Origin of the sequence: Achromobacter xylosoxidans, from assembly GCF_014490035.1 — a bacterium.
In the GTDB taxonomy this organism is placed as follows: domain Bacteria; phylum Pseudomonadota; class Gammaproteobacteria; order Burkholderiales; family Burkholderiaceae_B; genus Achromobacter; species Achromobacter bronchisepticus_A.
Genome location: NZ_CP061008.1, coordinates 5469985 through 5526133, shown reverse-complemented (window position 1 = coordinate 5526133; position 56149 = coordinate 5469985). Strand labels below are relative to the sequence as shown.

At 66.3% G+C, this 56149-nt stretch carries 51 protein-coding genes and 1 tRNA gene (2 of these 52 running past the window's edge); 30 read left to right on the top strand and 22 right to left on the bottom strand.

Features of this window, described 5'->3' with window-relative positions; translation table 11 throughout:
* Positions 1–497 carry the 3' portion of an outer membrane lipoprotein chaperone LolA gene (gene lolA / locus IAG39_RS25625; protein WP_059373806.1) on the top strand. The gene continues 127 nt to the left of window position 1, outside the view, so the window shows 497 of its 624 coding nt (coding positions 128–624); the start codon falls outside the window, past its left edge; its stop codon occupies positions 495–497.
* Positions 498–543: 46 nt separating this feature from the next.
* Here the strand turns inward: lolA and IAG39_RS25620 are convergent, their stop codons facing one another.
* The 9 genes from IAG39_RS25620 to IAG39_RS25580 form a co-directional block, all read right to left on the bottom strand.
* Positions 544–957: a RidA family protein gene (locus IAG39_RS25620; RefSeq protein ID WP_118931699.1), complete on the bottom strand. Its 414-nt coding sequence runs from the start codon at positions 955–957 to the stop codon at positions 544–546.
* 53 nt (positions 958–1010) lie between these two features.
* Positions 1011–2465 carry an N-acyl-D-amino-acid deacylase family protein gene (locus tag IAG39_RS25615; protein WP_118931700.1) on the bottom strand — a complete coding sequence of 485 codons (1455 nt, stop codon included), beginning with the start codon at positions 2463–2465 and terminating at the stop codon, positions 1011–1013.
* A 13-nt stretch (positions 2466–2478) separates the two neighbouring features.
* Positions 2479–3351 carry a MurR/RpiR family transcriptional regulator gene (locus IAG39_RS25610; protein ID WP_054450103.1) on the bottom strand — a complete coding sequence of 291 codons (873 nt, stop codon included), beginning with the start codon at positions 3349–3351 and terminating at the stop codon, positions 2479–2481.
* Positions 3352–3387: 36 nt separating this feature from the next.
* The gene (locus IAG39_RS25605) at positions 3388–4389 is read right to left on the bottom strand and encodes an ABC transporter ATP-binding protein (protein WP_118931701.1); all 1002 of its coding nucleotides are present in this window, start codon (positions 4387–4389) and stop codon (positions 3388–3390) included.
* The gene (locus IAG39_RS25600) at positions 4386–5393 is read right to left on the bottom strand and encodes an ABC transporter ATP-binding protein (RefSeq protein WP_059373810.1); all 1008 of its coding nucleotides are present in this window, start codon (positions 5391–5393) and stop codon (positions 4386–4388) included. The genes IAG39_RS25605 and IAG39_RS25600 overlap by 4 nt, the downstream gene beginning before the upstream one ends.
* A 2-nt stretch (positions 5394–5395) precedes the next feature.
* A complete protein-coding gene (locus IAG39_RS25595) occupies positions 5396–6265 on the bottom strand; it encodes an ABC transporter permease (protein ID WP_059373811.1) in 870 nt (289 codons plus the stop codon).
* 120 nt (positions 6266–6385) lie between these two features.
* Complete coding sequence (locus IAG39_RS25590) at positions 6386–7327, bottom strand: ABC transporter permease (protein ID WP_059373812.1); 942 nt, start codon at positions 7325–7327, stop codon at positions 6386–6388.
* A gap of 140 nt (positions 7328–7467) precedes the next feature.
* The gene (locus IAG39_RS25585; RefSeq protein ID WP_059373813.1) at positions 7468–9024 is read right to left on the bottom strand and encodes an ABC transporter substrate-binding protein; all 1557 of its coding nucleotides are present in this window, start codon (positions 9022–9024) and stop codon (positions 7468–7470) included.
* A 118-nt stretch (positions 9025–9142) separates the two neighbouring features.
* The gene (locus tag IAG39_RS25580; protein WP_118931702.1) at positions 9143–10414 is read right to left on the bottom strand and encodes an amino acid deaminase; all 1272 of its coding nucleotides are present in this window, start codon (positions 10412–10414) and stop codon (positions 9143–9145) included.
* 152 nt (positions 10415–10566) lie between these two features.
* On the opposite strand from IAG39_RS25580, the gene IAG39_RS25575 reads away from it, so the two are divergent.
* From IAG39_RS25575 to IAG39_RS25560, 4 genes are all read left to right on the top strand, one after another.
* Complete coding sequence (locus IAG39_RS25575) at positions 10567–11358, top strand: deaminated glutathione amidase (RefSeq protein ID WP_082400636.1); 792 nt, start codon at positions 10567–10569, stop codon at positions 11356–11358.
* 79 nt (positions 11359–11437) lie between these two features.
* Positions 11438–12778 (top strand): replication-associated recombination protein A, encoded by a 1341-nt coding sequence (locus IAG39_RS25570; RefSeq protein WP_054450116.1) that lies wholly within the window; start codon positions 11438–11440, stop codon positions 12776–12778.
* Positions 12779–12820: 42 nt separating this feature from the next.
* On the top strand, positions 12821–14179 hold the full coding sequence (serS, locus tag IAG39_RS25565; protein ID WP_118931703.1) for a serine--tRNA ligase: 1359 nt from the start codon (positions 12821–12823) through the stop codon (positions 14177–14179).
* A 232-nt stretch (positions 14180–14411) separates the two neighbouring features.
* The gene (locus IAG39_RS25560) at positions 14412–14660 is read left to right on the top strand and encodes a hypothetical protein (RefSeq protein ID WP_082400638.1); all 249 of its coding nucleotides are present in this window, start codon (positions 14412–14414) and stop codon (positions 14658–14660) included.
* A 256-nt stretch (positions 14661–14916) separates the two neighbouring features.
* On the opposite strand, the gene IAG39_RS25555 is transcribed toward IAG39_RS25560, so the two are convergent.
* The gene (locus tag IAG39_RS25555; protein WP_059373816.1) at positions 14917–15255 is read right to left on the bottom strand and encodes a virulence factor; all 339 of its coding nucleotides are present in this window, start codon (positions 15253–15255) and stop codon (positions 14917–14919) included.
* Positions 15256–15561: 306 nt separating this feature from the next.
* Entirely contained in the window at positions 15562–16074 is a 513-nt protein-coding gene (locus IAG39_RS25550; protein ID WP_059373817.1) for a hypothetical protein, read from the bottom strand.
* A 191-nt stretch (positions 16075–16265) separates the two neighbouring features.
* On the opposite strand from IAG39_RS25550, the gene IAG39_RS25545 reads away from it, so the two are divergent.
* Together IAG39_RS25545 and IAG39_RS25540 are read left to right on the top strand one after the other, a co-directional pair.
* Positions 16266–16463, top strand: coding sequence for a hypothetical protein (locus tag IAG39_RS25545; RefSeq protein ID WP_013391913.1), 198 nt, complete (start codon positions 16266–16268; stop codon positions 16461–16463).
* Between the two features lie 67 nt (positions 16464–16530).
* A complete protein-coding gene (locus tag IAG39_RS25540; protein ID WP_118931704.1) occupies positions 16531–17727 on the top strand; it encodes an amidohydrolase family protein in 1197 nt (398 codons plus the stop codon).
* Positions 17728–17737: 10 nt separating this feature from the next.
* Here the strand turns inward: IAG39_RS25540 and IAG39_RS25535 are convergent, their stop codons facing one another.
* The gene (locus IAG39_RS25535) at positions 17738–18616 is read right to left on the bottom strand and encodes a LysR family transcriptional regulator (protein WP_118931705.1); all 879 of its coding nucleotides are present in this window, start codon (positions 18614–18616) and stop codon (positions 17738–17740) included.
* 158 nt (positions 18617–18774) lie between these two features.
* On the opposite strand from IAG39_RS25535, the gene IAG39_RS25530 reads away from it, so the two are divergent.
* The 3 genes from IAG39_RS25530 (at position 18775) to IAG39_RS25520 (ending at position 22712) form a co-directional block, all read left to right on the top strand.
* A complete protein-coding gene (locus IAG39_RS25530) occupies positions 18775–19902 on the top strand; it encodes a mandelate racemase/muconate lactonizing enzyme family protein (protein ID WP_054450128.1) in 1128 nt (375 codons plus the stop codon).
* A 144-nt stretch (positions 19903–20046) separates the two neighbouring features.
* Positions 20047–21027 (top strand): Bug family tripartite tricarboxylate transporter substrate binding protein, encoded by a 981-nt coding sequence (locus tag IAG39_RS25525; protein WP_059373820.1) that lies wholly within the window; start codon positions 20047–20049, stop codon positions 21025–21027.
* A 98-nt stretch (positions 21028–21125) separates the two neighbouring features.
* Positions 21126–22712, top strand: a complete 1587-nt coding sequence (locus IAG39_RS25520) for an EAL domain-containing protein (protein ID WP_118931706.1) — start codon at positions 21126–21128, stop codon at positions 22710–22712.
* A 15-nt stretch (positions 22713–22727) separates the two neighbouring features.
* Here IAG39_RS25520 and IAG39_RS25515 read toward each other — a convergent pair whose 3' ends face one another.
* A complete protein-coding gene (locus tag IAG39_RS25515) occupies positions 22728–23567 on the bottom strand; it encodes an IclR family transcriptional regulator (RefSeq protein ID WP_059373822.1) in 840 nt (279 codons plus the stop codon).
* 172 nt (positions 23568–23739) lie between these two features.
* On the opposite strand from IAG39_RS25515, the gene IAG39_RS25510 reads away from it, so the two are divergent.
* From IAG39_RS25510 to IAG39_RS25495, 4 genes are all read left to right on the top strand, one after another.
* Positions 23740–25392 carry an MFS transporter gene (locus IAG39_RS25510; protein WP_118931707.1) on the top strand — a complete coding sequence of 551 codons (1653 nt, stop codon included), beginning with the start codon at positions 23740–23742 and terminating at the stop codon, positions 25390–25392.
* A 15-nt stretch (positions 25393–25407) separates the two neighbouring features.
* The gene (locus tag IAG39_RS25505; RefSeq protein ID WP_118931708.1) at positions 25408–26364 is read left to right on the top strand and encodes a carbon-nitrogen hydrolase family protein; all 957 of its coding nucleotides are present in this window, start codon (positions 25408–25410) and stop codon (positions 26362–26364) included.
* Positions 26365–26367: 3 nt separating this feature from the next.
* Positions 26368–26985: a flavin reductase family protein gene (locus tag IAG39_RS25500; RefSeq protein WP_059373825.1), complete on the top strand. Its 618-nt coding sequence runs from the start codon at positions 26368–26370 to the stop codon at positions 26983–26985.
* 435 nt (positions 26986–27420) lie between these two features.
* Positions 27421–29010 carry a methyl-accepting chemotaxis protein gene (locus tag IAG39_RS25495; protein WP_276310538.1) on the top strand — a complete coding sequence of 530 codons (1590 nt, stop codon included), beginning with the start codon at positions 27421–27423 and terminating at the stop codon, positions 29008–29010.
* Between the two features lie 145 nt (positions 29011–29155).
* Here IAG39_RS25495 and IAG39_RS25490 read toward each other — a convergent pair.
* Positions 29156–29246, bottom strand: a tRNA-Ser gene (locus IAG39_RS25490).
* Positions 29247–29523: 277 nt separating this feature from the next.
* On the opposite strand from IAG39_RS25490, the gene IAG39_RS25485 reads away from it, so the two are divergent.
* From IAG39_RS25485 to yaaA, 3 genes are all read left to right on the top strand, one after another.
* Positions 29524–30741 carry a cation:proton antiporter gene (locus IAG39_RS25485; protein WP_118931710.1) on the top strand — a complete coding sequence of 406 codons (1218 nt, stop codon included), beginning with the start codon at positions 29524–29526 and terminating at the stop codon, positions 30739–30741.
* 102 nt (positions 30742–30843) lie between these two features.
* On the top strand, positions 30844–31626 hold the full coding sequence (locus IAG39_RS25480; RefSeq protein WP_059373828.1) for a 3-hydroxybutyrate dehydrogenase: 783 nt from the start codon (positions 30844–30846) through the stop codon (positions 31624–31626).
* Between the two features lie 14 nt (positions 31627–31640).
* Positions 31641–32411 carry a peroxide stress protein YaaA gene (gene yaaA / locus IAG39_RS25475; RefSeq protein ID WP_054450168.1) on the top strand — a complete coding sequence of 257 codons (771 nt, stop codon included), beginning with the start codon at positions 31641–31643 and terminating at the stop codon, positions 32409–32411.
* 58 nt (positions 32412–32469) lie between these two features.
* On the opposite strand, the gene IAG39_RS25470 is transcribed toward yaaA, so the two are convergent.
* On the bottom strand, positions 32470–34692 hold the full coding sequence (locus IAG39_RS25470; protein ID WP_059373829.1) for an FUSC family protein: 2223 nt from the start codon (positions 34690–34692) through the stop codon (positions 32470–32472).
* A gap of 551 nt (positions 34693–35243) precedes the next feature.
* Between IAG39_RS25470 and IAG39_RS25465 the strand changes: the two genes are divergently transcribed.
* The 4 genes from IAG39_RS25465 (at position 35244) to pssA (ending at position 39507) form a co-directional block, all read left to right on the top strand.
* Positions 35244–36959 (top strand): acetolactate synthase 3 catalytic subunit, encoded by a 1716-nt coding sequence (locus IAG39_RS25465; RefSeq protein WP_054450171.1) that lies wholly within the window; start codon positions 35244–35246, stop codon positions 36957–36959.
* Between the two features lie 11 nt (positions 36960–36970).
* Positions 36971–37462: an acetolactate synthase small subunit gene (ilvN, locus tag IAG39_RS25460; protein WP_054450173.1), complete on the top strand. Its 492-nt coding sequence runs from the start codon at positions 36971–36973 to the stop codon at positions 37460–37462.
* 76 nt (positions 37463–37538) lie between these two features.
* Positions 37539–38555, top strand: a complete 1017-nt coding sequence (ilvC, locus tag IAG39_RS25455; protein ID WP_013391929.1) for a ketol-acid reductoisomerase — start codon at positions 37539–37541, stop codon at positions 38553–38555.
* Positions 38556–38733: 178 nt separating this feature from the next.
* On the top strand, positions 38734–39507 hold the full coding sequence (pssA, locus tag IAG39_RS25450) for a CDP-diacylglycerol--serine O-phosphatidyltransferase (RefSeq protein ID WP_059373830.1): 774 nt from the start codon (positions 38734–38736) through the stop codon (positions 39505–39507).
* A 65-nt stretch (positions 39508–39572) separates the two neighbouring features.
* Here pssA and IAG39_RS25445 read toward each other — a convergent pair whose 3' ends face one another.
* Positions 39573–40091, bottom strand: coding sequence for a hypothetical protein (locus IAG39_RS25445; RefSeq protein WP_059373831.1), 519 nt, complete (start codon positions 40089–40091; stop codon positions 39573–39575).
* Positions 40092–40404: 313 nt separating this feature from the next.
* Between IAG39_RS25445 and rpsO the strand changes: the two genes are divergently transcribed.
* The 4 genes from rpsO (at position 40405) to IAG39_RS25425 (ending at position 45109) form a co-directional block, all read left to right on the top strand.
* Positions 40405–40674: a 30S ribosomal protein S15 gene (gene rpsO / locus IAG39_RS25440; protein WP_006223612.1), complete on the top strand. Its 270-nt coding sequence runs from the start codon at positions 40405–40407 to the stop codon at positions 40672–40674.
* A gap of 90 nt (positions 40675–40764) precedes the next feature.
* Positions 40765–42927, top strand: a complete 2163-nt coding sequence (gene pnp / locus IAG39_RS25435) for a polyribonucleotide nucleotidyltransferase (RefSeq protein WP_118931711.1) — start codon at positions 40765–40767, stop codon at positions 42925–42927.
* 288 nt (positions 42928–43215) lie between these two features.
* Positions 43216–43878, top strand: coding sequence for a hypothetical protein (locus tag IAG39_RS25430; protein WP_410469166.1), 663 nt, complete (start codon positions 43216–43218; stop codon positions 43876–43878).
* A 13-nt stretch (positions 43879–43891) separates the two neighbouring features.
* Positions 43892–45109 (top strand): threonine ammonia-lyase, encoded by a 1218-nt coding sequence (locus IAG39_RS25425; RefSeq protein ID WP_059373834.1) that lies wholly within the window; start codon positions 43892–43894, stop codon positions 45107–45109.
* Positions 45110–45124: 15 nt separating this feature from the next.
* On the opposite strand, the gene IAG39_RS25420 is transcribed toward IAG39_RS25425, so the two are convergent.
* The 3 genes from IAG39_RS25420 to IAG39_RS25410 form a co-directional block, all read right to left on the bottom strand.
* Positions 45125–45688, bottom strand: coding sequence for a PIN domain-containing protein (locus IAG39_RS25420; protein WP_240633213.1), 564 nt, complete (start codon positions 45686–45688; stop codon positions 45125–45127).
* 177 nt (positions 45689–45865) lie between these two features.
* Positions 45866–46555 carry a glutathione S-transferase family protein gene (locus IAG39_RS25415; RefSeq protein WP_059373836.1) on the bottom strand — a complete coding sequence of 230 codons (690 nt, stop codon included), beginning with the start codon at positions 46553–46555 and terminating at the stop codon, positions 45866–45868.
* Between the two features lie 523 nt (positions 46556–47078).
* Positions 47079–48002 (bottom strand): carbon-nitrogen hydrolase family protein, encoded by a 924-nt coding sequence (locus IAG39_RS25410; RefSeq protein WP_118931713.1) that lies wholly within the window; start codon positions 48000–48002, stop codon positions 47079–47081.
* Positions 48003–48086: 84 nt separating this feature from the next.
* Here IAG39_RS25410 and IAG39_RS25405 point away from each other — a divergent pair, with 84 nt between their 5' ends.
* Positions 48087–49019 (top strand): LysR substrate-binding domain-containing protein, encoded by a 933-nt coding sequence (locus tag IAG39_RS25405; protein WP_118931714.1) that lies wholly within the window; start codon positions 48087–48089, stop codon positions 49017–49019.
* 9 nt (positions 49020–49028) lie between these two features.
* Here IAG39_RS25405 and IAG39_RS25400 read toward each other — a convergent pair whose 3' ends face one another.
* Positions 49029–50564, bottom strand: coding sequence for a tetratricopeptide repeat protein (locus IAG39_RS25400; RefSeq protein WP_118931715.1), 1536 nt, complete (start codon positions 50562–50564; stop codon positions 49029–49031).
* A 23-nt stretch (positions 50565–50587) separates the two neighbouring features.
* Complete coding sequence (locus IAG39_RS25395; protein ID WP_118931716.1) at positions 50588–51676, bottom strand: RDD family protein; 1089 nt, start codon at positions 51674–51676, stop codon at positions 50588–50590.
* A gap of 106 nt (positions 51677–51782) precedes the next feature.
* Here IAG39_RS25395 and IAG39_RS25390 point away from each other — a divergent pair, with 106 nt between their 5' ends.
* The 4 genes from IAG39_RS25390 (at position 51783) to IAG39_RS25375 (ending at position 56062) form a co-directional block, all read left to right on the top strand.
* Complete coding sequence (locus IAG39_RS25390; protein ID WP_118931717.1) at positions 51783–52703, top strand: LysR family transcriptional regulator; 921 nt, start codon at positions 51783–51785, stop codon at positions 52701–52703.
* Positions 52704–52900: 197 nt separating this feature from the next.
* Positions 52901–54082, top strand: coding sequence for a CaiB/BaiF CoA transferase family protein (locus IAG39_RS25385; RefSeq protein WP_165867778.1), 1182 nt, complete (start codon positions 52901–52903; stop codon positions 54080–54082).
* 70 nt (positions 54083–54152) lie between these two features.
* Entirely contained in the window at positions 54153–55112 is a 960-nt protein-coding gene (locus IAG39_RS25380; protein WP_059375549.1) for a Bug family tripartite tricarboxylate transporter substrate binding protein, read from the top strand.
* 23 nt (positions 55113–55135) lie between these two features.
* A complete protein-coding gene (locus tag IAG39_RS25375) occupies positions 55136–56062 on the top strand; it encodes a hydroxymethylglutaryl-CoA lyase (protein ID WP_118931718.1) in 927 nt (308 codons plus the stop codon).
* 25 nt (positions 56063–56087) lie between these two features.
* Here IAG39_RS25375 and IAG39_RS25370 read toward each other — a convergent pair whose 3' ends face one another.
* Positions 56088–56149, bottom strand: partial view of a universal stress protein gene (locus IAG39_RS25370; protein ID WP_059375544.1) — the final stretch only. The gene runs 376 nt beyond the window's last position; 62 of the gene's 438 nt are visible here — the last part of the coding sequence; its start codon lies beyond the right edge, outside the window; the stop codon is at positions 56088–56090.

Genomic DNA, 56149 nt, shown 5'->3' with positions numbered 1-56149 from the left:
TTTCGCAATACACGGTGAACAACCAGGGCCGCACGCAGCCCGCCCAGACCGGCGTGTTCTCGTTCCAGCGTCCCGGCAAGTTCAAGTGGGCGGTGCAGAAGCCTTATGAACAGCTGGTGGTGTCGGACGGCCGCCAGGTGTTCCAGTTCGATCCGGACCTGGCCCAGGTGACCGAGCGCAAGGTCGATGCCGCCATCGGCACCTCGCCCGCCGCCATCCTGTTCGGCTCGGGTTCGCTGGAGCAGTCGTTCGACGTTTCGGCCCTGCCGTCCAAGGACGGGATCGATTGGCTGCGCGCCAAGCCGCGCACCGCCGATGCGGGTTTCTCGCGCGTGGACATCGGCATGAAGGACAATCTGCCGGTGCGCGTGGAGCTGCTGGATTCGTTCGGGCAAACCACCCGCGTGGACCTGTCCGGCATTGCCGCCAACCCGCAGCTGCCGGCCAAGGAATTCCAGTTCGTCGCGCCGAAGGGTGTGGATGTAGTGAAGATGTGATGGAAAAAGCCTGGCAACGCCAGGCTTTTTCTTATGTGGCGTCCGCTTAAGGACGTTTGTACGCGATGCAGTCGACCTCGACTTTTGCGTCCACCACCAACGACGACTGCACGCAGGCCCGGGCCGGCGGATTCTCGCCGAAGTATTCCTTGAACACCTTGTTGAACGACGCGAAATCGCGCGCGTCGTCCAGCCATACGCCGCAACGCACGACGTGTTCGGGGCCGTAGCCGGCTTCCTTCAGGATGGCGAGCACCTGCTGGATGGCCTTGTGCGACTGGGTCACGATGCCGCCTTCGACGACTTCGCCGTTGTCCATCGGCACCTGGCCGGACACGTGCAGCCAGCCATCGGCCGCGACCGCGCGGGCGAAGGGCATGTGCGAGCCGCCCTGGCCCGTACCGCCGGCGACGCCGTAGCGGGTGATGCCGTTGCTGTCGGCGGTGGGAGCATTGCTCATGGTTCTCTCCTTGAAATGAATGGCCGGTTTTGCGCCGGGTTTTCGCCCGTTGCTTACTGGAAGTTCTTGCGCAGGTCGCCGCTGCGCGGCAGCCAGCGGCCGGCGCGGTCGCCGGTGGCCTCGCCCTGGCGGTAGGACAGGGCGCCATTGACCCAGACCGCCTCGATGCCGGCGGCGGTCTGCACCGGCGCGGCGAAGGTGGCGCGGTCGATGACCGTGGCCGGATCGAACAGCACCAGGTCCGCGTGGTAGCCCTCGCGCACCAGGCCGCGCTCGGCCAGGCCGAAGCGGGCGGCGGACAGGCCCGTCATCTTGTGCACGGCCTCGGTCAGCGGGAACAGCCCCACATCGCGGCTGTAGTGGCCCAGCACGCGCGGGAACGCGCCCCAGAGCCGCGGGTGCGGCATGGGGTCGTTGGGCAGGCCGTCGGAACCCACCATGGTGAGCCGGTGCGACAGCACGCGGCGCACGTCGTCTTCATGCATGTTGTGGTACACGGCGCCGGCTGGCTGCAGGCGCGCGGCCGCTTCCAGCAAAGTCACGCCCCAGTCGGCGGCGATGTCGGCCAGCTTGCGGCGAGCCTGCTCCGGATGCGGCACCGACCAGGTGATGTCGATGTCGAACTCGTCCGTGACCTGCTTCAGGTCCAGGGTCGACGAACTGGCGGAATAGGGATAGCAGTCGCAACCCACGTGCTGCAGGCGGCCGGCGGTTTCCAGCGCTGACAGCACTTCTTTCGTGCGGCCCCAGTTGCCGGCGCCGGCGCATTTCAGGTGCGACACCACCACCGGCACGCGGGCATGCTGGCCGATGTCGAAGGCTTCCTGCATGGCCTCCAGGATGGCGGCGAACTCGGAGCGCAGGTGGGTGGTGTAGAGCGCGCCGAATTCATCCAGCGCCTCGGCCAGCAGCTTGACCTCTTCGGTGTCCGCGTCGAAGGCGGAGGCATAGGCCAGGCCGGTGCTCAGGCCGATGGCGCCATGGGCCAGCGCGTCGCGCAGCTGCTCGCGCATGGCCAGCACTTCCTCGCGCGTGGCGGCGCGGTCCAGTCGGTCCATGTGGTTGCTGCGCAGCGCGGTATGGCCGACCAGCGCTGCCACGTTCACGGCGGGCCGCGCGGCTTCGATGGCGCGGGTGTAGTCCGCGAAGGTGGGGTAGCTGAAGTCGGCGCGGGCGCCCAGCAGGTTCATCGGGTCCGGCGGTTCGCCGCGCAGGGCCACGGGCGAGGCGCTGATGCCGCAATTGCCCACCACCACGGTGGTCACGCCCTGGGAAAGCTTGGGCAGCATGTCTGGCGTGCGGATGACGTTGGTGTCGTCATGGGTGTGCACGTCGATGAAACCCGGGGCCAGCGCCAGGCGGGTGCCATCGATGATCTGGCGCGCCGCCGCGCCCGGCAGGTCGCCGATGGCGGCGATGCGGCCGTCGGCCAGCGCCACGCTGGCGCGGTAGGCGGGTTCGCCGGTGCCGTCCAGGACCAGCACATTGCCTATGAGGGTGTCGTACATCTTGTGTTCCAGTTCAATCGCCCAGCGGCAGGCGGTTCGGGCCGCCGCGGTGTTCGTCCAGCGCCAGCTTGATGCGGCGCAGGCGCTCCCGGTTTTCTTCCTGGTTCAGCATGGCCAGTTCGGTCGAGAGCAGGTCTATGGCCAGCATCATCGCGTAGCGCGATGCCGAGGGCTTGTAGATGAAGTCGGTTTCGTCGGTGCGGATGGGCAGCACCACGTCGGCCAGTTCGGCCAGGGCGGAGGTCGCGTCGGTGATGGCGACGATGCGCGCCTGGTACTGCTTGACGATGCGGGCCGCGCCCACGATTTCCGGCGTAAGGCCCGAGGCCGACAGGATCAGCACCGCGTCGCGCTCGTCCAGGGTGGCCGCGACCATGCGCAGCAGCACCGCGTCGCTGTACACGGCGATGGGATAGCCCAGGCGCACCAGGCGTGACTGCACTTCCTGCGCCAGCACGGCCGACGCGCCGCCCATGCCGAAGACGTAGATCATGCGCGCGCCGTCGACGATGCCGGCGGCCGCTTCGAACAGCTGCTCGGTGAAGTTGGGCAGGTGGGCGCGCAGCGTGCTTTCGATGTCGGCGTAGATGCGGGCGTAGAAGGTGCTTTCCTCGGTCGGCGCGCTGGGATCGAGGAAGCGGCTGCCCACCGTGCTGGCCTGGGCCAGCTTGAGCTTCAGGTCGCGGGTGTCGTCGCAGCCGACCGTGCGCGCGAAGCGCGAGATGGTGGCGATGCTGACGCCGGCCTTGGCCGCCAGCTGGTCGACGGTGGCGCTGGCGCCCCAGATGATGTCGTCCAGGATGGCGTCGGCGACCTTGCGTTCGGTCACGCTCAGCGAGTCCCGCCGACTGCGTATCTGGAAGACGATGTCGCGGATGATGTTCATGTGGGCTTCCTGGGTCTGTTCTGGACTGGGCGGCTATCAGGCGGCCAGCTCGGCGTCGCCGATGCGCGAACACGCCACATAGTGGCCCGGGCCGACGTTGGCGGCCTGCGCCTCGGTGGTCGCGCAGCTTTCGATGGCGTAGGGGCAGCGGGTGCGGAACACGCAGCCGGAAGGCGGATTGACCGGGCTGGGGATGTCGCCCTTCAACAGGATACGCGAGCGCGGCGCGCGCGGGTCCGGCACCGGCGCGGCGGAGAGCAGCGCGCGGGTATAGGGATGGCGGGGGCGCGCATAGACCTCGCTGGTCGGGCCGCGTTCCATGACGCGGCCCAGGTACATCACCACGACCTCGTCGCACAGGTAGTCCACCACCGCCAGGTCGTGGGCCACGAACAGCATGGTCAGGCCCAGGTCGCGCTGCAGGTCCTGCAGCAGGTTCAGCACCTGCGCCTGCACCGACACGTCCAGCGCGGACACCGGCTCGTCGGCCACGATGAAATCGGGCTCGACCGCCAGCGCGCGGGCGATGCCGATGCGCTGGCGCTGGCCGCCGGAGAACTCGTGCGGATAGCGGCGGCTGTGGTCGGCGTTCAGGCCCACGCGTTCCAGCAGCTCGCCGATGCGGGCCATGCGGCGGTTCTGGGCGAGCTGGTGGGTGTCCAGCGCCTCGCCCAGGATCTCGGCCACCGTCATGCGGGGGTTGAGGCTGGCGTAGGGGTCCTGGAACACGATCTGCATGCGGCGGCGCCAGGGCAGCATCTGCTTTTCGGACAGCGTGGTGATGTCCTGGCCGTCGAACAGGATGCGGCCGGCGGTGGGCGCGAACAGCCGCAGCAGGGCGCGGCCGGTGGTGGTCTTGCCGGAGCCGGATTCACCGACCAGGCCGACGATGGTGTTGCGCGGCACGTCGAAGCTGACGCCGTCCACGGCCTTCACCATCGGGGCGTTGCGCGCCTGCGAAGTGGGGAAGTGGACCTTCAGGTCCTGGATCCGCACCAGCGGCTCTTCGGCGCGGATGGGAATGGGGCTACTCGTCATATCGGATTCACCTTGATGCAGCGCGCGCGGTGGTCGGTCTGCACCGGCAGGAGTTCGGGCACGGCGGCGCGGCAGTCGTCGGCGGCCAGGGGGCAGCGCGGCGCGAAAGTACAGCCGGCCGGCAGCGACAGCACGCTGGGCACGTTGCCCGGAATGGCGCGCAGCCGTTCGCCGGAGGCCAGCAGGGCGGCCGTGGGGATGCAGGACAGCAGGCCGCGGGTGTAGGGGTGCGTGGGCTTTTCGAACAGGTCGTAGACGCCGGCGTCCTCGACCACGCGGCCCGCGTACATGACCGCCACGCGGTGCGCGATCTCGGCCACCACGCCCAGGTTGTGCGTGATGAACAGGATGCTCATGTTCATCTCGGCTTGCAGCCGCCGCAACAGGTCCAGGATCTGCGCCTGCACGGTCACGTCCAGCGCGGTGGTGGGCTCGTCGGCGATCAGCACGGCGGGGTTGCAGGCCAGGGCCAGCGCGATCATCACGCGCTGGCGCATGCCGCCCGACATCTGGTGCGGGTACTCGTTGATGCGCCGCTCGGCCGCCGGGATCTCCACGCGCTCCAGCATTTCACGGGCGCGCCGCATGGCCGCGTCGTGGGAGCCGCCCTCGTGCTGCAGCACGGCTTCGGCGATCTGGTCGCCCACCGTGTACAGCGGATTCAGGCTGGTCATGGGCTCCTGGAAGATCATGGCGATTTCGGCGCCGCGGATCTTGCGCAGGGTGGCGGGCGCGGCCTGGGCCAGGTCGTGCTGGACGCCTTGGCGGTCGCGGAACAGGATCTTGCCGGCCTCGATGCGGCCCGCCGGCTTGGGCAGCAGGCCCATGATGGACAGGCTGGTCACGGACTTGCCGGAGCCGGACTCGCCGACGATGGCCAGCGTTTCGCCGCGGGCCAGATCGAAGGTCACGCCGTCCACGGATTTGGCGATGCCGTCGCGGCTGTGGAACCAGGTCTTCAACCCTTCCACGGAAAGCACGACGTCTCGGGTGCTTGCGGTCATGATTACAGCTCCTTGCGCAGGCGCGGGTCGAGGACGTCGCGCAGGCCGTCGCCGACCAGTTGCAGCGACAGCACGGACAGGACGATGGCGATGCCGGGGAAGATCATGATCCAGTCGGCCGAGCCCATGTACTGCTGGCCGGCGTTGATCATGGTGCCCCAGGTGGGGATGTCGGGCGACACGCCCACGCCCAGGAACGACAGGCCGGCTTCGGCCAGGATCGCGTAGGCGAAGATGAACGTGCCCTGCACCAGGATGGGCGACACCAGGTTGCGCAGCACGTGCACGGTGACGATGCGCCAGGTGGGCACGCCCAGCGCGCGGGCGGCTTCGACGAAGGGCAGTTCGCGGATCACCAGGGTCGAGGCGCGCACGATGCGCGCCAGGCGCGGCGTGTAGACGATGCCCAGCGCGATCACCACGTTGACCAGCGACGGGCCCAGCGCGGCCACCAGCGAAATCGCCAGCAGGATGTCGGGAAAGGCCATCATGGCGTCGATCAAGCGCGACACGAACTTGTCCGCCGTGCGGAAGAAGCCCGCGATCAGACCCAGCGCGATGCCCAGGATGCTGGACACGATCACCACGGAAAAGCCCACCATCAGCGACAGGCGGCCGCCGTGGATGACGCGGCTGAACACGTCGCGGCCGAAGTCATCGGTGCCGAACCAGTGCGCGGCGCCCGGCGCCTTCAGCCGGTTCATGATGGACAGCTTGAACGGATCGTAGGGGCTGATCCAGGGCGCCAGCAGCGCGGCCAGGACCAGCACGACGATCACGATCAGGCTGATCAGTACGGTCTTGCGCGACACCAGCAGGCGCAGGACCTGCCAGCGGTCGGTTCCGGAATTCACGGTAGTCCCGGTTGTCATTTCAATTGCTCCACTTGCGGTGCATCGAATCGGGGCCGCGCGGAGCCGGCTTTGCCGGGCCGCAGGCGGCGCCCCCTTGAGGGGGAAGCGCCACAGGCGCTTCGGGGGTGGGCTTAATCATCAATAACGAACCCGTGGGTCGACCAGCAGGTACAGCAGATCGATGATGAGATTGATCAGGACATAGATGGCCGCGATGATCAGCAGCGCGCCCTGGATGACGGGGTAGTCGCGGCGCAGCACGGCCGACACCACCAGGCTGCCCACGCCGGGCAGGCCGAACACGGTTTCGGTCACGACCGCGCCGCTGATCAGCAGCGCGGTGGTCAGGCCCAGCACCGTCAGGATCGGGATCAGCGCATTGCGCACGGCGTGCTTCAGGATCACCTTGCTTTCCGGCAGGCCCTTGGCGCGCGCGGTGCGCACATAGTCGTCGCGCAGCACGTCCAGCATGCTGGCGCGAATGAAGCGCGTGATCAGCGCCGAGTTCACCAGGCCCAGCACCACGGCGGGCAGGATCAGGTGCGACAGGCGGGTCATGAGGGAGGCGTCGGGGCCGCCATAGCCGGCCACGGGCAGCCATCCCAGCTTGACCGAGAACACCTGCATCAGCAGCAGCCCCAGCCAGAAGCTGGGCACGCTGGAGGTGAACATCGAGAACGACAGCACCGACTGGTCCAGCGTGGTGCCGCGCTTGACCGCGGACAGGATCCCCACCGGTAGCGCGATAGCGCTGGCGATCAGCAGCGACATGAGCGTCAGCAGGATGGTGGGTTCGGCGCGGTCGGCCAGGGCCGACAGCACCGGCTTGTTCATGAAGATGGATTGGCCGAGGTCGCCCTGGGCCAGCTTGCCCAGCCACGACACATATTGCACGGCCATCGGCTGGTCCAGCCCGAGCTGGGTGCGCAGGGCGGCGATGTCCTGCTGGCTGGCCTGCGGACCCAGCATCACGGCGGCGGGGTCGCCCGGCGTGACGCGGATGATCACGAAGACGATGGTCGCGACGATGAACATCACGGCCACCAGCCCGACCAGCCGGTTTAAGAGATAACGCAACACGATGGATGTCCTAAAAAAGCGTCGTATCGTGGGGAGAGGCGGCGCGCTTGTTGGAAGGGCGCGCTCTGCGGGTCATGCGTTGATGCGTGGAACGCGGCAGGAGGTCTTGTGTGGCGCCTTTGTCCTGCCGCGCTACGCCATTACTTGGACTTCCAGGCGTTCCAGAAGTAGGGCCACGGCACGGCCTTGGTGCCTTGCAGCGACGGCGAGCGGGCGGCCTGGGCGTTGAAGTCGCCGACCTTGATGAAGGGCACTTCGTCGTAGACGGCCTGCTGCACGTCAGCCCAGCGCTTGATGCGTTCTTCCTGGTTGCCAGCCTGGTTGAAGGCGTCCAGCGCCTGGTTGCGGCGCGGGGTGTCCCACCAGCCCGGCGCGTCCTTGGACGGGAAGTCGATCAGGGCAGGCTCCGGCAGGAAGGGGCTGTGCGTAATGAAGATGTCCCACAGCGCCGGGTCCTGGCGGCGCTGCGTCAGCGTGGCCCAGTCCACCACCTGCATGTCCACGGTGAAGCCCGCGGCCTTCAGGTATTCGGCGGCCACCAGGGCCATCTTGTAGTGGAACTCGTACTGCTGGCTGGTCAGGATGCGGATCTTGCGGTCCTGCACGTTGGCGCCATCCACCAGCTTCTTGGCGCCGGCGGCGTCGCCCTTGTTGTAGACCTTGCCGCCCAGGGACGTGGCCCAGGGATAGCCCTCGGGATACAGGTCGCCGTTGAGCTTGTAGAAGTTCTTGTCGCCGAAGGCGGCGTACAGCATGTCTTCTTCGTTCAGCGCCAGCTGCACGGCCTGGCGGACGGCCAGGTTCGACATGATGCCCTGCTTGGTGTTGAGCACCAGGCGAGGCCAGCCGAAGGGCTTGAGCATGACGGGGTCGGAGCGGCCGTTCTTGAGCTTGGGCAGCGATTCCACCGGCAGCGAGTCGACGTAGTCGAACTGGCCGGCCACCGCGCTTTCGACGCGGGTGTTGGCGTTGCTGACCGGCACGAAGCGGATCTCGTCCAGGTACTGCTTGCGAGCGCCGCCGAAGCCGTCGGGCTCGCCTTCGCGCTGCTTGTAGCCTTCGAAGCGGACCAGCTGGATGTATTGGTCAGGCACGCGCGCCTTCAGCTGGTAGGGGCCGGTGCCGACGAATTCGGTCAGGGCCGGAGCGATCTTGCCTTTGGGCATGATGACGGCGGCGCTGTTGTTCATGGCCAGCAGCGCGGTCAGGGGCGCATAGGGCTGCTTGAGCGTGATGCGGATGGTGTTGGCGTCCGGCGCTTCGATGCCGGTGATGATCTTGGCGGCCATCTTGCCGCGCGTGGCGGTCTCGGTCCAGCGCTTGAGCGAGGCCAGCACGTCCGACGAGTCCATCTTGGAGCCGTCGTGGAAGGTGATGCCCTGGCGCAGCGGGATCGTGTAGGTCAGCCCGTCGGCCGAGACTTCCGGCAGCTTGTCGGCCAACAGCGGGGTCAGGTTCCACTTGCCGTCGAAGGTGTACAGCGTTTCGAAGAAGTGCTGGGTCAGGATGCCCACCAGGTCGGCCGTGCTGGTCATCGGATCCAGCGTGGGCGGCTCGCCTATGGTGGCAACCGAGATCGTGCCTCCCTTGATCGGCGTGGCACAGAGGGCGGGGGTCGACAATGCGGTCAAGCCAATTGCGCCGGCCAGCAGCAGGCTATTGAGCCCACCGCCTCGCCGGGAGGTACGGAAGTTCATGATTCTCTCTCCAGAGGGTCAAAAACGGGTTTTGCTTGTAGTAATTAGAGGTTTGCGCCGGAATCCCGCGATTCCTCCTGCCCGCCGGGTACCGGCGCGGTGCGGCGGACAGGGCCGTTCAGAAGAAGGTTTCGGCCACGTCGGTGACGCGGTATTGCTCGTCCACCAGCAGCACCTGGCGCCACTTGTCGAAGGTCAGGCAGGGGTGGGAGATATCGAAGGCGATCATGTCGCCGACCTGGATGTCGTCGCCTTCGCCGATCTGCATGAAGGCGTGCTGGTCCATCATCGCGCTCAGCTTCCAGTGGGCAGGAGCCTGGCCCGGCGCGGCGTCGCGGCCGGGGCGGTACAGCGCGGCGGGCGTGGGCAGGCCGGCGTCGAAGGCGGCGTCGCGCTTGCCCATGGCGACGATGGCGCGGCCCGGTTCGGGCAGCGACTGCACGTAGGCCCAGACCTGCAAGGCCGGCTGCAGGCCGGGTTCCATCTTTTGCGCGACCGGATTGTGGGCGTTGATGCGCTCGGCGGCCGAGCGGTAGATGCCGACGTCGTGCGACAGGTAGCAGCCGGGGCGCAGCACGATTTCCAGCGGCGCGCCAATGTCCAGCTGCGAGAATTCCTCGGCCACCACGTCGAACCAGGCGGAGCCGGCGCCGGAGATCAGCGCCGGGCCGTTCTTGCGCAGGCGGCCGGCGGCGGCCAGGCCGCGCAGGGCGTCGGCGGCGCGGCGCAGGAAGGCGCGGATGGCGCTTTCTTCCTGCAGCACGCCTTCGTAGACTTCGATGCCGGCCAGGGCCAGGCCGGGCCATTTGCCGATTTCGTCGACCAGCGCCTGCAACTGGGCGTCGTCGCGCACGCCGGTGCGGCCGCCCTGGGGGCCCAGTTCGATCAGCACCGGCAGGGTCAGGCCCTGTTCGCCGAAGTAGGCGCCCAGCTGCGCCGCGTTGGCGGGGGAGTCCACGATGCAGAAAAAGGTGAAGGCCGGGTCGCGCAGCAGGCGCGCGATGATGGCCATGTTGGCGCGGCCCACCAACTGGTTGGCCATCAGTATCCGGCGTACGCCATGCTGATAGGCGGCCCGGACCTGCGGCGCGGTCGCCAGCGTGATGCCCCAGGCGCCACCCGCGATCTGGCGTTGGAACAGCGCCGGGCTCATGGTGGTCTTGCCGTGGGGCGCCAGCTTGACCTTGTACGCTTCCATGAAGCGCTGCATCCATTGCAGGTTGTGGCGCACGCGGGCTTCGTACAGCACCGCCACGGGCAGGCTGACGTCCTCATTGAGCAGGTTCCAGTTCAGCGCCGCCGCGCCGGCGGTGGTACAGGATTCCGGAAAGGCGCCCAGGCCTTTGCCGTTCATGTCCAGGGGGGCTGCGGGGAAGGAGGAGTTCGTCATGGGGCGCCTGCTATGGAAAATATTTACGTCAAACCTGGTTTTTTTCATTATCCTGAAAAGAATTTACAAGCGGGAGTTAGGAGTTTCCCGTAGTCGGCGCTGGCCGGCGGTTGGCGCGACAATAGGGAAAACCTCCGACACAAGGAAGCGTCATGCTGAAAGTTGCTTTGGGCCAGTTCGCCGTCAGCCGCGTCTGGGAAGAAAACGCCCAGGTCTGCATCGACCTGATGGAACGTGCCCGCGCCGGCGGCGCCGGCCTGCTGGTCTTGCCCGAAGGCATCCTGGCCCGCGACATCACCGATCCGCAGATCGTCCTGAAGGCCGCCCAGCCGCTGGACGGCCCCTTCATGAGCCGCCTGCTGGAAGCCAGCCGCGGTTCGCAACTGGCGACCATGATGTGCGTGCACGTGCCGACCGGGGAAGGGCGGGTCTGGAACACGCTGGTGACGCTGCAAGATGGCAAGATCCTGTCGCAATACCGCAAGCTGCACCTGTACGACGCCTTCAACATGAAGGAATCCACCAACGTCACGCCCGGCGTCGACATCCCGCCGCTGCTGGACATCGGCGGCCTGCGCGTGGGCCTCATGACCTGTTACGACGTGCGCTTCCCCGAACTGGCGCGGCGCCTGGCGCTGGACGGCGCGGACCTGCTGGTGCTGCCTGCCGCCTGGGTGCGCGGTCCGTTGAAGGAAATGCACTGGGAAGTGCTGGTCACGGCGCGCGCGCTGGAGAACACCTGCTATGTGGCGGCCACGGGCGAATGCGGCGAACGCAACATCGGCTGCAGCATGGTGGTGGATCCGCTGGGCGTGGTGACGGCGCGGGCGGGCGAAGCCCCGGCGCTGGTGTTCGCCGATATCGACCCCGAACGCCTGGCGCATGCCCGCAAGGTATTGCCGGTGCTGGCGAACCGGCGCTTCGCGCCGCCGGGACTGGCCTAGGGCCGTGCGGGGGAGGCAGGCCCGCGCCATGGTGTAATGCTGGCTTGAATTACTTGCTGTCTCCCCTCATCTTCTGCCAATGAGCAACGATCTCTTCGCGGCCGATCCTGCGCATCGGCCCTATGTGCCCCTGGCCGAGCGGCTGCGCCCGCGGACGCTGTCCGACGTGGTCGGGCAGTCGCATCTGCTGGGGCCGGACAAGCCCCTGCGCGTCGCCTTCGACTCGGGCCGGCCGCATTCCATGATCTTCTGGGGGCCGCCAGGCGTGGGCAAGACCACGCTGGCGCGCCTGATGGCGGACGGCTTCGACGCGCAGTTCATCGCCATCTCGGCGGTGCTGGGCGGGGTCAAGGACATCCGCGATGCCGTCACGGTGGCGCAGGTGGCGCAGGGCCAGGGACGCCGCACCATCCTCTTCGTCGACGAGGTGCACCGCTTCAACAAGGCGCAGCAGGATGCCTTCCTGCCCTATGTGGAAAGCGGGCTGTTCACCTTCATCGGCGCCACCACCGAAAACCCCTCGTTCGAGGTCAATTCGGCGTTGTTGTCGCGGGCGCGGGTGTACGTGCTGCAATCGCTTACCGCCGAGGAACTGCAGCAACTGGTCGACCGCGCCGTGCAGGCCCTGAACGACGGGCTGGAAGAGGGCGAACGCATCCATGTCGAGGCCGACGCGCGTGAACAACTGGCGGCCTGGGCCGACGGCGACGCGCGCCGCCTGATCAGCGCGGTCGAAGTGGTGGCCGAGTCGGCGCAAGCCGCCGGCCGCGACACGGTGGACGCGGCCTGGCTGGAGATCTCGCTGTCGCAGAACCTGCGCCGCTTCGACAAGGGCGGCGACGCGTTCTACGACCAGATCAGCGCCCTGCACAAGTCGGTGCGCGGCTCCAACCCCGACGCCGCGCTGTACTGGTTCTGCCGCATGATCGACGGCGGCGCCGATCCCAAGTACCTCTCGCGCCGCCTGGTGCGCATGGCGGTGGAGGACATCGGCCTGGCCGATCCCCGCGCCACGGACCTGGCCGTGAACGGCGCCGATATCTATGAACGCCTGGGTTCGCCGGAAGGCGAGCTGGCGCTGGCGCAGGCCGTGGTCTACATGGCCTGCGCGGCCAAGTCGAACGCCGTCTACAACGCCTACAACCAGGCGCGCAAGTTCGCGGCCGAGCACGGCAGCGCGCCGGTGCCGATCCATCTGCGCAACGCGCCTACCAAATTGATGAAGCAGCTGGGCCATGGCAAGGCCTACCGCTACGCGCACGACGAGCCGCACGGCTACGCCGCCGCCGAGCAATATTTCCCCGATGGACTCAATCCCTCCTTCTATCGGCCGACCGATCGCGGCCTGGAGGCTAAAATCCAGCAAAAGCTGGCATTCCTGCGCGAGCTGGACGCGCAGGAACGCGCCAAGAAACGGTAACGGGCGCCGCCCGTTGCTTCACGCAACCTCACCGATATCACCATGCTAGACCCGATACTGCTGCGCAAAGACCTGCAAACCGTCGTAGACCGCCTCAAGAGCCGTGGCGTGTCCTTCGACACGGAACGGTTCAATGAGCTGGAATCCCGCCGCAAGGCCGTCCAGACCGAAACCGAGTCCCTGCAAGCCCGCCGCAACGCGCTGGCCAAGCAGATCGGCCAGCTCAAGGCCAAGGGCGAGGACGCCAGCGCCGTCATGGCCGAATCGCAGGCCGTGCCTGTGCGCCTGAAGCAGCTGGAAGAAGAGCTGGCCGCCTTGCAGCAGCCGCTCAACGAACTGCTGATGTCGGTGCCCAACCTGCCGCACGCCAGCGTGCCGCTGGGCGAATCCGCCGACGACAACGTCGAAGTGCGCCGCTGGCTGCCGGGCGCGGCTGGCGCCGACGGCAATCCGCCGGCCCTGGCCTTCGAGGCCCGCGACCACGTCGCCATCGGCGAACCGCTGGGCCTGGATTTCGACATGGCCGCCAAGCTGTCCGGCGCCCGCTTCTCGTTCATGCGCGGCCCCATCGCCCGCCTGCACCGCGCGCTGTCGCAGTTCATGCTGGACCTGCAGACGGGCACGCACGGTTATACCGAGTGCTACACCCCCTACATCGTCAACGCCTCGACGCTGTACGGCACGGGCCAGCTGCCGAAGTTCAAGGACGACATGTTCGCCGTGTCCAAGGGCGGCGGCGACGACGATCCCAAGGTCGACGATCAGGGCAAGCCGTACGTGCGTGAAGACCAGTACCTGATCTCCACCTCGGAAATCACCTTGACCAGCGTGGCGCGCGACACCATCCAGGCTGCCGCCGACCTGCCGCTCAAGCTTACGGCGCACACGCCGTGCTTCCGCTCGGAAGCCGGCAGCGGCGGCCGCGATACCCGCGGCATGATCCGCCAACACCAGTTCGACAAGGTCGAAATGGTGCAGATCACCCAGCCGGATCAGTCCTACGAGGCGCTGGAAGACATGGTGGGCCACGCCGAGCGCGTGCTGCAGCTGCTGGGCCTGCCGTACCGCGTGGTGCTGCTGTGCACGGGCGACATGGGCTTTGGTTCGGCCAAGACCTATGACCTGGAAGTGTGGCTGCCGGCGCAGAACACCTGGCGCGAGATTTCCTCGGTGTCGAACTGCGAAACTTTCCAGGCCCGCCGCATGCAGGCGCGCTTCCGCAATGCCCAGGGCAAGCCGGAATACGTGCACACGCTCAACGGTTCCGGTCTGGCTGTGGGCCGCGCGCTGGTCGCCGTGCTGGAAAACCACCAGCAAGCCGACGGCAGCGTGCTGATTCCGGAGGCGCTGCAGCCTTACATGGGCGGCCTGACGGTGCTGAATCCGGTGCCGAAAGCCTGACGTTTTTCAGCTGTCCATCCGCCATTTGACGGAGTAAAAGACGGAGCCTTCGGGCTCCGTTTTTTTTTATTATCTGTACATATTCCTGTCGCCTCACGCCATTAAGCTGACCGCGCGAGTGTTTGATTATGATGTGAGCAATTGTGTATTCCAATAAAAGGGCCGGATAGTTACGGCACAATATGCCCCGTGTGCTACACGCTTCATTCACTTAAATAACAAGGAGTTGCCCATGACTTCAAGAATGATTGGAGATTTTCGTGTGAGATGCTCCGTGGCTCAGGAAGACGAGCAGGGCTACCGCGTGCAGATATGGACCCGCCGTGTTGGCGGCACCGCGCCGGAAAAATGCTGGACCGTGCCCGGACAGGCGCCGTTTTCGAGCCTGCACGAAGCCGAGCAGGAAAGCCTGCAACTGTTCCAAGGCATCAACGGCGTGCGTTTCAACGGTGAACCGGAGTTTGCCCATGCGTCCGCATAATGGTTGGTGGCGGTCGTCGAGCGAGCCCCGCCGTTGGATCGATCTCGTTCAGGAAACGCCGCGGTGGAGCGATGGCAAGGCCAGCAAAACCCCGCAGCAACCGGCCGTGCTGGCTGGCAAACCCGTGCAGGCGCCCGCAGCCTGAGGGGTATTTCACCGGGCACCGGACATTGCCCGCAGAAAAAAAGGCCACTCTTGCGAGTGGCCTTTGTCGTTTCCGGGGCAACCGGCCTGCGCTTGACGCGCGGCCCGCAGCTTAATCGTCGTGGTCGTGTCCGCGGCCCCGGCCGCGGTAATAATCGTGTCCATGTCCGCGCCCGCGGCCATAGTAGTAGCCGCGGTCATAGTAGCGGCCGCCGCCGCGGTAATACACCGGCGCCGGATAGACCACCGGCGGTGCGACGTACACCGGCGCGGGGCGGTAATAGACGGGCGGCGGGGGCGGCACGTATACCGGCTGCGGCGCGACGTAGACCGGCGCGGGGTACACGACCCCCGGTATGCCGATCGAGATGCCGACGTCCACCCGAGCCAGGGCGACGCTGGAGATCAGCAGACCAGCGGCACCAGCACCAGCGATAAGCCATTTTTTCATCTTGCACCTGCCTGCCGCGTGACGCAGCAAAGTTGAGTATTCGTTGAGCTTATTTTCGGGCTTTTTGCGCTGGCAGAAGTAAGCGGGCCGGCCTCAATCGCGACAATCCGCAACCGTCCCCGTCCAGGTGGCATGGGGCTTGCTGCCACGCAGCAGCGCAGGTCCGCTCTGACGCGGCCGCGATTGAAATGGATTGAAATCGCCTGGAATCAGGTGAAGCCGGATAGCCAGGTTACAGGCAGTCACCATCCGCCCCTGTTTCCGCGTAACGACGTTGCGCGGGCGCACCAGTTTTTGGGGGCGGGGCTAGGCGTCCTGTTCCCCGTCGACCTGTTGGCGGCGGAATTCGACCACCCAGACCCAGGGGTTCGCAGCCCAGGCATGCGAGCCGTAACGCTCGCACCAGGTCAAGGCGAAGGCGGTTTGCAGCGGCACGCCCGGCAGCAGGGCGGAGCTTTGGTACAGGGCTTGCGTGCCTTCGGCGCGGGCATCGGCTTCGGACAGCGTTTGCAGGCGCTGGACGCGCACCCCCACGATAACGGCGGTGGCGAAGGTATTGCCGGCTTCGTCGGTCAATTCGATGCTGTCGCCGGATTTTCCAAATGGACACCTGACCCAGCTGGAGGTTTTGCGCAATTCGGATGGATGATCCAGCGACGGGCCCATGGCTACCCATCTGCCGGAATCCGCAGCGTCCGCATACCAGACCGTGGTCAGTTTGGTCGGTTGCGGCTTGAGGATGCGCCGGCTCTGCACTTTACGGCCGTCCAAAACAGCTTGTTTAAGCGGCTCGCTGAATTGAAGAGACTGCCTTTTCATACGCTCGCGGTTCCTCCAACGATCAAAGCATATGCGCCAATGCGGCGACAGCCTGGTCGACGCATGCCTACTTTGCGGGCGGTTTGGGCCTGGAATCGGGAAGTATGCCGCCTCAACGCCATCATGTCAGGCATGACCTGGATTTATGTGTCTTTTTGAATACGGCGCGGGGATGTTTGTATACTCGAAACATGACTACGAACCTGCATGATCTCAAGCCGGGTTACTACTGGTACACCATGGCAAACGACCCGCTCGCCATTATTCATATCCATGAGGATGGCGGCGCCACGCTGATGGGTACGGATTACCGCATCGGCGCCGAAGGCGTGGCCGACATGGTCCGCCAGGGTGAACGCTTCTTCTGGATAGAACCGCCCCAAGCCTGAGCTTGATGGCGTGTGCCGCCTGGTCTGCGCAAGGCCGGCCGCCACGCGCGGCGCCTGGAATCCTGCCATGACCGATCTGTTTTTGAAAAATGTCCGCGCCCCGCAAGGCGGCGCGGTGGACGTGCTGGTGCTCGACGGACGTATCCAGAGCATCGGGTTCGGCCTCGCCGCCGCGCCCGGCGTGCCTGTCGAGGACGGCGCCGGCGCCTTGCTGCTGCCCGGCCTGGTCGAAGGCCATACGCACCTGGACAAGACCACCTGGGATTCGCCCTGGTACGTGAACGAAGTGGGCCCGGCGCTGACCGACCGCATCGAGAACGAACGCGTCTGGCGCGCCCGCAGCGGTCATGACGCGGCCAGCCATTCGCGCGCCCTGGCGCTGGCCTTCCTGCGCGAAGGCGCGACCCGCATCCGTACGCACGTGGATATCGATACCGATGCCGGGCTGCGCCACCTGGAGGGCGTGCATGCCACGCGCCAGGAGCTGGCCGGACGTGTCGAGATCCAGACCGTGGCCTTTCCCCAGTCGGGCCTGCTGATCCGGCCCGGTACGGCCGAACTGCTGGACCAGGCGCTGGCGCAGGGCGCGGACGTGCTGGGCGGGTTGGATCCCTCGGCCATAGACCGCGATCCGGCGAGGTCGCTCGACGTGCTGTTCGGCCTGGCGGACAAGCATCACAAGCCTGTCGATATCCATCTGCACGAGCCGGGCGAATTGGGCGCCTTTACCCTGGACCTGATCCTGGACCGCGTCCAGGCGCTGGGCATGCAGGGCAAGGTCGTCATCAGCCACGCCTTCTGTCTGGGCGGCGTGGACGCCAAGCGGCTGGACGGCCTGCTGCGGCGGCTGGCTGCGCTGGATGTGGCCTTGCTGACGACGGCGCCGCCGTCGCGGCCCGTGCCGGCCGTGCGCGCCTGCCGCGAGGCGGGGGTGACGATCTTCGGCGGCAACGACGGCATCCGCGATACCTGGACTCCCTACGGCAGCCCCGACATGCTGGCGCGCGCCATGCTGATCGGCCTGCGCAACGACCTGCGGCGCGACGACGAGGTCGAATGGGCGTTCGATTGCGTGACCGCGGCGGCGGCCCGCGCCTGCGGTTTCGCGGACTATGGCCTGGCGCCGGGTTCGCGCGCGGATCTGGTGCTGGTCGACGCCAGTTGTATTGCGCAAGCCGTGGCGACGCGCGCGCCGCGCCGCCTGGTGGTGTCGGGCGGCGTGGTCGTGGCCCGCGACGGCCGCGACGCAAACGCACAGGACTGATCTTCCGGGCTCAGTCCAGGCCGAGCTGAGTCTCGGCCATTTCCACGAAGGCCTGCATCAGCGCCGAACGCACGCCGGAGCGCAGCCAGATCGCGCCCACGGTGCGCACCGGGCAGGGCGGCGGCAGAGGCCAGCGCCTGACGCGGGCTGACGGTTCTCCGATGGTCGCCCAATCCGGCAGCAGCGCCACGCCCAATCCTTCCGACACCAGCTTGGCAATGGAATCGATTCCATCCAGCTCGAAGCGTACGTGCGGCCGCAGGCTGCGCGCGCGCAGGTAGTCGTCGGCCATCTTGCCGCCCACCACGCTGCGGTCATAGCAGATGTAGGGTTCGCGCGCGATGACTTCCAGCGGATCGCGCACCCTCATATCGGCCGGCGTGACCAGCACCAGCGGCTCTTGCCGCAGGTCGCGCCAGGCGCAGGTCTTGGGGATGGCGAACAAGGGATGCACCAGCAGCGCGCCGTCCAGTTCGCCGGACAGCACCTTGCCGTAGAGCAGGGTGGTGGGCGCCGGTTCTATGTAGATTTCAATATGGGGATGGCGCGCAGTCCAGGCGCGCAGCACGGGCGGCATGATGCCGGTCAGCGCGGTGGGCGTGGCGCCCAGGCGCAGCGGACCGGCCGGCAGTTCGGTGTCGGACGCAGCCGAACGCAGGTCGCGCACGTCGCGCAGGACGGCGCGGGCACGCTCCAGGATCCGCACGCCGGCCTGCGTGGGCTTCACCGTGCGGCCGGAGCGCGCGATCAAGGCGCTGCCCATGTCCGCTTCCAGCGCGCGCAGGCGCTGCTGCACCGTGGCGGGCGTCAGCCCCTGGTGGCGCGCGGCCTGGGCGATGGAGCCCAGTTCCACCACGTGCACATAGGTTTGCAGAAAGCGCGAATCCACGGGCCGGACCCTCCTGAAAAGATGCTTTTTCCATATTCTAAAGATGGATGAAGATAATTGTTGTTTTCTTTGGCCACGGCAAGAATACGGTCAGAGCGTTGAGGCCCCGCATGCCGCGCCGGCCCCGCCCGACCATCCCGATTACCAAGGAGCCAGTTGTGCCCATCATTGAATCCATAGACGTGTGCGCCGCCGCGGTGCCCCTGGACAAGGTCACCTCGTTTTCGAATCGCACCGTGTCGACGCGGCACTACGGCCTGGTGAAGGTCCGTTCCTCCGACGGCGTGGAAGGCATCGGCTTCTGCTACGTGGGCAGCGCCGGCGGCGCCATCTTTGAGGCCGCGGTGCAGAACCTGCTGGGTCCGGTGCTGCTGGGCAAGGATTCGCTCGCCGTCGAAGGCCTGTGGCAGGCGATGTACCAGGAAGCCCTGCTGCAAGGCCGGCAAGGCACGGTGATGCGCGCATTGAGCGCCCTGGATATCGCGCTGTGGGACCTGAACGCCAAGACCGTCGGCCTGCCGCTGCACAAGTATCTGGGCGCGGTCGAACTCGAAACCGTGCCGGCCTATGCCAGCGGCGGCTACTACCTCGACGGCAAGACGCCCCAGCACCTGGGCGAAGAAATGGCGAGCTACGTGGATAAGGGCTTTCGCGCCGTCAAGATGAAGACGGGCCGCCTGTCCCCGGCCGAGGAAGAGGCGCGTCTGAAGGCGGCGCGCGAGGCCATCGGCCCCGACGTCGAGTTGATGATGGACTGCAACAACGCCTGGCAGGACGTGACGCAGGCCATGCAGTACATCCGCCGCTTCGAACAGTACGATCCGTACTTCATCGAAGAACCCTTCGGCCCCGACGACATCGACAGCCACGCCAAGCTGGCGCGCCTGACGCGCCTGCCCATCGCCACCGCCGAGATCGGCTATGGCCGCTGGTATCACAAGGAGTTGCTGGACAAGGGCGCCGCAGGCATCCTGCAGACCGATGCCGCCGTCTGCGGCGGTATCACCGAATGGAAGCGCATCGCCGCCACCGCCGCCAGCTACGGCGTCGTGGTTTGCCCGCACTGGTTCCATGACGTGCATGCGCCGCTGGTCGCCGCGACGCCGAATGCGCGCTACGTCGAATTCTTCTGGGACGATCAGGTCCTGAACTTCCGCAGGCTGGTCGACCGCCAGTTGACGCACAAGCAGGGACGCGTGGTGCTGCATCAGGAGCCCGGCCTGGGCTTCGGTTTCGACGAGCGCATGGTCGAGCGCTACGGCAAGTGGAGCCGGGTCGCTGGCTGAGGGTAGGGGGCGCGGCCTGCCGGCCGCGCGCCGCAGCGCAGGAACATCGCAGCCAGGCCGCGCCAGACGGCCGGCAGCGGTGAGCAGTGACAGTATTCCAAGAACCAGTCGCCGGCCATCGGACCGGCGCGCGAGGAGACAGCAATGCAACGTAGGCAATTCATGACCGGCGCCGCGGCGCTGGGGGCCGCGCTGGTCCTGCCGGCGACGGCGCGGGCGCAAGACCTGCCGCAGGGGCCGGTGAAGATCGTGGTGGGCTTTCCGGCCGGCGGCGGCACCGACGTGCTGGCGCGCCTGCTGGGGCAGAAGCTGGGCGTGATGTGGAATATTCCCGTCATCGTCGAAAACCGCGCGGGCGCGGCCGGCATCATCGCCGCCGAACAGGTGGCGCGCCAGCCCAACGACGGCAATACGCTGTTGATGGCGCACGTCAACAGCCATGGGATCGCGCCGGGCCTGCAGCCCAAGCTGGCCTATTCGGTGGAGCGCGACTTCACGCCGATCGCCCTGGTCGGCAAGACGCCCACCATCTTGCTTGGCGGCGCCTCGCAACCCGCCAAGACGCTGCCCGAGCTGGTTGCGCTGTGCAAGGCGCAGCCGGGCAAGATCGTGTTCGGTTCGGCCGGTAGCGGTTCGGCGCAGCACCTGGCGCTGGAGATCTTCAAGGCCCGCGCGGGGATCGACGTGCTGCACGTGCCCTACAAGGGCTCGGCTCCCTTGATGAATGACCTGCTGGGCGGCCACGTGCAGTACTGCTTCGAAGGCATGACCACCGCCACGCCGCTGGTGCAGTCCGGCAAGGTGATCGCGTTGGCGCAGACCTTGCAGCAGCGCTCCAAGAGCCACCCCAACGTGCCGACCGTGGCCGAACAAGGCTATCCCGGATTCGAGGCCAGCATCTGGTTCGGCATGGTCGGTCCGGGCAAGATGCCCGCCGCCATGGTCCAGCGCATGAACCAGGACATCGACCGGGTGTTGGCGATGCCGGACGTGCAGGAAAAGCTGGCGCAGGTGGGGGCGGAGGACGGCGGCGGCAGCGTCCAGCGCTTTGCCGACTTCATGAAGCAGGAGCAGCAGAAGTACGCCCAGACCATACGCGACGCGAAGATCGTGGCGGAGGGCTGAGGCGGCGCCAGTGAGCGGAAATTGATGGAGACATTGGCCCCCCAAAAAGTGTAAAAAGATATAACCTCGCCAGCCGGCGATCCCAGGGGACGGCCTCGATGCCGCGCAAGCTTGTAATCGGCATCGCCATCGCTCTCGCCGCCGCCGCGGCCCTGTTGCCCATCGGCTTCGCGCTGCACATGTCCTGGTCCCGCGCCGTCGCGGGCGAGCAGCGCTATCTGGACGACCAGGCTCAGCGCATCCTGAGGGACACCCAGGATCTGCTGGACCAGACCGTGGCCACGCTACGCGATCTGGACGAGCTGGCATTCGAGCCCTGTTCGCCCCAGCACATCCGCCATATGCGGGCGCTGGCCCTGCGGGACCGGGCCGTGGACGATCTGGCCTATGTGGCGGGCGGGATCGTCCAGTGCACCACCTGGGGCGTGCCCAGCTACGAAGAGCCGCTGATTCCGGCCCAGGTCGAACTGACCAACGGCGGACGCCTGTTGCTGGATGCGGTGCCCGTCTTGAGTCCCGGCATCAGGATGGTGGCGGTGCGCCACGGCGATTACAGCGCCTTGTTCGAACCCGGCCGGTTCACTGAAAAGGCGCTCACGGACGGCGCGCAACTCGCCGTGGTCCTGCCGGGCGTGGGCATGCTGGGAACCCGCAACGACCCCGATCTCGTGCTGGTGTCGCAGGCGCTGAATGGCGGCAAGCTGGACATCGACGAGGCCTACCTCAGCGCCGTCGCGCGCAATGCGGACCTGGCCGTCGTCCTGCTCGAACCGCAGACCGAAGCGCTGGACATGCTGCCGCGCGAGCGCCTGTTCTGGCTGCCCATGGGGACGCTGGTCGCGGCCGCCATGATCGCGCTGGTCGTCTGGCTGTCGCGCCGGCGCCTGTCGATCGCGGGCGAACTGGCCGCCGGCATCAGGCGGCGGGAATTCGTCGTCCACTACCAGCCCATCATCGACCTGCGCACAGGCCGCTGCATCGGCGCCGAGGCGCTGGTGCGCTGGATCCGGCGCGGCGGCAAGACCCTGAGACCCGACCTGTTCATCTCGATCGCCGAAGACAACGGCCTGATGGCCCGCATCACCGAAGAGGTGTTTCGCCTGGTGATCCGGGATATGGAGGAGCTGCTGGGCGAGGACCGGGGAGCGCACATCTCCGTCAACCTGAGCGCCAGCGATCTCAAGGATGGCGGGGCATTGCGGGTGTTGCAGCGCATGCTGGAAGGCACGGTCATCGATCCGCGGCAGATCTGGCTGGAAGCCACCGAGCGCGGCTTCATGGACGTGGACAAGGCCTGCAGCGTCATCGAACAGGCCCGTGCGCAAGGCCATGCCGTGGCCATCGATGACTTCGGCACGGGCTACTCCAGCCTGTCCTATCTGCAGCGGCTGCCGCTGGACTCGCTGAAGATCGACAAGTCCTTCGTCGACACCATCGGCACCGATTCCGCGACCCACAAGGTCACGGACCACATCATCGACATGGCCAAGTCGCTGAACCTGCTGACCGTGGCCGAAGGCATCGAGCGCCAGGAACAGGAAGACCACCTGAAAGCGCGCGAGGTGGATTTCGGCCAGGGTTGGCTGTACGGCAAGCCCATGCCGGCGCCGGAGTTCATCGCGTACTACAAGAAAAACGTGGCCAGCACGCCGCCGCCCAGTCGGCTGCCCGACGCGCGGAGATGAGGCCGGCAGAAGCGCCTAGCGCGCCTGCGGCTCCACCCAGCCCGCCGTCGCCGAGATCGAGCGCGCCTTCTCGCTGAGCAGTCGCGCGGTATCGGATTGCAGGTCGTCGTCGATGGCGCCCACCGGCCCCATCAGCGTAATGGCGGCCTTCATCTCGCCCAGCATGTCGAATATGGGCGCGGACAGCGACGTGAAGTGCGGCAGCAGCGCGTCGCGGCAACGGCTGAGGTGGTGCTCCAGCACTTCCTCGCGGATGGCCTGCACGTCCTTTTGCGTATAGGACTTGCCGCCGTACCCGTCCGAGCCGGCTGAGGCCATTTCCTGTTCCAGCAGTTCGCGCGTGCTGGCTTCCGGCAGGTGCGCCAGGAAGTTGCGGCCCAGCGCCGAGGACAGCAGCGGCAGCACGCTGCCCACGCGCAGTTCCAGCAGCGGGCGGCTGCGGGCGCCTTCGACGCGGTAGACGATGGTCGGGCCCTTGTTGCCCCACACGCCCAGGAACACGGTGTGGCCGGTGATCGCGGCCACTTCGGCCATGATGGGCCGGGCGGTGGTGAATACGTCGAACTGTTCCAGGGCCGCCAGGCCCAGCCGCAGGGCATAGGGCCCCAGGCCGTAGTGGCCGGTATCCGCGTGCTGCTGCACCACGCCCACCTTCTGGAAGCTGACCAGGTAGTAGTGGACGTTGGGCACCGTCAATTCACAGGCGTCCGCGATTTCCTTCAGGGGCAGGGGACGGCCGGCCTTGCGGATGACGTCCAGGATCCGGAACCCCACTTCGATCGACTGGATGCCCCTGCGCGCGGCGGCAGGCGCCTGTTCCGCGTTCTTTTCCATCTTGCCGGCGGGCCTTGCCATTGCTGCCTCCACTGTTTTTCTGGCGCGAGTGTAGCAGCGGGGCGCCGCGCTTCCGGCCAGGAGGCGCGACTGTCGCGCCGGGTTTTCCCTAGCTTTTTCAGGCCTTGGTTTAAGTTTGATAATAGTTAATGACTACAGCATTATCAATCTAAAGCGATTGGGGAAAGCAGGCATGGAAGCGAATGTGGCAATGCAGCGGATCGACGCCGGTCCGACGCTCAGCAGGAAGGAGGAACGCCAGGTGGTGGTGGCCTCGACCCTGGGCACCTTGTTCGAGTGGTACGACTTTTTCATCTACGGGACCCTGGCCGTCTTCATGAGCCAGGTGCTGTTCCCGCAGGACAACCCCACCGTGGCGCTGCTGGCCGCGCTGGGCGCGTTGGCGGTGGGCTTCATCATCCGGCCCCTGGGCGCGGTGATGTTCGGCTACCTGGGCGACAAGCTGGGCCGCAAGTACACCTTCCTCATCACCGTGGTGATGATGGGCGGCGCGACCGTCCTGATCGGCTGCCTGCCCACCTATGAATCAGCCGGCCACCTGTCGTGGATCCTGCTGCTGACCCTGCGCGTGGTGCAGGGGCTGGCGGTGGGCGGCGAGTACGGCGGCGCGGTCATCTACGTGGCCGAACACTGCGAACCCAAGCGCCGCGGGCTGCTGACGGGCTGGATCCAGATCACCTCGTCGGCGGGCCTGATCCTGTCCTTGATCGTGATCCTGTGCACCCAGGCGTCCATGAGCGCCGGGGATTTCCGCCAGTGGGGCTGGCGCCTGCCGTTCATCCTGTCGATCGTGATGCTGGCGATTTCGATCTACGTGCGCGCCAAGCTGCACGAGTCGCCCGTGTTCACCCGCATGAAGCAGCAGAACCGCCTGTCCAAGAATCCGGTCAAGGAGACCTTCGGCCAATGGTCCAGCCTGCGGCTGGTGCTGCTGGCGCTGATCGGCGTCACCGCCGGCCAGGGCGCCACCTACTTCACCGGCCAGTTCTACGTCATGATCTTCATGCAGCAGGCCGTGCAGCTGGACCAGACCAGCGTCTACACGCTGATCCTGATCGGCTTCATCATCGGCGCGCCGACCTTTGTGCTGTTCGGCTGGTTGTCGGACCGCATCGGCCGCAAGTGGATCATGATGGTCGGCCTGTTCGTTGCCGCCATCGGCTACCACTCCATGTTCGACGTGCTGCTCAAGGCGGGCAACCCGGCCCTGGCGCAAGCCATGCAGAGCACGCCGGTGCGCGTGCATGCCGATACCAGCGGCGGCGCCTGCGACTTCGGGCTGCAGGCCGCCATGATCGGCAGCCATGCCGACCACAAGAAGGTCTGCGTGCAGGCCAAGAAATTCCTGGTGGGCAAGGGCATCAACTTTGAATACGCCGCGCCGCTGCCCGGCCAGAGCATCGCCATGAGCGTGGGCGGCACGACCGTCAACGGCTTTGACCGCGCCGCCTACACCAGCGCGCTGACGGCCGCCGGTTATCCGGAGCGCGCCGATCCCGCGCGCGTCGACCGCACGACCATCATCCTGATCCTGGTGCTGATGACGGCCGTGGTCGCCATGGTCTACGGCCCGGTGGCGTCCTATCTGGTCGAACTGTTCCCAGCCCGCATCCGCTATACGGCGCTATCCTTCCCGTACCACATCGGCGCCGGCATCTTCGGCGGCATCGTGCCCTTTACCGCCACCTATCTGGCCCAGGCCAGCGGCAATATCTTTGGCGGCCTGATGTATCCGGTCGTGGTGACCGCGGTGGTCGGCGTCATCGGCAGCCTGTTCCTGCCGAACACCCGTGCCCGCGCCATCGACGAAGACGCTGCACACTGAGAAAAAAGGAGAGACATGTCCACGCAACAGAGCTTCAAGGCTGCCGTCATCCAGGCGGCGTCCATTCCCACCGACAGCGTCGCCTGCGCCCAGAAAGCGGCATCCCTGATCCGGCAGGCGGCGGAGCAGGGCGCCCGCGTGCTGGTGTTCCCCGAGGCGTTCCTGGGCGGCTACCCCAAGGGCAACTCCTTCGGCGCGCCCATCGGCATGCGCAAGCCTGAAGGCCGGGACGCCTTCGCCAGCTATCACAACCAGGCCATCCGGCTGGACGGCGAGGAAGTCGCGTTGGTGGCCCAGGCCGCGGCCGACACCGACAGCTTCGTGGTCATGGGCTGCATCGAAGCCGACGGCGGCACGCTGTACTGCACCGTGCTGTACTTCAATGGCCGCGAAGGGCTGGCGGGCAAGCACCGCAAGCTCATGCCCACCGCCGGCGAACGCCTGATCTGGGGTTTCGGCGACGGCTCCACCATGCCCGTCTTCGACACCCCCTATGGCAAGATCGGCGCCGTCATCTGCTGGGAAAACTACATGCCCATGCTGCGCATGTACATGTACAGCCAGGGCGTGGCGCTGTATTGCGCGCCGACCGCCGATGACCGCGATTCCTGGATTCCCAGCATGCGCCACATCGCGCTGGAAGGCCGCTGCTACGTCCTCACGGCCTGCCAGCACCTGCGCCGCGATGCCTATCCCGACGATTTCGAATGCGCCTTGGGCGATGCGCCCGATACCGTGCTGATGCGCGGCGGCAGCGCCATCATCGATCCGCTGGGCGAAGTGCTGGCGGGTCCGGATTTTTCCGCCGAAACCATCCTGTACGCCGACATCAATCCCAACCAGATCCTGCGCGGCAAGTATGACTTCGACGTTTCCGGCCACTATGCGCGTCCGGACGTGTTCCAGCTGCAGGTCGACACGCGCGAAAAGCGCGCCGTGTCGGCGCTGAACGCCGGGCAGCAGGAGGCCTGATCCATGCATTTCGATTTCAGCGCCTTGCCGGCGCAGACGGTCTACAACGTGCTGACCTCGACCGTCACCCCGCGCCCGATCGCATGGCTCACCACGGTTTCCGGCAAAGGCGTTGTCAACGCGGCTCCGTTCAGCTTCTTCAACGTCATGGGGCATCAGCCGCCGACGGTCGCCATCGGCCTGATGCGCCATGCCAGCGGAGAACTGAAGGACTCCGGCGCCAACATCATCGAGAACGGCGAGTTCGTGGTGAACCTGGTGCCGGAGTCGCTGGTCGCGCAGATGAACCAGACCTGCGCCGATTACCCGGCGGACGTGGACGAGATGGCCGCGGCCGGCCTGACCGCGCTGCCGGCGTCCCATGTGCGTCCTCCGCTGATCAAGGGCTCCCCGGTGTCGCTGGAATGCGTCAGCCAGGCGACCATCGTGACCGGCCCGCGCCAGCTCGTGGTGATCGGGCGGGTGCTGGGCGCGCATGTCGACGATGCCTATGTGCTGGACGCCGAACGCGGCTACATGGACACGCCGGCCATGGGGCTGATCGCGCGCATGCACGGCGGCGGCTGGTACGCGCGCAGCACGGACCTGTTCCAGCTGGCGCGGCCGACGGCGCCGTTGTGACACGCCAGGATTGCTGAGGAAAATGGCGGCTCTTTTGAGCCGCCTTTTTTTATGGACGACGAGCTGAAAGAGACAGGCTTCCCGGCGGTCCGTTTGCGTGGCGTCAAGGCCGCGCACCGCTAAGGATGCGAGATTGATGGCCGGCAGCCTGGCGCCGGCGACGCAAAGGGAAGAGCTTGCGTCAATTCGCTCTTCATTTCTCCCGATGCGGGCCAAATCCGCGCTGTTAGCATTCCGCCGGCTGTCTCGTCTGCCCTCGCAACAGAGGCTTTCGGCGGCATTTTTCATATACAACGGACATAAATTTGGGGGCGGATATCCAGGGGCTTACGGGCATCTGGCTTGCATTGGCGGCGGGGACTGCCCGGCGCCGAGCTTCTGCCTGGGTGCGTATCCGTGCTTGCCCCGGGAGTAGCCGGGAGCAATATGAACAACATGAAGCTTGGAACCCGTCTTGCGGGTGGATTCGCCATCCTGCTGGCCATGATCATCGTCATGTGCGTGGTGGGTCTGGTCAGTCTGGCCAACATCAACGAATCGGTCGAGACCGTCACGCAGCGTTCCCTGATCAAGGAACGCCTGATCAACGATTGGGCCCGCAACATCCAGTCCGGGGTGACCCGCACCACTGCGATCGCCAAGAGCGCCGATGCGAGTCTGGCCGGCTTCTTCGCGGAAGAAGCGGCGACCTCCACCCGTAATTCCTCGGCGCTGCAGCAGCAGATCGAGCCGCTGATCCAGAGCGATCAGGAAAAGGAGCTGTGGGAAGGCATCCGGAAATCCCGGGCGGACTACCTGCGCACCCGCGACGGCATATTCAAGGCCAAGCAGGAAGGCAATGTGCAGGCGGCCGACACGATTTTCAATCGGGAGTTCCTGCCGGCCACGCGCCAGTTCATCGATCAGATCACGCGTCTGTCCAGTCTGCAGCGCGCGGAAATCGACGCCCGCGCGGCCGACATAGCAGGCGCCTACGGCACGGCCAATCTCTGGATGATCATCATCGGCTCCGTTGCGGTAATCAGCGGGCTGTTGCTGGCAGTCCTGCTGACGCGCAGCATCACGCGCCCGCTGTCCGAGGCGGTGCGCGTGGCGCGCACGGTGGCCGCCAGCGACCTCACCAGTGCCATTAGCGTGACTTCGCGCGACGAGATCGGGCAATTGATGCGGGCGCTGGAATCCATGAACGCCAATCTGGCCGGCACCGTCGCCAGGATACGGGCGGGCGTGGACAGCATTGCGTCCGCTTCCAGCGAGATCGCCGCGGGCAACACCGACCTGTCTTCCCGGACCGAGCAGCAGGCTGCGTCCCTGGAGGAAACCGCCGCGTCCATGGAGCAGCTGTCTTCCACCGTGAAGCTGAACGCCGACCGCGCCGTGCAGGCGAACCAGCTGGCTTCGGCTGCGTCTGAAACCGCGGCGCTGGGCGGCTCCACGGTCACCGAAGTCGTCAGCGCCATGAGCGCGATTTCGGCCAGTTCCGTCAAGATCGCCGACATCGTCTCCGTGATCGAGGGCATCGCCTTCCAGACCAACATCCTGGCCCTGAACGCGGCCGTGGAGGCGGCGCGCGCGGGCGAACAGGGCAAGGGCTTCGCCGTGGTCGCCGCCGAGGTGCGCACCCTGGCGCAACGCAGCGCCCAGGCCGCCAAGGAGATCAAGACCCTGATCGAAGACACCGTGCAGAAGATCGAGCAGGGCTCCGGCAGCGCGGAGCGCGCTGGCTCGACGATGCAGGAGATCGTCGGTGCGGTGCGGCGCGTGACGGACATCATGGGTGAGATCGCCGCGGCCTCCGCCGAGCAGGCCGATGGCATCGGGCACGTCAATCTGGCCGTGTCGCAGATGGACGAGGTGACGCAGCAGAACGCTGCCCTGGTGGAAGAAGCCGCCGCTGCCGCAGGGTCCATGCAGGATCAGACGGCGGAACTGACCCGGGCGGTCAGTGCGTTCAAGTTGCCGGGGAGTAGCCGGGCGGGCGTCGCCGTTGCGGCGCCGGCGGCCTTGCAGCTCGCGGCCTACTAGCCGGGAAACGCGAAAAAAGCCCCTCTCAAGGGGCTGGCGCAGAAAAAACAAAAGCCCCTCGAAAGGGGCTGGCGCAGAAAAACAAAAGCCCCTCGAAAGGGGCTTTTGAGTCGCACTTTTGAGTTCATCATCAGTGCTTGAATACTGGCGGAGAGGGTGGGATTCGAACCCACGGTACGGGGATACCGTACGCCTGATTTCGAGTCAGGTACATTCGACCACTCTGCCACCTCTCCTTGCTGGGTTTCGTAACGGCGGTTGTCCTGGCCGGGTTGCCCCAGAGCCGGGTCTTCCACTAAAGACCCCTGGTCGGAAGGATCTCGTTGTCGAAGCAGCGAAGCCCGCAATTCTACAGGATTTTTTTTGTTTGTGTAAAGGGGCTAGTTGAAAGTCCCCCACAGCGGGTTTCAACTGGCTTTCAGTGGCTGCGATCTTTGCCCAGAATTCCACTTGCCCGGCGTCCCTGCCCGGCACTCTTCTCGTCTCGGTGCTCATCCCGGAACCGCTAGTCCCATGGATCTCATCCTTATCCTTCTGCTTGCGGCCGTGCTGTGCGTGCCCTTGACCCAGCTGCTGGGCCTGGGCGCCATTCCGGGATACCTGCTGGCCGGCGTGCTGGTGGGGCCGTCCTGCCTCAGGCTCGTCACCAATGTGGACACCATGATCAATGTGTCCCAGTGGGGCGTGGTGATGATGTTGTTCATCATCGGGCTGGAGCTTTCGCCCAAACGCCTGTGGGCCATGCGCAACGAAGTCTTCGTGCTGGGTTCCTTGCAGATGCTGGCTTGCGGGCTGCTGCTGGCGGTGGTGTTCGGCGCGGCGCTGCGGCATCTGGCCGGCATGGAGTGGCAGGCGGCGATCCTTTGCGGCCTGTCGCTGGCCCTGTCGTCCACAGCGGTGGCCTTGCGGCTGCTGGACGAACGCGTGCTGACGCGCACGCCGCTGGGCAGGTCGGCGCTGGGAATACTGCTGTTCCAGGACATGGCGGCGATCCCCATGCTGGTGGCGGCGGGCTTGCTGGGCTCCGACGGCACCTCGGCGCCGTCCTTCAAGGAGGCGCTGATCGCCGTGCTGGTGGTCGCCGCCGCTTACCGTCTGCGCCTGCTGGGCTGGGCAGCCAAGGCGCAACTGAACGAATTGTTTACTGCCGCCGCCTTGTTGATGGTGGTGGGCGCTGCCCAATTGTTCGACTTCGCCGGCCTGTCCGCGGGCCTGGGGGGATTCCTGGTGGGCGTGCTGATGGCCGAATCGCGCTACCGGCACGATCTGGAAAAGGCGATCGACCCCTTCAAGGGCTTGTTGCTGGGCCTGTTCTTCGTGGCCATCGGCATGTCCGTGAACTTGAAGGTGGTGGCCAATCACTGGCCGTTCATCGCCGCGGGCGTACTCGCGCTGCTACTGGTCAAGGCCTTGATTCTTTATGGATTTTCCCGCTTTCTCGGGTTGCCGCGCTATCACCGGCTGCTGTTTGCGCTGGCGTTGGCGCAGGGCGGCGAGTTCAGCTTTGCCATCTTCAATGAAGCCTGGGACAACAATCTGGTGAACCTGGAACAGCGCGACGTGCTGTCCGTCATCGTGGCGATTTCGATGGGCGTGGTGCCGATGCTGATCAAGCTGCTGGAACGCATACCCGAAAACCGGGGCGGCATGGCCGATCTGCCAACGGCGGAATCGGCCCAGGACGAGGCGCCGAAACCTCCTGCGCCGCGCGACACTCCACCCGCTGCTTGACCCTGCGGGCCGTGCGGGCATGGCATGATTGCCGTCATGCCGGGCAGCTACACTTGACCCTTGCTTGGCCCGTCCAATGTGCCCGACCACAGGAGAATGCTCATGCTTAAAGGAAAAGTCGCCCTTGTCACCGGTTCCACCAGCGGCATCGGCCTGGGTATCGCCACTGCCTTTGCCCAGCAAGGCGCCGATATCGTCTTGAACGGCTTCGGCGATGCCGCCGAAATCGAAAAGCTCCGCGCCAGCCTGGCTGACAAGCATGGCGTGAAGGTCATCTACGACGGCGCCGACCTGTCCAAGGGCGCGGCCGTGCGCGAGCTGGTCGAGAACGCCGTGCGCCAATTGGGCCGCATCGACATCCTGGTCAACAACGCCGGCATCCAGCACACTGCCTTGATCGAAGATTTCCCCGCCGAAAAATGGGATGCGATCCTGGCGCTGAACCTGTCGGCCGTGTTCCACGGCACCGCAGCAGCCTTGCCGCACATGAAGAAGCAGGGCTTCGGCCGCATCATCAACATCGCCTCGGCCCATGGCCTGGTGGCTTCGGCCAACAAGTCGGCCTACGTGGCCGCCAAGCATGGCGTGGTCGGCTTCACCAAGGTGACCGCGCTGGAAACGGCCGGCCAGGGCATCACCGCCAACGCCATCTGCCCGGGCTGGGTGCGTACGCCGTTGGTTGAAAAGCAGATCACCGCGCTGGCGGAAAAGGATGGCGTCGATCAGGAAACCGCCGCACGCGAACTGCTGAGCGAAAAGCAGCCGTCGCTGCAATTCGTGACGCCGGAGCAACTGGGAGGCACCGCCGTGTTCCTGGCTTCGGATGCCGCCGCGCAAATCACAGGTACGTCCGTCTCGGTCGATGGCGGCTGGACGGCACGCTAAAAAGGAATTCCGGAATGCTGTTTTTGCTTTCTCCCGCCAAGAAGCTGGATTACGACTCGCCGCTGCACATCGAGACGCATACCCAGCCGCTGTTCGTGGACCAGGCCGCCGGCCTCATCAAGGTGCTGAAAACCAAGTCGGCCGAGGATATCTCCGAGCTCATGAGCCTGAGCCCGGCGCTGTCCGAACTCAACGTGCAGCGCTACGCCCACTGGAAGCGCAGCTTCACGCAGGCCAACTCGCGCCAGGCGGTGCTGGCCTTCAACGGCGACGTCTACGAAGGGCTGGAGGCCGCCACCCTGTCGGCCAAGCAGCTGGACTGGGCGCAGGAGCACGTGGCCATCCTGAGCGGCCTGTATGGCGTGCTGCGTCCGCTGGACCTGATGCAGCCGTACCGCCTGGAAATGGGCACGCGCCTGGCCACGCCCAAGGGCAAGAACCTGTACGAGTACTGGGGCCCGGCCATCGCCGACTATCTCAACGAACGGCAGGCCGGCCAGAAGGCGCCCGTGATCGTCAACCTGGCGTCCGAGGAATACTTCAAGTCGGTCGACCTGAAGACGCTGAAGGCGCGCGTCGTGCAATGCGTGTTCCAGGACTGGAAGAACGGCGCCTGGAAGGTCATCAGCTTCCACGCCAAGCGCGCGCGCGGCCTGATGGCGCGCTACGCGATCCTGCACAAGGTGTCCAAGCCCGAAGGCCTGCAGGGGTTTGACCTCGAAGGCTACAAGTTCGACGCCTCCGCCTCGTCGGAAGACAAGCTGGTGTTCCGCCGCAAGGTCTGATCCGGTCCCGGGCCTCGCGCCCGGGTTCTTCCCATTCCGCCAGATCAAGCGGCGGCAGTCACGCAGCCGCCGCCACCGGCGGCGCGTGCGTGGGATCGGCCAGCGCGTGCAGTTCCTGGCGGATCATGTGCGTCGCCTTCAGCATCTGCTTGACCGGATAGACCAGCGCGGCCTGTTCGCCTTCGGTGTCGAACTGGGTCGGCAGACCGGTGGGCGCCTGCGCCCGATTCTCGTCCAGCAGGTCCACCATGCCGGTCAGCGCCCGCTGCACGGCTTCGGGCGTGGCCGGCAGGCCGGCCAGAATGGGGATTGCCGCCGTGATCTGCGAGGCCAGGATGTGGTTCTGGATCAGCAGGTTGTTGAGCTCCGGCACGCTTACCTGATGCGAGGTGGGCTCGCTCATCATGCGGTAGAAAGCCTCGGCGAAATTGCTGAAGGAGATGTGCACGTTCTTGCGCGCCAGCCGCCAGGCCAGGTCGGCGTCCGTGACCGCCGGAGTCTCGCCGGCGGCGGCGCCCACGGGCGCGCCGTGGGCTTGCATGGCCTCGACGTAGCGCAGACCGGCGATCAGGTATTCGCGGTTGGCGCGCGTGGCCGCGGCCGCCAGCGGTTTCAGGTAGCGGGCTTCCCACCAGGGCAGGATGTAGCTGCAGATCAGCGCCAGCGCGCAGCCGATCAGCGTGTCGATGGCGCGTTCGCCGATCACCGACATGGACACCGTGCCCGGCGACACGAAGTGGAACACCAGCACCACGAACAGCGTGTTGAAGGTGGCGCTGGCCATGTAGTTCAGCTGCACCAGGCTGTTGCCCATGATGCAGGCCCCCAGCAGCGCGGCGAACAGCAGTTCGGGCCGGTCGGTCAGGTTGAAGAGCAGCAAGGCCAGGATGCAGCCGATCAGCGTGCCCGTCAGGCGCCAGCTATTGCGCTGTCGCGTCAACGCGAAGCCCGGCTTCATGATGATGACGATCGTCAGCATGATCCAGTAGTTGTGCGCGGAGAACGCCGGCGACAGCCACTGGCTGGCCAGCGTCATCGCGATGGCCGCGGCCGCCGTGACGCGCAGCGCGTAGCGGAAGTGCGGCGAGTCCAGGCGCAGGTTGCTGGTCAGGAGCCCCACGCGGAATTCCTGGCGCGAAATGAAGCGTGTCAGCGACTTGTTGATGCGCAGCACGTCGGTGGGCTTGGCGTCGGGCGAGGCGGCGGTGTGGTCGGCCAGGCGGTCGACGATGCGCGCCGAATTGCGCAGCCGGCGCAGCACCTGGACGATCAGCGCCAGCATCTCGGGCTCGCGTTCGCCCAGGCCCTGCTGCTTGAGCTGTTCGATCTCGTATTCGATGGCGCGCAGTTCGGCCTTGGCGCTGCTGCGGTACTGCACCTTGCGCCCGCGCGACACGTCCAGTGCGATGCGGTTGAGCTCCAGCGACATCTTCACCAGCGCGTCGCGCATGAACATCAGGCAGTCGCTGCCGGCCAGCGCGCGGCGCAGCGCCGCGTAGTCGGTGTGCGTGGCCACCAGCGTGTCGAGCAGCTGCAGCATGTCGACGAACATGTTCCAGATCATCACGCGCTGGCGGTCGCCCAGGCCCTTGCCGCGGGGCAGGGCGCGCAGCACCATGTCGCGCGCCGCCTGGTGCTTTTCCGTCATGACGGATTGGCGCTGGATCAGCTCGCGATAGGCGTCGTCCAGGTCGGCGGTTTCATCGTAGAAAGTGGCGCGCGCCGCCACGTAGTCGGCGGTGGCGAAGAGCGCCACCGACATGGCCTGCTGCTCTTCGCGCAGCCAGAACAGGCGCGAGAAGCCCAGGCTGAATGCGACATAGAACAGCGCCCCGCCCAAGGTCGCCGCGGCGTGCGCCAGCACCTCGTGCGGCGCCAGCGGGGAGTGCATGGTCAGGGTCATCAGCAGCAGGCCGGCAAAGCCGATCAGCCCGCCGCGCTTGCCGAACACCGTGAACATCGAATAGACGAAACACTGCGCGATGACCGCCAGCCAGATCAGCACGGGGTGCGAGGATGCGAAGCCGGTGATGACGACCGTCAGCGTGCCCAGCGCCGCGCCGCCCAGCATCTCGTTGGTGCGGTGGCGCTGCGGCCCGCCCGGCTGGTCGATGATGGCCAGGCATTGCGCGCCGAAGGTCGCGACCAGTCCGGTGGTGTAGTTGCCGAAGAGGCCGCCCAGCACCAGCACGGGCAACAGCATTCCCACTCCCTGACGCACCCCTCCGAAGAAGTAGTGGCTGTAGAGGAAGCGGCGGATGCTGGCAATGCGCAAATCCATGGGCAGGGGCTCGGTTCAGGACGACGAAACAAGTATAGAGAGACTGTCCCATATTTTTTGCCGCCGGGCCGCCCCAAGGCAAAAAACGCCCCCTTGGGGGGCAGCAAGCGCGTAGCGCGCAGCGTGGGGGTTTTTCCGGGGCCAGATGGTTACCGAACCTTCCGCGCAACGCTGCGGGAAAGGTCGATTTGCTACCTTTGACGCAACGCGGTAAATTGCTCCACTTGCATCGGTCTGCCTATCCGAAACCGGTGCGTTGAGGCGGATTGCCAGGGTCACCTCCCAGGCATCCCGCAGCAGTTACACCTGCCGTTGGCCGCGCCACAAGCGTGTGTTGCCAAGGCTTCCATTTCGACCTCCAGCGTCCCCAAGGGGCGTTTGCACTGCGTTCTGTCGAGCGTGTGCCGGGTCGGCAAGGTGTCCGGGTGGCGTGGCTCCGTGAGCCGCAAAGCGCCGGATCATGTTGTCGGGGCCGGTATGGGTTCAGTTGCCGCCGTATCCGGGCGAGCAGCAGTCAGGGTTGCAGGGCCGGTACTGAAAGGAATGACAACATGGAACTGAATGGCGCCGATATCGTCGTGCGCTGCCTGGCCGATGAAGGCGTGGAACACGTTTTCGGCTACCCCGGCGGCGCGGTGCTTTACATCTACGACGCGATTTTCAAGCAAGACAAATTCCAGCATATCCTGGTTCGTCACGAGCAGGCCGCCGTGCACGCCGCCGATGCCTATTCGCGCTCGTCGCAAAAGGTCGGCGTCTGCCTCGTGACCAGCGGACCGGGCGTGACCAATGCCGTCACCGGCATCGCCACCGCCTACATGGATTCCATCCCCATGGTCATCATCAGCGGGCAGGTGCCCACTGCGGCCATCGGCGAGGACGCCTTCCAGGAATGCGACACCGTCGGCATCACGCGTCCCTGCGTCAAGCACAACTTCCTTGTGCGCGACGTCAAGGACCTGGCCGAAACCATGCGCCGCGCGTTCTACATCGCGCGCACCGGCCGTCCCGGCCCGGTGCTGGTGGATATCCCCAAGGACATCACCATCGCGCAGTGCAAGTACACGCCGCCCAAGGGCGAGATCTCGATGCGCTCCTACGCGCCCGTCAACAAGGGCCACCAGGGGCAGATCAAGAAAGCCGTGCAGATGCTGCTGGCCGCCGAGCGGCCCATGATCTACACGGGCGGCGGGGTCATTCTGTCGAACGCCGCGCCCGAGCTGAACAAGCTCGTGTCGCAACTGGGCGCGCCTTGCACCAGCACCCTGATGGGTCTGGGCGGCTACCCGGCCAGCAGCGGCCAGTTCGTCGGCATGCCCGGCATGCACGGCACGTACGAGGCCAATATGGCGATGCAGCACTGCGACGTGCTGCTGGCCATCGGCGCCCGTTTCGATGACCGCGTGATCGGCAACCCCAAGCACTTCGCCCAGAACGCGCGCAAGATCATCCATATCGATATCGATCCCTCGTCGATCTCCAAGCGCGTGCGCGTGGATGTCCCGATCGTCGGTAACGTCAAGGACGTCCTGGCCGACCTCAGCGCGCAGTACGACATTGCTGCAGCCGAGCACAAGCCCGCCCCGATCGCCAAGTGGTGGGAGCAGGTCGAGTCCTGGCGCGGCAAGGAATGCCTGAAGTTCGCCAACTCGGACGAAGTCATCAAGCCGCAGTTCGTGGTGGAAAAGCTCTGGGAAGTGACTGGCGGCGACGCCTTCGTGACTTCCGACGTGGGCCAGCACCAGATGTGGGCCGCGCAGTACTACAAGTTCGACAAGCCGCGCCGCTGGATCAACTCCGGCGGCCTGGGCACCATGGGCGTGGGCCTGCCGTACGCCATGGGCGTGCAGATGGCCAATCCTGGACACGACGTCGCCGTCATCACCGGCGAAGGCTCCATCCAGATGAACATCCAGGAACTGTCGACCTGCCATCAGTACCGCCTGACGCCGAAGATCATCTGCCTGAACAACCGCTTCCTGGGCATGGTCCGGCAGTGGCAGCAGATCGACTACGGTTCGCGTTACTCCGAGTCCTACATGGATTCGCTGCCCGATTTCGTCAAGGTGGCCGAGGCCTATGGCCACGTGGGTCTGCGCATCGAACGCCCGGCGGACGTCGAGCCGGCGCTGCGCGAAGCGTTCAAGAAGCACAAGGATCGCCTGGTGTTCCTGGACTTCATCACCGACCGCACCGAAAACGTGTGGCCGATGGTCAAGGCCGGCCGCGGGCTGACCGAAATGCTGCTTGGCTCTGAAGACCTGTAAGGAGGCCACCCATGAAGCACGTGATTTCCGTCCTCCTCGAAAACGAACCCGGCGCGCTGTCGCGCGTGGTGGGCCTGTTTTCCGCGCGGGGCTACAACATCGAGACCCTGACCGTGGCGCCCACCGAGGACTCCACGCTGTCGCGCATGACCATCGTGACCACCGGTTCCGATGAGATCATCGAGCAGATCACCAAGCACCTGAACCGCCTGGTGGATGTGGTCAAGGTCGTCGACCTGACCGAAGGCGCGCACATCGAGCGCGAGCTGATGCTCGTGAAGGTGCGCGCGGTCGGCAAGGAGCGCGAGGAAATGAAGCGCATGGCGGATATCTTCCGCGGCCGCATCATCGACGTGACCGACAAGTCCTACACCATCGAATTGACCGGGGTGCAGGAAAAAGTACAGGCCTTCCTGGAGGCCCTGGACCGCAGTGCAATCCTTGAAACCGTGCGCACCGGCGTGTCCGGCATCGGACGCGGTGAACGGATTTTGAAGATTTGACCGGCCTTCCAGGCCAAGCCGCACCCTACATCTGAATTAAACAAATATCCAAAATACTGGAATCTGGAGCACAACCATGAAAGTTTTCTACGACAAAGACTGCGATCTCTCCCTGGTCAAGGGCAAGACTGTTGCCATCATCGGCTACGGCTCGCAAGGCCACGCGCACGCGCAGAACCTGCATGAGTCCGGCGTGAAGGTCGTGGTCGGCCTGCGCAAGGGCGGCGCCTCGTGGAACAAGGCCGCCAACGCCGGCCTGGAAGTCAAGGAAGTCGCCGACGCCGTCAAGTCCGCCGACATCGTCATGATGTTGCTGCCCGACGAGAACATCGCCTCGGTCTACAACAAGGAAGTGCACGCCAACATCAAGCCCGGCGCCGCCCTGGCGTTTGCCCACGGCTTCAACGTGCACTACGGCCAAGTCGTGCCGCGTGAAGACATCGACGTCATCATGATCGCCCCGAAGGCCCCGGGCCACACCGTGCGCAACACCTACAAGCAAGGCGGCGGCGTGCCCCATCTGGTGGCCGTGTACCAGGACAAGTCGGGCGCCGCGCGTGACGTGGCCCTGTCGTACGCCAGCGCCAACGGCGGCGGCCGTGCCGGCATCATCGAAACCAACTTCCGCGAAGAAACCGAAACCGACCTGTTCGGCGAACAGGCCGTGCTGTGCGGCGGTACCGTCGAACTGATCAAGGCTGGTTTCGACACGCTGGTGGAAGCCGGCTACGCGCCCGAAATGGCGTACTTCGAGTGCCTGCACGAACTGAAGCTGATCGTCGACCTGATCTATGAAGGCGGCATCGCCAACATGAACTACTCGATCTCGAACAACGCCGAGTTCGGCGAGTACGAAACGGGTCCGAAGATCGTCACCGACGAAACCCGCAAGGCCATGCGCCAGTGCCTGACGGACATCCAGACCGGCGAATACGCCAAGAAGTTCATCCTGGAAAACACCGCCGGCGCTCCGACGCTGACCTCGCGCCGCCGCATCAACGCGGAATCGCAGATCGAGCAAGTGGGCGGCAAGCTGCGCGCCATGATGCCCTGGATCGCCGCCAACAAGCTGGTGGACAAGTCCAAGAACTGATCCATGCCACTGCGCGGGGCTTGCCCCGCGCAATCAGGGTCGAAGCGGCATGCCTGCGAGGGCATGCCGCTTTTTTTTGCAGGCTTCCCGTCGATCGGCCGGGCACGCGGCTTGCTTCGCCCCGCAAGCGGGGCCAGATGGGTTAACCTTTCAGTGTTCGTTGTAAGTTATTGAGACCATGCCCAATTTTTCCATGCGCGATTCCGAGAACCGCCACCGCGGCATTTACCTGCTGCCCAACGCGTTCACCACCGCCGCACTGTTCGCGGGGTTCTATGCCGTCGTGCAGGCCATGAACGACCGCTTCGAAGTGGCCGCCATCGCCATTTTCGCGGCCATGGTGCTGGACGGCATGGACGGCCGGGTCGCCCGCCTGACCAACACCCAGTCCGCGTTTGGCGAGCAATACGACTCCCTGTCCGACATGACCTCCTTCGGCGTCGCGCCCGCGCTGGTCATGTACGAATGGATCCTGAACGACCTGGGCCGCTGGGGCTGGCTGGCCGCGTTCGTCTATGTCGCCGGCGCCGCGCTGCGTCTGGCGCGCTTCAACACCAACATCGCCGTGGTCGACAAGCGCTACTTCCAGGGCTTGCCCAGCCCGGCGGCCGGTGCGCTGGTGGCGGGCTTCGTCTGGCTGGCCGTGGACAACAAACTGCCCATCCATGACAGCCTGATGGCCTGGGCGGCGTTCACGCTGACCATGTACGCGGGCATTTCCATGGTGTCGAACGCGCCGTTCTTCAGCGGCAAGAGCTTCGCCCTGGGCCGCAGCGTGCCGTTCTGGGGCATCCTGCTGGTAGTGGCCGTATTCGTTTTCGTGTCCAGCGATCCTCCGGTCGTGCTGTTCGGCCTGTTCGTGCTGTACGGCCTGTCGGGCTGGATCATGTGGGCCTGGCGCTGGAACCGCGCGCGCCGCCTGACGCAGGAACGCCGCAACCAATCTTCGTGATTGGCGGCAATCTTGAAAAACAAAACCCGCCGGATGGCGGGTTTTGTCTTTCAAGGGCGGGGGAATCAGCGCCACATGAACCGGTCGTCGTCGTACATGGGATCCGGGCCGGGATGGAAGTGCGTCAGCCTGTTGCCGTCGCGGCTCATGTACACGTACATCAGCGAGTTCCAGACCCCGTTTTCCTTGTAACGGTACGACCAGACCACCTCGCGCTTCTCGCCCAGGCCGGCTTCCTCGATGCGCGCGGGCGGGCCGAATTCGCAGCGCACGCGGTCGGGACCCCATTCGCCTTCGCTCAGCACCTTGAAATGCGCATCCGTCAGCAGCGGCACCACCTGGCCCACGCGCCCATCGGTGCCGACATTGGTACCCCAGGCATATTGGCCCATGGGCTGCTGCGTCCAGATCACGCGCCGTCCGCCATTGGCTTGCGGGCATTCGAAGTTGGGTTGGCCGAACTGGGTCAGCACGTCGGCGTAGGGCGTGCCGGGAGGAATCTGGGCCATGTTCGCGCAGGCGGCCAGCCCGGCCAACGCGGCGGCGGCCAGCGCCAGGCGGGCGCCTTTGTAATATTTAGACATGTCTTGCTCCTTACGTGGCATCGCGGCCTGCGGCGGGGCAGGCGGCCCTCATTGGGGTAATTCTAGCGAATCAGCTATAATCATCGAGCTTTATCAAGTGTATTGATCTTGCAACATCCTTTGCGCTGGCCGCAGAGCTGGTCCAGGTGCCAGGCCCCGGTGTCGAAACACCGCGTCCACACCCGGGTTCCAGGCTTCTGTTTGAGTCATCAATGGCAGCAGTGAGAAAGCGAATTCCGCCAGGTTCGCGCAAAATTTTTTCCAAACCACGTCAGGGCGCCTCGGCCCTGTCGCATGTCCGAAGAGGTCATAAATGTCTGTAGCTGACATCAAGAAATCCGATATCGTCGCGCAATTCCAACGCGCTCAAGGCGATACCGGCTCCCCCGAAGTTCAGGTGGCTCTGCTCACCGCCCGCATCAACGAACTGACCGGTCACTTCAAAGAACACATGAAGGACCATCACTCGCGCCGCGGTCTGCTCCGTATGGTCAGCCGTCGCCGCAAGCTGCTCGACTATCTCAAGGGCCGCAATCCCGATTCGTACCGCGCACTGATCGAAAAACTCGGTCTGCGCAAGTGATCGACGGGGCTGGCTCCCCATGACGCAACCGTGGTCGGTGCGACGTATGTCGCGACGGCCACGGTTTTTCATTTGTAAGGAATAATCGTCATGTTCAACAAAGTGACAAAATCGTTCCAGTACGGCCAGCACACGGTCGTCCTGGAAACTGGCGAGATCGCTCGCCAGGCCTCCGGCGCCGTTGTGGTGTCGATCGAGGACACCGTCGTCCTGGCCACCGTCGTGGCTTCCAAGAAGGCCAAGCCGGGTCAAACGTTTTTCCCGCTGACCGTTGACTACATCGAGAAGACCTACGCCGCCGGCCGCATCCCGGGTGGCTTCTTCAAGCGCGAAGGCAAGCCCTCCGAGAAGGAAACGCTGACCTCGCGCCTGATCGACCGTCCCCTGCGTCCGCTGTTCCCCGAAGACTTCTACAACGAAGTCCAGGTGGTCATCCATACGCTGTCGGTCAATCCTGAAATCGATCCCGACATCCCCGCCATGATCGGCGCCTCGGCCGCGCTGGCCATCTCGGGCATCCCGTTCAACGGCCCGATCGGCGCCGCGCGCGTGGGCTACATCGATGGCCAGTACGCCATCAACCCGACCGCCTCGCAGCTGAAGTCGTCCAAGCTGGACCTGGTCGTCGCCGGCACCGAAAACGCCGTGCTGATGGTGGAATCGGAAGCCGACCAGCTGTCCGAAGAAATCATGCTGGGCGGCGTGGTCTACGGCCACCAGCAAATGCAGGCCGTCATCAACGCCATTCACGAACTGGTGAAGGACGCCGGCAAGCCCGATTGGGACTGGCAAGCGCCCGCCAAGGACGAAGCCCTGATCGCCGCGGTCACCGCCGCTGCCCAGGAAGGCCTGAACGCCGCCTACCAGATCCGCGAAAAGCAGGCTCGTACCACCAAGCTGCGCGAAGTGTCGGCTGACGTGTCGGCCAAGCTGGTTGCCGCCGCCGCCGAAAAGGGCGAAGCGGCGCCGGACGCCGTTGCTGTCGACAACATCATGTTCTCGCTGGAATCCGCCATCGTGCGCGGCCAGATCCTGAACGGCGAGCCCCGCATCGACGGCCGCGACACCCGCACCGTGCGTCCCATCAGCGTGCGTCTGGGCGTGCTGCCCCGCGCACACGGCAGCGCGCTGTTCACCCGTGGTGAAACCCAGGCGCTGGTCGTGGCCACGCTGGGCACCAAGCAGGATGAGCAGATCATCGACGCGCTCATGGGCGAGTACCGCGACCGCTTCATGCTGCACTACAACATGCCTCCGTTCGCCACCGGCGAAACGGGCCGCATCGGTGTGCCCAAGCGCCGCGAAATCGGCCACGGCCGCCTGGCCAAGCGCGCGCTGATCCCGCTGCTGCCGGCTCCGGAAGACTTCCAGTACACCATCCGGATCGTCTCGGAAATCACCGAGTCCAACGGCTCGTCGTCGATGGCTTCGGTCTGCGGCGGCTCGCTGGCCATGATGGACGCCGGCGTGCCGGTCAAGGATCACGTGGCCGGCGTGGCCATGGGCCTGATCCTGGACGGCGGCAAGTTCGCCGTGCTGACGGACATCCTGGGCGACGAAGATCACCTGGGCGACATGGACTTCAAGGTTGCGGGCACCGAGAACGGCGTCACCGCACTGCAGATGGACATCAAGATCCAGGGCATCACCAAGGAAATCATGCAAGTGGCGCTGGCTCAGGCCCGCGAAGGCCGCCTGCACATCCTGGGCAAGATGAAGGAAGCGCTGGACGGTTCGCGCGGCGAGCTCTCGGCTTTCGCTCCGCGCATGCTGACCATCAAGATCAACCCCGAGAAGATCCGCGACGTGATCGGCAAGGGCGGCGCCACCATCCGCGCGCTGACCGAAGAAACCGGCACGCAGATCGACATCTCCGACGACGGCACGATCGTGATCGCCAGCGTCGACGAAGCGCAGGCCAAGGAAGCCCAGCGCCGCATCGTCGAACTGACCGCCGACGTCGAAGTGGGCCAGATCTACGAAGGCGCCGTGCTGCGCCTGCTGGATTTCGGCGCCATCGTGCAAGTGCTGCCGGGCCGCGACGGCCTGCTGCACATCTCGGAAATCGCCAACTACCGCATCGCCAACATCAACGATGTGCTGAAGGTCGGCCAGCAAGTCCGCGTCAAGGTCATCGAGGCCGACGACAAGGGCCGCCTGCGCCTGTCCATCAAGGCCATCGGCGGCATCGAGCAGCAGCAATCCGCTGCGGCCCCCGAAGCCGCCCCGCAATCGGAACCGCAAGCTGAATAAGCCTGCTTGACCGGTAGTATGAAACGGCGCCTTCGGGCGCCGTTTTTCATGCGCCGGCCTGGGCCGCGACGGCCGGTCCTGATTCATCTTCTTGCTTCTTCAGACCCCGGACATCTCCCAACTGCGCTTACCTTCCTGTAAAGTCTTGCGCGAGAGCGAGGCCCCCCGACCACGGAGGATGGCCCGCGCGACGTGGCAAAGAAGGGGGAAACGGATGGGCAAGGCATGACGGCGTGGGCCAGATCCGCCAGTGCCGCGGCGCTGCTTGCGGCCTTGCTGAGCGGCTGCATGAGCAGCCCCGCGCCGGGCAAGGGCGGTCCCAAGAGCGAAGACATGTCCGCCGACCAGTTCGGCCAGACCGACTTCAACCGCACCGTCACGCTGGAGGTGCGCGACAACCTGGCCAGCCTGTATGTCCTGCTGGACAAGCTCTACCGCCGCAATCCGCGCGAGTGGCGCAAGTCCGGCGCGCCCGATCTGGCCAAGGCGGTGTCGCTGGTCAAGCATTCCATCGAGGTCCGCGTCCCGCCCAAGGACCTGGCGGGGCTGCGCGATATCCAGATCCTGGCCGTGTCCCTGGACCCCAACTATTCCGGCGACCGGGTCGGCGCTTTCATCTACGGCCTGGCCGACACCATCATCGCGGCCCACAACGGCAAAACCCGCCTGTACGCCACCGACGCGCTGGACGGGCAGCGGGTCTACAATGCCGCACGGAACGTCGAGGCAGCCGCCTGGCTGCTGGCGTCGCGCCGCAATACCCAGGGCGAACCCTTGCTGCTGGCCAACGAAATGTCCCAGAACGCCACCAACCTCAGCTTTGAACGCGAATTCGGCGCCATCATCGGCCGCCTGGATCTGATCGCGAATCTGCTGGGCGAGAACACGCGGCGCATCGGGATCAACTACGCGCAGGGCCTGCTGCTGTTCAATTTCCTGCCGGTGCGCTAACAGGATTTCCATCGTGATCGATATCGCCTCCATTCAGACCGCCCGCGAGAACCTGCGCGGCCAGGTGCTGAAGACCCCGTTTACCCTGTCCCGCACGCTGTCCGACATCTTCGGCGCGGAGATCTGGCTGAAGTTCGAGAACCTGCAGTTCACGGCTTCGTTCAAGGAGCGCGGCGCGCTCAACCGCATGCTGACGCTGTCGGAAGAAGAACGCGCCAAGGGCGTGATCGCAGTGTCCGCCGGCAACCACGCGCAGGGCGTGGCCTACCATGCCCAGCGCATGGGCGTGCCGGCCGTGATCGTGATGCCGCGCTTCACCCCCACCGTCAAGATCGCCAACACGCGCCGCTTCGGCGCCGAGGTGGTGCTGGCCGGCGATACCTTCGACGACGCCAAGGCGCGCGGCTACGAGCTGGCGCAGGAGCGCGGCCTGATCATGATCCACCCGTACGACGACGAGGCGGTCATATCCGGGCAGGGCACGGTGGCGCTGGAAATGCTGGAAGACCAACCGCAGCTGGACACCCTGGTCGTCGCCATCGGCGGCGGCGGCCTGATCTCCGGCATCGCCACCGCGGCCAAGGCGCTCAAGCCCGGCATCGAGATCATCGGTGTGCAGACCGAGCGCTTCCCGTCCATGTACGCGGCCGTCAAGGGCGTGTCCATGCCGCAGGGCGCGTACACCATTGCCGAAGGCATCGCGGTGAAGTCGCCGGGCGCGCTGACCCAGCCCATCGTGACGCAATTGGTCGATCGCCTGGAGCTGGTCAGCGAAAGCGATATCGAACACGCCATCGTGGTGCTGCTGGAAATCGAGAAATCGGTGGTCGAAGGCGCAGGCGCCGCAGGCCTGGCCGCGCTGCTGCGCGCGCAGGAAGAGGGCAGCGACCGCTACAAGGGCAAGCGCATCGGCCTGGTGCTGACGGGCGGCAACATCGACCCGCTGATGCTGGGCGAACTGATCGAGCGCGGCATGGTGCGAGCAGGCCGCCTGGCGCGTATCCGCGTGGACCTGCGCGACCTGCCGGGCGCGCTGGCACACGCCACCAAGCTCATCGCCGACGCGCAGGCCAACATCACCGAAGTGCACCACCAGCGCGCGTTCACGTCATTGCCGGTGCGCAATGTCGAGGTGGATTTCGTGCTGCAGACGCGCGGCCACGAGCACATCCAGGAAGTGATCGACATACTGAACGCGGCGGGCTTTGCCGCCAGCAACCACGACCACTGAGCGCGCCGGCGCGGTTCAGGCGGCGCCGTTCTGCGCGGCGTCGCGCGCCAGCAGGTTCTTCAGGCCATACAGGCGCTCGCGGTGTAGCGTCGCCGACAGCGGCTCGGGCTCGCGCCCCAGCGCCACATAGTCCGCGGGCACCTGTGCCGCCGCCGCGCGGATGGCATCGGGCGCGGCCTGCCACCACTGCGTCAGCATGCGGTCGGGGTTGTAGACGTCCAGCCCCTGGCGCCGCAGTTCGGAACGATTGAAATCCTTCAGATTCCAGGTCAGCACCTGCACCACAGGCGGCTGCTGCAGGCCGCAGCGCGCGCGCCGCGCCAGGCCGGCCGCGATCACGTGGAAGTCCTTGGGATCGCTGTAGCGCAAGGACGCCTCGTAGACCTGGGTGTCCGTTTCGCGGGCGCCGGGAAAGCGCGCGTTCATGTCGTCCCAGAGTTCCATCATCACCTCCGGCGGGATCTCCCAGATGCGCGAGGCGTTGCGGCGCCATTCCTCGCCGATGCGGTCGGTCCAGACCGGCGTGTACACGCCGGCCTCGGCCAGCCTGAGCAGCAGGCGGCGCAGGATGCCGGACATGAGGACGCAGGCGTCGAGGACGATGAAGGGCGGGGGGGAGGAAGCGGCGGTCAAGTGGGGTCTGAAGCCCCGCCGGCGCACGGCAGGCAGGGCGGAAACGTGGAAAACGAGGCGCAAGAATAACGTTTTTGGAAGCGACCCGGGGCCGGCTGCCGTGCGCAAGAGGGGCGGCAGGCTCTAACCGAGTTCGGCGCGCACCGCATTGCACAGGCTCACCAGGTTGCGCCGCGACACCAGGCACTGCTTGAGCGGGGTATCGATGGCGTAGAAATAGATATTGGCGAGAAAGCCATAGAGCCCCGCGTCCACGCTGCCCGGATTGGGGCCGAACATGAAGCCGTTGTCGCCCAGCAGGCTGGAGATGGCCTCCAGGTCGGCGATCCCGCGGGCATAGGCGTCTTCGGGGGCATAACGGCCTATGCCTTGGTAGTGATAGCGCTGGAAGTTGTACTGGCGGGCGGCTTCCAGCTGCTCGGGTTTGACGTCCGGATGGGCGTCCAGCAGCGCCTTGCGGAAGATTGGCCAATAGCGGTCGTCGCGCCAGCGCGAATAGGACATGACCCAGTACAGATCGTCCAGCGCGCGGCGCACCAGCAGGTCCTGCCGCTGCTGCTCGGGCGTGAGGGAATCGTCGATGGTCAGTTCGTACTGGCGCTTCAGGTGGGCGATGATGGCGTCGCTGTCGCCGATGCGCAGATCGCCGTCGGCGATATAGGGCAACTGGCCGCGCGGCGCGGACTGCACGTCCAGCGTATGCCGATGGTCGAACGGCAAGCGGCACAGCTTCAGGAAGGCGTAGATCTTCAGGCCGTAGGGGTTGTTGTCTTCCAGCCCATAGAGTCCGGGGTACGAATAGAGGGTGATCATGGCGCGCTCCCTGATTACCGGACTAGATTAGATCGGCGGGGCGAATTTTGCGCGCTTCAGTTTGACGAGGCAGGCGTTCGCCGGTTTGCGACGAAGGGGGGACGCCTGTCCTGTGGCGGGGTGGTGCCCGAGACCGGAATCGAACCGGTACGGCCGCGAGGCCGAGGGATTTTCTTACCACTTCGGCTTTCGCCGCCAGCGCGGATGCGCTGTTCGTGGTCTGGAGCACGCCTTCACCATAGCCTTGCGGCCTTAGGTGCCCGCCGTCTGCTCTCTACACCTTCCCCGGCCATGCGGCCTGGGCTTGGCTCGGCGTTGGCTCGGAACGGGTCCAGGGCATTCGCCGAGTTTGACGGGCTACACCTTTGGAGTTTCCCCCAAAGGGCTCAAATTAGTTCAAGTCCCTTGTGTCTACCAATTTCACCACTCGGGCGTTGCACGGCCCCGGAAGGGCCGGCAGCGGGCGAGACTATACCATCCCGGGGCCAGAGGCCTGGATTACGGACTCCTGGCGACGGGGCGTTCAGGAGACGAAGCGCACGGCGGGGCGCGGGCGTTCGTCCACGGTCAGGGAAAAGACGTCGGGGCGCGAGTAGTGCCCCACCACGTCGAAGTCATAGCGGGCGCGCACCAGTTCCGCCGTATCGACCTGGGCGGTCAGCAGGCCGGCCTTGCCGCGCAGCGGGCCGGCCAGCACGTCGCCCAGCGGACCGACGATGACCGAGCCGCCGTTGATCAGCGGACGGTTGGCGTCCCAGCCTGGCACGTCCTGGCCCAGTTCGGCGGGCGAGGGCTGCACCTGGCAGGCGCTGACCACGAAGCAGCGGCCCTCATGCGCGATGTGGCGCATCGAGCACTGCCAGATGTCGCGCTCGTCCACCGTGGGCGCGCACCAGATTTCCACGCCCTTGGCGTACATGGCGGTGCGCAGCAGCGGCATGTGGTTTTCCCAGCAGATGGCGCCGCCGATGCGGCCGGCTTCGGTGTCGACGACCGGCAGCGTCGAGCCGTCGCCCTGGCCCCATATCAGGCGTTCGGTGCCGGTGGGCATGAGCTTGCGGTGCTTGGCGACGAGGCCGGCCGCAGGTTCGAAGAACAGGGCGGTGCAATACAGCGTGTTGCCGCCCCGTTCGATCACGCCGACCACCAGGCTGGCGCCGGTGCGCTGCGACAGGGCGGCGAGCGCCTCGGTTTCGGGACCGGGCACATCGATGGCGTTGTCGTAATAGCGGGCGTAGGCTTCGCGGCCTTCGGGCAGGCGGTAGCCCAGGCGGGTGCCGAAGATCTCGCCCTTGGGATAGCCGCCCAGCAGCGCTTCGGGCATGACCACGAGCGAGGCGCCAGAGGCGGCGATCTCGCCTTCGTAGGCGAGGATGTTTTCCAGGGTGCGGGCGCGGCCTTCGGGGGAGGAGCCGATCTGCAGGGCGGCGACGATTTTCGTGGTCATGGCGAGGGTCTCGGGAACGTGGCAACGGGGCTTCAGTGTCCGGCCGGCCCTAAAATCAATCAATCCTGGTCAGAGATAAATGATATGAATCAGATTGATATCGAGTCGGCCGACCTCAACCTGCTCAAGGTCTTCGAGGCCATCTATGACGAGGGCGGCGCGGGGCGCGCCGCGCTGCGCCTGGGCGTAACGCAGTCGGCGGTCAGCGCCGCGCTGGGCCGCCTGCGCGCGCTTTACGGCGATCCGCTGTTCACGCGCACCGGCAGAGGGCTGACGCCCAGCCTGCGGGCGCGCGAACTGCGGCCTGTCATCGGCGAAGCCCTGGACAAGTGCCGGCAGAGCCTGTCGCTGGCGTGGCCGGGCGCGGCGGGCTTCGTCGGCCGCTCGGTCACGCTGGGCCTGTCGGACGATTTTGAGATCGCGCTAGGGAGGGACGCGATCCGCGCCCTGGCGGACAGCGCGCCGGGCCTGCGTATCATTTTCCGGCAGACCCACAGCCGCCTGGCCGCCGACATGCTGATGGCGCGCGAGGCCGATCTGGTGATCGCCTCGGGCGGATTGACCACGCAGGCCTTGCAGCGTGTGACGGTCGGACAGGGCGGCTATGCCTGCCTGCTGGACCCCGCCAGCCTGGCGCCGGGCCAGACCTCGCTGTCGCTGGAGGAATTCGTCCGCCGCCAGCACATCCTGGTGTCGTCCGGCGGCTTCATCGGCGTGGTGGATGAAGTACTGCACGGGCTGGGACTGACGCGCAGGGTGCAGGCATCGACCACGCATTTCTCGGCGCTGGCCTTCTTGCTGCCGGGCAGCGATGCCTTGTCGACCTTGCCAGCGCACGCGGCGCGCGGCCTGGCCGCCGCTTCCGGCCTGCGCATGCTGCCTTGCCCGGTCGCCATGCCGGGGTACGCCATCGAAATGGGCTGGCGCGCCGACGCCTTGCGCGACGAGGCGGTGGTCGTGGTCAGGCGCGGGTTGCTGACCTTGCTGAATGGCTATGAATGGGAGCGTGCCGCCTAGGCGCGCGGCCTAATTGCGCCGGAACAACCGGCTCAGCAGGCCGCGCGGCGCGGCGGCGGCCTGCTCCGCGGCCAGGGCGTTGTTCAAGGACAGTTCCTGGTACTGGGGCTTGCCGTTCTGTTGATAGGAGGCGGCAGCCTGGCGATAGGCCATGGCGGATTCCGCGTGGCGCTTCATTTCACTGTAGGTTTGGCCGCGCGAAAATAGCGCCCAGCTGCGATAGTCTGGATCGATCGCGATCAGCCGGTCGCAGGCCGTCAGCGCCTCGTCGTGGCGCTTGGCGGCGATCAGCGCGTTGATCCGTTCTGCGTGCAGGGCGCCGTCGTCCGGCCAGCGCGCCATGGCGCGATCGGCGTCGGCCACGGCCTCGTCCGCGCGGCCCAGATGGGTCAGCGCTTCGATGCGGGCGCGGCGCCACTTCAGCCAGTCCGGATCCAGCGAGATTGCCACTTCGGACAACGGCAGGGCTTCGTCATGGCGTTCCAGTCGGTTCAGCATGTCGGCCGCGTTGCCGGGCAGGAAGTCGTTGTCGGGCGCCAGTTCGTAGCCCTGCAGGTAGTACTCCAGCGCTTCATCCCAGTTGCGCTGGTCGCGTTGCGCGTTGCCGGCCACGAACAGCAGTTGGGCGTCGCCGCAGTTCATTGGGTCCAGTCCTTGCAGCGCGTGTTCGGCCAGCTCCGGATCACCGCTGCGCACGTATTCGCGCGCCTGCTCCCTGCGGCCCTCCCAGCCGCTGTCCGAAAGCGCGTCCAGATGCCGCCATAGCGGCGCGGCTTCGTCCGCGCGGCCCAGCCGGTGCAGGGACCGCGCCTTGCCTTCCAGGGGCCAGTCCCAGTCGGGCTCGCGCCGTAGCAGGCTGGTCCATTCCTCGACGGCATCCGCGTGGCGTTCCAGCGCCTGCAGGCACGAGGCGCGGTTGTGCTGGATGGCGTTCTGCTCGCCCAGGATGGCGCGGGCGCGGTCGAACATTGCGATGGCGTTGTGCAGGTCGCCCAGGCTGCGGTAAGTGTTGCCGGCGTCGTACAGGAACATGCCGTTGCCCGGCGCGAGCGAGGTCGCGCGCCGGAAATGGGGCTCGGCTTCGGCGTGTCGCCCGGCGTTGGCCAGGTTGGACGCGATATAGCAATGCGGCGCGCCGGCGGATGGGCGCAACTGCGCGGCGCGGGTCCAACACTGGATGGCCTGGTCCAGCTGGCGGTCGTTGATCAGCAGATAGGCCTGCGCCATCAGCAGCCCGAAGTGCGAAGGCGTGCGTTGCAGGGCATCGCGCAGGACGCGCCAGGCTTCCTGCCGTTCGCCGGCGTTGTAGCGCGCGGTGGCCTGGACGCGGATGGCGTCGGCGCAATGCGGGTCCAGGGTCAGCGCGCGGTCCAGGTCGGCCTGGCGCGCAGCGTGGGCGCCGCGCTTGTCGTGATAACGGGCGCGCAGCGCCCACAGGAGGGCCGAGGCGGGCTGTTCGCGCAACCCTTGTTCACACAGCGCCAGCATTTGCGCGTGCTCGTCACCGTCATCGGCGCGATGGATGGATTCGATCAGGGCGGACATGCGCGGGATTCCGTGGGGTAGGGCTAGGGCGCCGAGGCGCCGGCTTCGTGGCGGCAGCTGTAGGGACGGTCGGCGCGCGGGATGTCGTCGCTGCCGCACTGCCAGCGGCGGATGCCGCCGCCTTTCTTTTCGGAACGCAGTTCGGGCAGGTAGACGAGATGCTTGCCGCCGAGCGCGGGCGCGTCCGCGGCGCTGGGGGCGCCAGCGATGGTGAAGCGCAGCACGCCGTTGACCGGATTCAGGCTCAGCGCGCTGAAGCCGCTGCTGTTCAACGATTCCGCGGTGACGCCGAGCGCCGCCATGTCCGGCGCGTAGGTTCCCGTGCGTTGGTAATGGTTTTCGGCCAGCATGCGCACGGGTTGCGACACCAGGTCCAGGCGGATCACCTCGGCGCGCAGGGGATTGTCTTCCTGCTTGGGCTCCATGACGATGGCGCCGACGATCATGCCGCCCGCGACCAGCGCCAGCACGCCGAGCACGATGAAGATGAACTTGCCCGCGCCCGTGATGGAGCGGGTCTTGGCGATGGCGGGCCGGATGGCGCGCGGGTCCGCCTGGCTGGAGACCACGTAGGTGCCGGAGATCCAGTTGTGCATGGCGCGTTCGCCGAAGATGGTCCGCTGGATGCGGTAGAAGATGCCGGGCAGCGCGATGTTCAGCACGTACTTCATCAGGTGCCGCCAACTGGCGCGCAGGACGCCAGGGTGATCGCCATTGCGGTTCACGACGCGCAGCTTCAGCACCCGCTTGCCTGGGGATCCGCCGGCCCAGGCGTCCATCAGGGCCGGCAGCATCAGGCCGATGAAACCGGCGGCCATGGCCAGCAGGACGGGGCGCGCAGCGCCGGCCAGGGATTCGTAGGTCAGATTGGCGGCGGTGCTGAATCCGATCATGGCCGCGACCATCACGGCGGCGTCGATCGCGGTGGCGCCAAGCCGCGGCCAGATGCCGGGGAAGACCGGGGCATTGCCGGCGCGGGCCGGGGCGGCCTTGGCGGTCTTCGCAGCCTTCGCGGCAGGCGCGGCCGCTGTGGGGGCGGCCAGCGGCGCATTGCAGCTGAAGCACTGGGTGTTGGAGGCCGGATTCTGCCAGTTGCAGCGGGGGCATTGCATGGGCGGCGGTGGCGGCCTGGAAATGCCGCAAGAGCGTGGGGAGTGCGGATGTTACCGGGAAAACCCCGATCCCAGGACGCTGCCACTAAGCACGACACTTCCCGCCATGAAGCCCGTCCAGCCCCTTTCGCCGCATCCTCGCGATATCGATCCCGTCTCCCTGCGCCTGTTCCTCGCGGCGCTGGAGGAGGGCAGCCTGGCGCGCGCCGCCGCCCGCGAGAACATCGTCCCTTCCGCCGTCAGCAAACGCATGTCGGAAATGGAGGACGCCTTCGGCGTGCCACTGCTGGAGCGTGGGGTCAAAGGCGTGCAGCCCACGCCCGCGGGCAATGCCCTGGCCACGCACGTGCGCATGGTGCTGCAGAGCATGGACCGCATGCGCCGCGAAATGGCGGGCTTTGCGACCGGCGTGCGCGGCAGCATCCGGCTGGCGGTCAGCGTGGCGGCGCTGTCCGGCGAACTGCCGGCGCAGATCCAGTCCTTTCGCCGCGCCTATCCCCAGATCGATATCTCGCTGGAAGAAGGCACCACGCAGGAGGTGTTCCGCGCGGTGCTGGACGGTCAGGCCGACGTGGCGGTGGGTTCCGATTTCGGCCATGACGGTTTGCAGGTCTTCAATTGCGGCCGCTGCGACCTGGCGGCGGTGGTGCCTGGCCAGCATCTGCTGGCCGATCGCGACACGCTGGACTACGCGCAGCTGCTGCCCTTCGAGCAGATCGAACTGAACCGCGACAACGGCATCAGCGCGGTGTTCGAGCAGGCGGCGCAGGATGCGGGCGTGGCGCGGCGCATCAGCGCGCGGGTCAGCTCGCACGAAACCATCTGCATGCTGGTGGCGCGCGGCATGGGCGTGGCCGTGGTGCCCATGTACCTCAAGGCGCGCCACGCCAACCTGGACATCCGCTTCATTCCGCTTTCTGGAGCCTGGTCCAGCACTTCCTTGTGCATCGCCGTGCTGGGGGTGGACGCCTTGCCGCCCGCGGCCCGCGTGCTGTTGGCCCATCTGGGCGTGGCGGACGCCGCCTGAAACGACAGGGCTCAGGGCTTTCCCGGACGTTCCCAAACGAGAATGCCCCCGTGCTGAAAGAGCGCTACCCGCTGATCCGGCTTGCCGCCGATGATGGGGGCATGGGGCGGCGGCATGCATCGATCTTGCCACCGCCTGTTTTTCAGCGCATCAGGCCCGAGGATATGCAGATGGCAGCAACACCGGCTTCACCCTTTATGGACCACTCCGAGTTGCCGCTGCGCGGCATCAAGGTGCTGGAGTTGTCCCACATGATCATGGGCCCGGCGGCCGGCCTGGCGCTGGCGGACCTGGGAGCCGAAGTCATCAAGGTGGAGCCGATCGAAGGCGACCGCACCCGGCGCCTGAAAGGCTCGGGCAGCGGCTACTTTCCGGTCTTCAACCGCAACAAGCAAAGCCTGGCGATCGACCTGAAGGCAAGCGCAGGGCAGACCGTGGTGCGCCAGCTGGCCTTGCAGGCGGACATGGTGGTGGAGAATTTTCGCGACGGCAGCCTGGCCCAGTACGGGCTGGACTATGAGTCGCTGTCGGCCGAGAACCCCGGGCTGATCTACGTATCGCTCAAGGGCTTTCTGTCCGGTCCCTACAAGCAGCGCACCGCGCTCGACGAAGTGGTGCAGATGATGGGCGGGCTGGCCTACATCAACGGCGGCGCGGACTCGCCCCAGCGCGTGGCGGCCTCGGTCAACGACATCCTGGGCGGCACCTTCGGCGTGGTGGGCGCGCTGGCGGCGCTGCACGACCGCCACGCCACGGGGCGCGGCAGGCACGTGCGCTCCGGCCTGTTCGAGAACAATCTGCTGCTGGTCGCGCAGTTCATCGCGCAGTACCAGCTGACGGGCGCCGCGCCCAAGCCCATGGGGGCGGAACGCCGGCCGCCCTGGGGCGTGTACGACGTGTTCGAGACCGCCGACGGCCGCGTGTTCGTCGCCGTGGTGGGCGATGCGCAATGGCGCAACTTCGCGCAGAAATTCCTGCCGCCCGAATGGGCCGCCGATCCGCGCCTGGCCACCGCCGTCGACCGCGAGGCGGCGCGGCCCTGGCTGGTGCCGGGCGTGGGCGAGATCCTGAAGACCTGGAAGACCGACGAACTGTGCGCGGCCTTGGAAGCCGCCGGCCTGTCGTACGGCCCGATACGCCAGCCGCACGACCTGCTGGACGACGCGCATCTGAACGCCGGCGGCGCGCTGTTGAAGACCCGGCTGCCGGACGGCGGGGAGATATCCGCGGCGGCGTTGCCTATCGAGTTCGACGGCCTGAAGGCCGGCAAGCGTTCCGATCCGCCGCGGCAGGGCGGCGACACGCAGGCCATCCTGCAGGGTCTGGGCTGGGATGCCGCGCGCATCGAGGCCCTGCGCAGCGCAGGCGTCATTGCATGAACGGGCGGTAGCGCCCGATATCGGTCGAGGCGGCGCAGACCGCCAAGACTTCCATCGAAGAGGAGACAAGATGATCCGCAAACTGTTCGCGGTGGCCGCGCTGGCCGCCGCCTGTGCCGCACACGCCCAGGACTATCCCAGCAAGCCCATCCGCATCATCATCCCGTCCACGCCGGGAGGGGGCACCGACTACATCGGTCGCCTGATGAGCACCAAGTTGCATGAACTCAACGGCTGGTCCGTCATCCCCGAGAACAAGCCGGGCGCGGGCACGGCGCTGGGCCTGGCCGAAGCGGCGCGTTCGCCTGCCCAGGGTTACGACCTGGTGATCGGCCAGTCCGACAACGTCACCCTGATTCCGCTGCTGATGAAGGTGTCGTACGACCCGGTCAAGGACCTGGCCCCGGTGGCGTTGGTGGCCACCACGCCGATGGTGCTGCTGGTGTCGGACAGCTCGCCCTACAAGACGCTGCCCGAAGTGATCGACGCCGCCAAGAAGGATCCGAACAAGATCTCCTATGGCACCTCGGGCACGGGCGGCGGCGTGCACATCGCCATCGAAATGCTGCAGCACGCGGCCGGCTTCAAGATGCAGCACGTGCCGTACAAGGGCTCGGCGCCGGCGCTGGCGGACCTGATGGGCGGGCATCTGCAGTTTGCGGGCTCTTCGATCTCGTCGGCGGCCACGCTGATCAAGTCCGGCAAGGTGCGCGCGCTGGCGGTCACCTCGCCCAAGCGCAATCCGGCGCTGCCGGAGGTGCCCACGGTCGCGGAGCTGGGCTACAAGGATTTCAGCGTGGTGACCTACTACGGCGTGCTGGCTCCGGCCAAGACGCCGCCCGCCATCGTGTCGCGCCTGAACAGCGACTTCAACAAGCTGCTGGCGCGCAAGGACGTGCAGGAGGCGCTGGCCGCGCAAGGCCTGGAAACCGATCCGGTGTCCACCGAACGGTTTGCCGCGCTGATCAATTCGGATATCGCCAAGGCGCGCCAGACCATCGAAAGCGCGGGCATCGTGGTGCAGCAGTAGGCGGGCCGGGAAAAGGACAGCACATGAACCAGGAAATCAGGCTTTGCGAAGTGGGTCCGCGCGACGGGCTGCAGATGGCCAAGGGCATGATGTCCGCGGCCGATAAGCTGCGCTGGATCCGGCAACTGGCCGATGCCGGCCTGCGCGAGATCGAGGCGGGCAGCTTCGTGTCGCCGCGGTTGGTGCCGCAGATGGCCGATACGGGCGCCGTCCTGCCCGAGGTCCTGAAGATCGACGGGCTGACCGTCGTCGCTCTGGTCTGCAACCTCAAGGGCGCCATTGCCGCCTACGAGGCTGGCGCGCACGCGCTGTCGTTTCCCGTCTCGGTCAGCGACACGCATAGCCGCGCCAACGTGGGCAAGGGCACCGACGCGCAGGTGGAGGTGCTGGCCGCCATTGTCGATTGGGCGCGGGCACAGCCGCGGCCCATGCGCATCGATGCGGCGGTCGCCACCGCCTTCGGCTGTTCGCTCGAAGGCGCGGTGCCGGTGCGCCGTGTCGCGCAGGTGGCCGCCGCCGCCGCGTTGGCAGGCGCAGACGAGATCGCGCTGGCAGACACCGTGGGCTATGCCCATCCGGCGCTGGTGCGCGATGCGGTGCGCGCCGCGCAGGACGCCGTGGGCGCGCGGCTGGTCAAGCTGCATCTGCACGACACGATGGGACTGGGCCTGGCCAATGCGCTGGCCGGGCTGGACGAGGGCATCCGCGCCTTCGATTCCTGCCTGGGCGGCTTGGGCGGCTGCCCCTTCGCGCCTGGCGCGTCGGGCAACATCGTTACCGAAGACCTGGTCTTCATGCTGGAAAGCATGGGCTACCGCACGGGCGTGGATCTGTCGCGGCTGTTGCAGGCGCGGCCCTTGCTGGCCCAGGCGCTGCCGCAGGAAAGCCTGCGCAGCGGCGTGGCCGCCGCTGGCATACCGAAGACCTACCGGGCGCGCGTCCCGGCCTAGCGCAAGTCCGGGAAAGGGGGCGGCGCTAGCGGTAGACGATCACCGGCAGCGTCGAATGCGCCATCACCTTCTGCGTCTGGCTGCCCA

Excerpts from the sequence above, each read along its gene's own strand:
- yaaA (WP_054450168.1), top strand. The coding sequence starts at position 31,641 with ATGCTGTTTTTGCTTTCTCCCGCCAAGAAGCTGGATTACGACTCGCCG.
- IAG39_RS25520 (WP_118931706.1), top strand. The coding sequence starts at position 21,126 with ATGCCGCGCAAGCTTGTAATCGGCATCGCCATCGCTCTCGCCGCCGCC.
- IAG39_RS25505 (WP_118931708.1), top strand. The coding sequence starts at position 25,408 with ATGTCCACGCAACAGAGCTTCAAGGCTGCCGTCATCCAGGCGGCGTCC.
- pnp (WP_118931711.1), top strand. The coding sequence starts at position 40,765 with ATGTTCAACAAAGTGACAAAATCGTTCCAGTACGGCCAGCACACGGTC.
- IAG39_RS25415 (WP_059373836.1), bottom strand. The coding sequence starts at position 46,555 with ATGATCACCCTCTATTCGTACCCCGGACTCTATGGGCTGGAAGACAAC.
- IAG39_RS25400 (WP_118931715.1), bottom strand. The coding sequence starts at position 50,564 with ATGTCCGCCCTGATCGAATCCATCCATCGCGCCGATGACGGTGACGAG.
- IAG39_RS25405 (WP_118931714.1), top strand. The coding sequence starts at position 48,087 with ATGAATCAGATTGATATCGAGTCGGCCGACCTCAACCTGCTCAAGGTC.
- IAG39_RS25495 (WP_276310538.1), top strand. The coding sequence starts at position 27,421 with ATGAAGCTTGGAACCCGTCTTGCGGGTGGATTCGCCATCCTGCTGGCC.
- IAG39_RS25385 (WP_165867778.1), top strand. The coding sequence starts at position 52,901 with ATGGACCACTCCGAGTTGCCGCTGCGCGGCATCAAGGTGCTGGAGTTG.
- IAG39_RS25615 (WP_118931700.1), bottom strand. The coding sequence starts at position 2,465 with ATGTACGACACCCTCATAGGCAATGTGCTGGTCCTGGACGGCACCGGC.
- IAG39_RS25390 (WP_118931717.1), top strand. The coding sequence starts at position 51,783 with ATGAAGCCCGTCCAGCCCCTTTCGCCGCATCCTCGCGATATCGATCCC.
- IAG39_RS25605 (WP_118931701.1), bottom strand. The coding sequence starts at position 4,389 with ATGACGAGTAGCCCCATTCCCATCCGCGCCGAAGAGCCGCTGGTGCGG.
- IAG39_RS25470 (WP_059373829.1), bottom strand. The coding sequence starts at position 34,692 with ATGGATTTGCGCATTGCCAGCATCCGCCGCTTCCTCTACAGCCACTAC.
- IAG39_RS25510 (WP_118931707.1), top strand. The coding sequence starts at position 23,740 with ATGGAAGCGAATGTGGCAATGCAGCGGATCGACGCCGGTCCGACGCTC.
- IAG39_RS25525 (WP_059373820.1), top strand. The coding sequence starts at position 20,047 with ATGCAACGTAGGCAATTCATGACCGGCGCCGCGGCGCTGGGGGCCGCG.
- IAG39_RS25610 (WP_054450103.1), bottom strand. The coding sequence starts at position 3,351 with ATGAACATCATCCGCGACATCGTCTTCCAGATACGCAGTCGGCGGGAC.
- IAG39_RS25555 (WP_059373816.1), bottom strand. The coding sequence starts at position 15,255 with ATGAAAAAATGGCTTATCGCTGGTGCTGGTGCCGCTGGTCTGCTGATC.
- IAG39_RS25485 (WP_118931710.1), top strand. The coding sequence starts at position 29,524 with ATGGATCTCATCCTTATCCTTCTGCTTGCGGCCGTGCTGTGCGTGCCC.
- IAG39_RS25585 (WP_059373813.1), bottom strand. The coding sequence starts at position 9,024 with ATGAACTTCCGTACCTCCCGGCGAGGCGGTGGGCTCAATAGCCTGCTG.
- IAG39_RS25550 (WP_059373817.1), bottom strand. The coding sequence starts at position 16,074 with ATGAAAAGGCAGTCTCTTCAATTCAGCGAGCCGCTTAAACAAGCTGTT.
- ilvN (WP_054450173.1), top strand. The coding sequence starts at position 36,971 with ATGAAGCACGTGATTTCCGTCCTCCTCGAAAACGAACCCGGCGCGCTG.
- IAG39_RS25620 (WP_118931699.1), bottom strand. The coding sequence starts at position 957 with ATGAGCAATGCTCCCACCGCCGACAGCAACGGCATCACCCGCTACGGC.
- IAG39_RS25500 (WP_059373825.1), top strand. The coding sequence starts at position 26,368 with ATGCATTTCGATTTCAGCGCCTTGCCGGCGCAGACGGTCTACAACGTG.
- IAG39_RS25600 (WP_059373810.1), bottom strand. The coding sequence starts at position 5,393 with ATGACCGCAAGCACCCGAGACGTCGTGCTTTCCGTGGAAGGGTTGAAG.
- rpsO (WP_006223612.1), top strand. The coding sequence starts at position 40,405 with ATGTCTGTAGCTGACATCAAGAAATCCGATATCGTCGCGCAATTCCAA.
- IAG39_RS25375 (WP_118931718.1), top strand. The coding sequence starts at position 55,136 with ATGAACCAGGAAATCAGGCTTTGCGAAGTGGGTCCGCGCGACGGGCTG.
- IAG39_RS25540 (WP_118931704.1), top strand. The coding sequence starts at position 16,531 with ATGACCGATCTGTTTTTGAAAAATGTCCGCGCCCCGCAAGGCGGCGCG.
- pssA (WP_059373830.1), top strand. The coding sequence starts at position 38,734 with ATGCCCAATTTTTCCATGCGCGATTCCGAGAACCGCCACCGCGGCATT.
- IAG39_RS25515 (WP_059373822.1), bottom strand. The coding sequence starts at position 23,567 with ATGGCAAGGCCCGCCGGCAAGATGGAAAAGAACGCGGAACAGGCGCCT.
- IAG39_RS25380 (WP_059375549.1), top strand. The coding sequence starts at position 54,153 with ATGATCCGCAAACTGTTCGCGGTGGCCGCGCTGGCCGCCGCCTGTGCC.
- IAG39_RS25420 (WP_240633213.1), bottom strand. The coding sequence starts at position 45,688 with ATGTCCGGCATCCTGCGCCGCCTGCTGCTCAGGCTGGCCGAGGCCGGC.
- IAG39_RS25575 (WP_082400636.1), top strand. The coding sequence starts at position 10,567 with ATGCTGAAAGTTGCTTTGGGCCAGTTCGCCGTCAGCCGCGTCTGGGAA.
- IAG39_RS25430 (WP_410469166.1), top strand. The coding sequence starts at position 43,216 with ATGAGCAGCCCCGCGCCGGGCAAGGGCGGTCCCAAGAGCGAAGACATG.
- IAG39_RS25595 (WP_059373811.1), bottom strand. The coding sequence starts at position 6,265 with ATGACAACCGGGACTACCGTGAATTCCGGAACCGACCGCTGGCAGGTC.
- IAG39_RS25560 (WP_082400638.1), top strand. The coding sequence starts at position 14,412 with ATGACTTCAAGAATGATTGGAGATTTTCGTGTGAGATGCTCCGTGGCT.
- IAG39_RS25480 (WP_059373828.1), top strand. The coding sequence starts at position 30,844 with ATGCTTAAAGGAAAAGTCGCCCTTGTCACCGGTTCCACCAGCGGCATC.
- IAG39_RS25570 (WP_054450116.1), top strand. The coding sequence starts at position 11,438 with ATGAGCAACGATCTCTTCGCGGCCGATCCTGCGCATCGGCCCTATGTG.
- IAG39_RS25545 (WP_013391913.1), top strand. The coding sequence starts at position 16,266 with ATGACTACGAACCTGCATGATCTCAAGCCGGGTTACTACTGGTACACC.
- IAG39_RS25395 (WP_118931716.1), bottom strand. The coding sequence starts at position 51,676 with ATGCAATGCCCCCGCTGCAACTGGCAGAATCCGGCCTCCAACACCCAG.
- IAG39_RS25580 (WP_118931702.1), bottom strand. The coding sequence starts at position 10,414 with ATGACGAACTCCTCCTTCCCCGCAGCCCCCCTGGACATGAACGGCAAA.
- ilvC (WP_013391929.1), top strand. The coding sequence starts at position 37,539 with ATGAAAGTTTTCTACGACAAAGACTGCGATCTCTCCCTGGTCAAGGGC.
- serS (WP_118931703.1), top strand. The coding sequence starts at position 12,821 with ATGCTAGACCCGATACTGCTGCGCAAAGACCTGCAAACCGTCGTAGAC.
- IAG39_RS25445 (WP_059373831.1), bottom strand. The coding sequence starts at position 40,091 with ATGTCTAAATATTACAAAGGCGCCCGCCTGGCGCTGGCCGCCGCCGCG.
- IAG39_RS25465 (WP_054450171.1), top strand. The coding sequence starts at position 35,244 with ATGGAACTGAATGGCGCCGATATCGTCGTGCGCTGCCTGGCCGATGAA.
- IAG39_RS25410 (WP_118931713.1), bottom strand. The coding sequence starts at position 48,002 with ATGACCACGAAAATCGTCGCCGCCCTGCAGATCGGCTCCTCCCCCGAA.